The sequence below is a fragment of the Burkholderia diffusa genome (assembly GCF_902499115.1).
Taxonomy (GTDB): domain Bacteria; phylum Pseudomonadota; class Gammaproteobacteria; order Burkholderiales; family Burkholderiaceae; genus Burkholderia; species Burkholderia diffusa.
Genome location: NZ_CABVPN010000008.1, coordinates 56,494 through 111,792, shown reverse-complemented (window position 1 = coordinate 111,792; position 55,299 = coordinate 56,494). Strand labels below are relative to the sequence as shown.

Here is a 55,299-nt window from a genome sequence, read left to right as displayed (position 1 = left end):
TGGCTTCGCAGCCGACCGGATGAGTCGTCACGCAGATGAAGCCACGCACGCGCGGTTTGATGATCATGGAAACCTCTATTCAGAAAGGCGGGGGACGGCCTGAAATCGGAAAAATCCCGCGCATTGTAATGGAAGCGGGCGGGCAGGGCGGGAAACGCGGGCGGTGACGGCATTCGCAGTTGTGTGGGGTCGGACCATCGACGCGGCGATTTGCGTAGCGGCCAGTTATTTCTCTCTTGACAGAAATAACTGAAAAAACTAAATTTCCCGACATGGAACTCACACCGATTGCCGAACGATTCATCCTCCACTGGGGCGAAATGGGCTCGCGGTGGGGCGTCAACCGCACTGTCTCGCAGATTCATGCGCTGCTGTACCTGGCCGGAAGGCCGGTCGCGGCCGACGAGATCGCCGAGACGCTCAACGTCGCGCGCTCCAACGTCAGCACGAGCCTGAAGGAGTTGCAGGCGTGGCGGCTCGCGAAGGTCGTGCACGTGCTGGGCGATCGCCGCGACCACTTCGAGACGTCGACCGACATCTGGGAACTGTTCAAGCTGATCGTCGAAGGGCGGCGGCAACGCGAGATCGAACCGACGCTCACGGTGCTGCGCGATTGCCTGACGAGCCCCGAGATCGCCGACGAGAGCCGCGAAACCGAACAGCGCATTCGCGACACGCTGCAGTTCGTCGAGACGCTCACGACCTGGTCGGACGAGATGCTGCGGCTCAAGCCCGATACGCTGATGAAGGCGCTCGGGATCGGCGCGAAGATCAGCCAGACGGTCAGGCGCAAGTCGTCGAAGTAGGCGGCACCGGACGTGCGGGCACGCAGCCCGCTTTTTTTGGATTCAATATTTCTGTTGTTACAGAAATAACTGTACAGAGAGGATGAAAAAATGAACGAGATCATGCTGCCGATCCGCCGGCATTCCGCATCGCGGAGTGCGACATGAACATCCTCGTCTGCGGCGCGAACGGCTTCATCGGGCGGGCGCTGAGCGCGCGGCTCGAGGCCGGCGGCCATCGCGTGCTGCGCGGCGTGCGGCATGCGGTCGGCGCGCACGACGTCGCGATTGACTTCGCGAAGGATGTCGATCCCGACGCGTGGCTCGCCCGGCTGGATGGCGTCGACGTGGTGATCAATGCGGTCGGGATCATCGCCGACCGGCGTGATGCGACGTTCGACACCGTGCATCGCGCGGCGCCCTGCGCGCTCTTCACCGCATGCTGCCGTGCCCGCGTGCGACGCGTGATCCAGATCTCGGCGCTGGGCGTCGAGCGCGGCGACACGCCGTATTTCGCCAGCAAGTACGCGGCCGACACCTTCCTGCAGACGCTGCCGCTCGATTACCGGATCGTGCGTCCGGCGCTCGTCTACGGAACCGCCGGTACGTCCGCCCGGTTCTTCCGGATGCTCGCGAGCCTCCCCGTGCACGTGTTGCCTGCGGGCGGCCATCAGCGGCTGCGCCCCGTGCACGTCGACGATCTCGCCGAGCTCGTCGCGCGGCTCGTCGATGCGCCGGCGGCCGGCCGTCCGGTCATCGACGCGGTCGGTACCGACGAAGTCGAGTATCGCGAGATGCTGAGCGTCTATCGCGCCGCGCTGGGTTTCCCGCCGGCGGCGCGCGTCGCGCTGCCGAGCCCGCTGGTCGGCACGGCGGCCGCGCTGCTCGGCACGATGCCGGGCGCGATGCTGACCCGCGACACGTGGACGATGCTGCGCGGCGGCAATACCGGAGATCCCGCCGCGTTCACGGCCGTGCTTGGCCGGCCGCCGCGCGGGGTGCGGGATTTCATCGGCGCGAACGCGGCCGCGCTGCGCTGCGATGCGCTCGCGATGTGGCGGCGGCCGCTGCTGCTCGGCGCGCTCGCGATCGTCTGGATCTGGACGGCCATCGCCAGCGCGTTCATTCATCCGCGGCACGACAGCCTCGCCATGCTCGCCCGCGCCCACCTGAGCGGACTGCCCGCGCTGATCGCGCTCTACGGCGCATGCGCGCTGGACTTCGCGTTCGGCGTGGCGACCGTCGCCGCGCCGTCCCGCCGTCTGTGGGCCGCGCAAGGCGCGCTGATCGTCGCGTATTCGGCCGTCATCGCGGCCACGATGCCTGGCCTGCTCGCCGAGCCGTTCGGCCCCGTGCTGAAGAACGTGCCGATTCTCGCGATCCTGTTGATCCTCTTTTCAGAAGAAGAACACGCATGAGCACCTATCTCGTGATCAAGACGCTGCATATCCTGTCCTCGGTGCTGATGGTCGGTACGGGCTTCGGCACCGCGTTCTACCTGTTCTTCGCGAACCGCACGTGCTCCGTACCGGCGATCGCCGCCGTGTCGCGCCTCGTGGTGCGCGCGGACTGGTGGTTCACGACGCCGGCCGTGCTGTTCCAGCCCGCGTCCGGGCTGTGGCTCGCGCATACGGCCGGCTGGCCGTGGACGACGCCGTGGCTGATCGCGTCGATCGTGCTGTATGCGGTCGCGGGCGCGTGCTGGCTGCCGGTCGTGTGGCTCCAGATCGAGCTGGCCGCGATGGCGAAGCTCGCGCATGCGAATGGCGATGCCGAGCTGCCGGCGCGCTACTGGCGTTATGCGAAGCGCTGGGAGCTGCTGGGCTATCCGGCGTTCTTCGCGATGCTGAGCGTGTATTTTCTGATGGTGGTCAAGCCTGTGTAAGCGAAGCAGCGGGGCCGCGCGCAGCGGTTTCGCCTGACGGCCTGTCGATTCCCGTGCGCTCGTGTATAACTTCGGCAGGAGCGCGTTCGGGCCGTTTCGCGCGGTCCGAACGCTTCGCATTCGACCTCACAAGGAGCCTGCATGCTGCACATCCTCGGCAAGATCCCGTCCATCAACGTTCGCAAGGTGCTGTGGCTGTGCACCGAACTCAACCTGCCGTTCGAACAGGAAGACTGGGGCGCGGGCTTTCGCACGACCAACGATCCGACCTACCTCGCGCTGAATCCGAACGGCCTCGTGCCGGTCATCAAGGACGACGACTTCGTGCTGTGGGAGTCGAACACGATCATCCGCTATCTCGCGAACCGCTATGGCGGCGACGCGCTCTACCCGGCCGAGCCGCGGGCGCGCGCACGCGTCGACCAGTGGATCGACTGGCAGGGCACGGACCTGAACCGTTCGTGGGTGGGTGCGTTCCTCGGCCTCGTGCGCAAGTCGCCCGATCACCAGGACCCGGCGGCGATCGCGCAGTCGATCGCGGGCTGGACGAAGCACATGCAGATACTGAACGCGCAGCTCGAGGCGACCGGCGCGTTCGTGGCCGGCGACCACTTCACGCTCGCCGACATTCCGATCGGCCTGTCGGTGAACCGCTGGTTCGGCACGCCGTTCGAGCACCCGGAATTCCCGGCGGTGAAGCGCTACATCGAGCGTCTGGCGACGCGCGAGGGCTTCAAGCAGTATGCGGGCAGCGCGAACCCGTAACGCATTGCATCTCACGCGCGTCGCGGCGACGTGACTGCCGCCGCAACGCTGCCTCCCCGCGGCACGTCACGTGCCGGATGCCGGTACGGCCTCGAGCACGCGCGCGAGAAACGCCTCGTGATTCCACGCGGATTCCGGCCGCGACAGACCGAGCCGCACGACCACCAGCTTGCGGCTCGGCACCACGCTCACGAACTGGCCTTCATGGCCGACCGCATGAAACGCATCGGCGGGCAGTGGGCGCGCGTGCGGATCGCGATCGTTGAACGGCTCTGGCACCTTGACCCATAGATGCGCGCCGAATTCTCCGCGCGTCGACAGCGGCGTTGCGCGCGTCAGGTAGCGCACCCAGCCTTCCGGGAGCCGCCGCTGCCCGTCCCACACCCCGTCCTGCAGCAGAAGCTGCCCGAAGCGCGCCCAGTCGCGCGCGCTCGCATACATGAACGACGCGCTGCCGAGCGTGCCGGCCGCATCGGGTTCGAACACGGCGCTGCGCATCCCGAGCGGCGCGAACAACGCGCGGCGCGGAAACGCGAGGTAGTCGCGCTCGGTGCCGCCCATCGCCTCGCGCATCACACGTGCGACGATCGCGCTCGTGCCGCTCGAGTAGTACCACTGCGTGCCGGGCCGCGCGGCGAGCGGCTTGGCCGATGCGAAGCGTGCGGTGTCCGGCTGCGTGAACAGCATCACGGCGACGTCGGACAGCGGGTCGTCGTAGTCCTCGTTGAATTGCAGGCCGCTCGTCATCCGCAGCAGCTCGTCGAGCGTGATCGCCGCGCGCGGGTCGCCGCTGTCGCGCCATTCCGGCAGCAGCGCCGACGCGTCCGGCGACAGCTTGTGCTGCGCGACGAGCATGCCGGCCAGCGCGGCCGTGACGGTCTTCGTCATCGACCAGCCGGGTAGCGGCGTGTCGGCCGTGAAGCCGGGCGCATAGCGTTCGGCGATGACCTGGCCGCGCCACATCACGACGACCGCGCGGGTGCGCCGCGGCCGCGCCGGATCGGGTTCATCGAACGCGCGGTCGAGCGCGGCCTGCAGCTTGCGTGCGTCGATGCCGGCGGGCGGTGCGGCCGGCGTCGCTTCCTGCGCGGGCGGCGGATCGGGGACGGGGGGCAGCGCGGCCGGCAGCACACCGGGCGACGGCCCGAGCGCGAGCGTGCAGCCGAGCCCGGGCCGGAAGTCCGCCTCGCGTTGCGCGAACCCGGCGAACGTTGCGACGGCACGATGATGCTCGGGATCGATCGACGGGCGCACCAGTTTCAGCAGCGGGTGCACGCCGGCCATGATGTCGACATCGATCACCGACGCGGCCGGACGGCCCGACACGAACACGCCGGAACACAGCGCCTTCGCGGCATAACCCGTCGCGATCGGGGCGAGCCGCGACAGCATGTAGCCGGTATAGCCGAGCGCGGCGACGAGCGCGACGGCGACGCCGCGCAGGATCAGCGATTTGAAGGGGATCGTCATGCGCGAGCGTCCTCGGTGGCGTGCCGGGCGGCAACGATCCGGCAGTGTCGCAGGTTCGGGCGAGCGGTGGCAATCGCGGGAGTGGCGACGCCGGGCGGCGTCGATCAGGCGGCATGGTGCCCGGCGTGTGCGAATCGCATGTGTCGATCGCGCAGGTTCGAACGGGCCGCATTCGGCCCGTCCACGTGGTGCGTCATTGTGCGTTGTTGTCGTCCGAACGCAGTGTCCAGATCGTCGCGGTATTCGTGTTGTCGTCGGTGGACGCGACATACGGCACGTCGATGTTCGGGGCGTACGCGAGGCCGGTCGGGCCGACCACCAGCGCGTTGGGATCGGTCCGGCGCGGATCCGCGGTCTTGCCGTGCGAACCCGCACTCGGAATAAACGGATGGCGACGGCCGGATATTCCACCCGGCGAGCGACACGACACGCGAGCCGGCATGCATTGTTCACCGCGATCGCGACACGGCCTGACAAGTTGAAATCCGACCCGCCGTCGGCCGATAATCGTCCGGCATCGTTCCCAGTCAAACCGCAATCGCAAAATCGGAAAACGCCATGTCCTACGACAACAACAACCCGTTCGCCCGGATCCTGCGCGGCGAACTGCCGTGCGTGAAGGTCGCCGAAGACGACGCAACGCTCGCGATCATGGATCTCATGCCGCAGGCCGACGGTCACGTGCTCGTGATCCCGAAGGAGCCGGCCGCGCAGATCTTCGAGCTGTCCGGCGACGCGGCGGCGGCCGGCATCCGCATGACGCAGCGCGTCGCGGCGGCCGTGCGCGCGGCGCTCGTGCCGGACGGTGTGTTCATCGGCCAGTTCAACGGCGCGGCGGCGGGCCAGACGGTCCCGCACGTGCATTTCCACGTGATTCCGCGCTGGGAAGGCGTCGACCTGCGGATGCACGCGCGCGACATCGCCGACGCGGCCACGCTCGAATCGCTCGCCGAGCGTATCCGCGCGCGTTTCGTGTAACGCATGGACGGCTCGTGATTCGGGCGGCGCCAGCGGGCGCGCGCGGCGACGCCGTTCGCACCTGTTTCAGCGGTCACACCACGTAACACGTGTAACCGCTCGCGAAACTCGGCCTGGCGGCTCCGGCGCTAGACTCCGCGCATTGCTGCATCGGGCGACAGGACGGGCCGGTTGCCGCCGGTTGCCTCTGCGTGCCGGCCGTCAAGGGCTGCGACGGCACGGCTTTCGCGCGATGCGACGTGTCCTTCTTGCCGGGAATCGAGCCATGTACAAAGTTCTCATCACGTTTGCGCTGATCGGCGGCCTGTCCGGCTGCTATGTCGCGCCGCCTTACGGCTACGCGCCCGCGCCGGCCTACTACGGCTATGCGCCGGCCTATTACGCACCGCCGGTCAGCGTCGGAATCGGCGGCAACTTCCGCATTCGCTGACCGGGCGGCGGCCGCGGGCGCCGCCCGCACGTCGATCGAGCGCGTCGTTCGACGCGCCGCCGCCTCTCGCAGGGAAAACTCGCGCGCCGCATGACGGCTCGCGTGCGCATCGCCCGCCCGGGTTCCTATACTTCACAGGAAAGCCCCCTCCGGCGAGGCAAGCCATGGCCGTTACGCGCAAGTTCGCAATCGCTGCGAGCGTCTCCACGCTCGTCTATCTCGGGCTCGCCGTGCTCGGCATCGGTGGGTTTGCCGCCTTCTTCTCGCATCCGCAACTGACCGTCATCGCCGTCGCAACGCTCGCGCTGGCCGCTGTCGCGTTGTTGACCGAGGGCAACCTGAGCGCCGGCGAGCGCGAGAACCGCGACAATCGCTGGGTGCTCGCGGCCTTCGGCGCCAGCGGGTTGCTGCTCGCGTATGTGCCGGCGCTGACCGACCGGCTCGACGTGTGGACCTTCGGCGGCGCCACGGTGCGCTGGATCGGCGTCGTGCTGTACGTCGCGGGCGGCGTGCTGCGCATCTGGCCCGTGTTCGTGCTCGGCAAGCGCTTCAGCGGGCTCGTCGCGATCCAGCCCGGCCATACGCTGGTGACGGACGGCATCTATCACAGGATCCGCAACCCGAGCTATCTCGGCCTGCTCGTCAATGCGGCCGGCTGGGCGTTGGCGTTCCGCTCGGGCGTCGGGCTGCTGCTCGTCGCGTTGACGATGATCCCGCTCGTCGCGCGCATCCGTTCCGAGGAGGCGCTGCTGCGCGCGCAATTCGGCGCCGAATACGACGCGTACTGCGCGCACACCTGGCGACTGATTCCGGGTGTGTACTGACCCTCGTTTGGCCTGAACGACCCGGGCGATGCCGCCGGCTCGCGGCGCGCCTCCGATGTGTTGCCACGTGTGTCCGAACCCGCGCGACGGGCACGTTCGGCATTGCCGAAAAACGGGGCTCGACCAGGGCCGGAGCCCCTGCCGGCGTGCTTTGGCGGCGGTTTCCGGCAACCTTTTCCGGTCCTCTTCCGGTAAACAACTTGTTACCAGAATGTCGACGGCAAGCCGGCTCGACCGGTGCTATTCTTCGCCGCAAGCTCATTGAAATGAATTGGTCCGGGATTCGGCACAATGCCGGCATCGACGTCGATCGATTCAGATCGTCGTATCGAGCGGACTTTCGATAACCAGATTGCGAACAAGGAAGAATACGGGAATGTGGAAGAAAATCGCCCCCGCTCTCGTCGTCGCCGCGTTGACCGGCGCGACCGCACTGCCGGCAATGGCCGGTGACCTGAACAATGCGCTTGGCGGCGCGCTCGGCGGGGTTGCCGGCGCAGCGGTCGGTGGCGCGGTCGGTGGCAGCACCGGCTCCGTCATCGGCGGCGCGATCGGCGGCGGCGCGGGTGGTGCCGTGACGTCGAACCGTCGCGAGCGCACCGGCGCAATCATCGGCGGCGCCCTCGGCGGCGGCGCAGGCACTGCAGCCGGCAACGCAATGGGCGGCCGCACGGGCGGTCTGCTGGGCGCGGCCGTCGGCGGTGGCGCGGGCGCGGCGCTGGGCGGCAACATGTCGCGCAGCTCGTACGAACGCGATCACGGCGATCGCGGCTATCGTCACCGCAAGCATCGCCACCACCGCGACTGGGACTGATCGCCGCGGGCGCGGCACGGTGCGCGGCTTGCGCACCTGCGCGCCCGGCACGTCGGCACCCGATCCGACAGCCGGCCCGGCGGCCTCAGCCGGGCCGCCGTCGCCGGCAAGACCAGCGGCCCTTCACCCTCTCCGGCAGTCCATGCCCGGCCCCGCTCGACGGGTTGGCACGCTCTCTCCCGCTTCACCTTTCCCGCTTGTAGACGACATCGCCAGTTGCATCGACATGCAGCCGCGCAGGTTCGGTCATCCTCATTTCGCACTCGTCGATCGACGCGTTGCCGCCCGGTCATCAGGATTTCCCTGATGCGCGGACGTGTCCGCGGCACGCGTTCACGGGCCATCGCGCGCCATGGCGGGTAGTGCGAAATCGAATGGATGTCATCGCAACATTTAATTGGTCGATCGGGATCGACTTCGCTATCGTCAGCGCTGCCCGCGTACGGAATCGAACCGTGCCGTCCCCCGTGCCCCGCCGCATGACCCCGAGTGTCCGCGGCCCGGCCGCCGGACCCGCAAGCATGGCTCGCCCCCGCCCGCTGAACCGGGCGGGCCCGTCGCGAAGCCTGGCCGACCGAACGAAGGCGCCCGCGCTTTCAAGCCACCCCGGCAGCGATGTCCCGCCGCCGCATGCGTGCCCCACACGCGTGCCGCGCCTGCCGTTGCCACCCGGGGCCGGACCAACCCATTGCCTGGATGCTTTATGTCTAAGACAACGTATTACGCGCCGCATGGCGGCCACCCGCCGCAGACCGATCTGCTGACCGATCGTGCGATGTTCACCGAGGCGTACGCGGTCATTCCGAAGGGTGTGATGCGCGACATCGTCACGAGCTGGCTGCCGTTCTGGACCAACACGCGCCTGTGGGTGATCGCGCGTCCGCTGTCGGGTTTCGCCGAAACCTTCTCGCAGTACATCGTCGAAGTGAATCCGGGTGGCGGCAGCGACAAGCCCGAGCAGGACAAGAACGCGGAAGCCGTGCTGTTCGTCGTCGAAGGCGAGGCCGAGCTGACGCTGCAAGGCAAGCAGCACACGCTGAAGCCGGGCGGCTACGCCTTCATCCCGCCGGGCGCCGACTGGACGCTGCACAACGTCAGCGATGCCGCCGTGCGTTTCCACTGGATCCGCAAGCACTACCAGGTCGTCGACGGCATTGCGCTGCCGGAAGCGTTCGTGACCAACGAGCAGGACGTCGAGCCGATCCCGATGCCGGGCACCAACGGCGCATGGGTGACGACGCGCTTCGTCGACATGAGCGACATGCGTCACGACATGCACGTGAACATCGTGACGTTCGAGCCGGGCGGCGTGATTCCGTTCGCCGAGACGCACGTGATGGAGCACGGCCTGTACGTGCTCGAAGGCAAGGCCGTCTATCGCCTGAACCAGGACTGGGTCGAGGTGGAAGCGGGCGACTTCATGTGGCTGCGCGCGTTCTGCCCGCAGGCGTGCTATTCGGGCGGCCCCGGCCGCTTCCGTTACCTGCTGTACAAGGATGTGAACCGTCACATGAACCTGACGCTGAATCCGGCGCGCTAAGCGTCGCACACGTCGGACACGAAAACCCGCTGGTGCATGCCGGCGGGTTTTTTCATGGGCGCTGCCATGCGATGCAGCCGACGGGGTGACGGCCGTCGCACGCTACTCGTCGAGCGCCGAGGCAGCCATCCTCGCGACCTGCACACGCGTATCGGGCGGCAGGTCGTCCTCCATCGGCCAGACCGCAGACAAGCCGGCCCAGGCGAGGATCCACTGCAGCAACCTGCGGCGGTCGAGTTGCGCGGCCTCGGCGACGAGCGCGCAGCGCCGCGCGAAGCGGGCGGGATCGACGGCGATGTCGTGCGCGGGATTGCAGAACAGGTTCGCGTAATCGAACGCGCGGTCGCCGCGCAGCCCCTTCGGGTCGATCGCCAGCCAGCCGCGATCGCCGAAGTGCAGCACGTTGCCGTGATGGATGTCGCCGTGCAGCACGACTTCGTCGACGGGCGGCGCGGCCAGCAGCCGGTGCGCCGTCGCGGCCGAACGCCGCAGCGTGTCATCGCCCGTGTCGTGCGACTGCAGCGCGTGGAACCAGTCAGTCAGCGGCACGACCTCGGGCGTTGCCGGTGCGCGATGCGCATGCAGCCGCGCGACCACGCGGCATGCGATCCGGATCGTATCGTCGTCGTGGCCCGCGACGGACAGGCCGATGAGCGTGGGTGCCGGTTGCGCGCGTTCGAGCAGCACCGCGTCGCTGTCGTGCAGCCACACGCGCGCGGCGCCATCCCCGTTCCACCAGGTCATCAGCGCATTGCCTCGGCGCTCCTCGTCGCAGGTCGCGACCTTCAGCATCGCGGGCCGCGCGTGCCAGACGACGGGCAGCACGCCGCCGCTCGCGGTCAGGATCGGGCCGCCGTCGGGAACGAGGTCCCACAGGCGCAGGTACGTGTCGAACATGCAGACGATGGTACAGGCGAACTGGCTCGTGCGCCGCGCGGTTCGCCCGGCACAGCTGCCCGCGCAACCCTTCCTAAATAAAATTTAGCTAGCAAAACTTAGGCTAAAGAATGTTCCGGTATCCCGGCATCCCTTCGACAATGCGCGCCTTCCGTGACCGACGGGCGCCTGTTGCGCGCCCGCGTTCGCCGCATTGAAGAAGGAGCCTGCATGACCGATCACCCAGCCAATCTTCCGCCGCCACCGGCACCGCCTCCTACGTCGCCGCGCCGTGCATGGCGCATGCTCGCGGGTGCGCTGGTCGGCCTGACGCTCGCGTGCGCGGGCATCGGCGCATGGACGATCCACCGCATCTGGACGCAGCTGCCATCCGTCGAGCACCTGGCCGTCTATCGTCCCGCGCTGCCGCTGCGGATTTTCTCGCGCGATGGCGAGCTGCTGGCCGAGTACGGCGTCGAGCGCCGCGAGTTCGTGCCGCTCGAACGCATTCCGCCGCTCATGCGGCACGCGCTGCTCGCGGCCGAGGACGCGAAGTTCTACCAGCACGGTGCGATCGATATCGGCGGCCTCGCGCGCGCAACGTTCGCGAACGTCGTGACGGGACAGCCGGGGCAGGGCGGCAGCACGATCACGATGCAGGTCGCGCGCAACTTCTACCTGACGCGCGACAAGGTGCTGAGCCGCAAGCTCGCCGAGATCCTGATGGCCATCAAGCTCGAGCGCGAGTACAGCAAGGACAAGCTGCTCGAGCTTTACATGAACCAGATCTATCTCGGCGAGCGCGCGTATGGGTTCGCGGCGGCCGCGAATGTGTATTTCGGCAAGCCGCTCGACGCGCTGAGCGCGGGCGAAGCGGCCGTGCTCGCCGGATTGCCGAAGGCGCCGTCCGCGTTCAATCCGGTCGTCAATCCGGCGCGCGCGACCGCGCGGCGCAACTACGTGCTCGGCCGCATGCATGCGCTCGGCGAGCTCGACGACGCGACGTATCGCGCCGCGGCCGACATGCCGATCGCGCTGGCGACCACGCCGCCGCCCGGCATCATCGCGGCGCCGTACGTCGCGGAGCGCGCGCGCCGGATGATGGTCGAGCGCTTTCGCGACGACGCCTATACGCTCGGCCTCGACGTGACCACGACGATCTCGATGCGCGACCAGCGCGCGGCCGAAGCCGCGCTCCAGCGCACGCTGAGCCGGCAGCCGGGCACGAAGCGCGATGCGCGCAACGGGCTCGAAGGCGCGCTCGTGTCGCTGGATGCGGCGACGGGCGACATGCTCGCGCTCGTCGGCGGCGCGGATTTCAACCGCAACGTGTTCGACCATGCGCTGCAGGCGTATCGCCAGCCGGGTTCGAGCTTCAAGCCATTCGTCTATTCGGCGGCGCTGGAGAAGGGCTACTTTCCGGGCGTGCTGGTCGACGACACGCAGCGCACGCTCACCCATGAGGAAACCGGCGCGCGGCCGTGGCGCCCACGCAATTTCGGCAACCGCTACGAGGGCTTCATTCCGGTGCGGCGCGGGCTCGTGCGCTCGAAGAACCTGGTTGCGGTCAGCCTGATGCAGGCCGCCGACGCGCGCTACGTGCAGCAGCACGCGGTGCATTTTGGTTTCGACGCGCAGCGCAATCCGGCGTCGCTGCCGCTCGCGCTCGGCGCGGGCGCGGTGACGCCGCTCGAACTCGCGAGCGCATACAGCGTGTTCGCGAACGGCGGGACGCGGATGGAGCCGCGCCTGATCCTGTCGGTGAAGCAGCGTCACGGCGGCGCGATGTACGAGGCGACGACGCCTGAAGGCGCGCGCGTCGTGTCGGCGCGCAACGCGTTCGTGATGGACAGCATGCTGCGCGACGTCGTGAAGGCCGGCACCGCGCGTGGCGCGCTCGCATTGCGTCGCGACGACGCGGCCGGCAAGACGGGCACGTCGAACGGATCGAAGGACGTCTGGTTCGCTGGCTACTCGTCGGGGATCGTCGCGGTCGCGTGGCTCGGCTACGACACGCCGCGCCCGATGGGACGCGCGACCGGCGCGACGCTCGCGCTGCCGGTCTGGCTCGACTACATGAAGACGGCCGTCGACGGACGCACGCCGGTCGATGCGACGCCGCCGCAGGACGTCGCGCTCGTCGACGGTGATTTCGTGTACGCCGAATACACGCGCGGCACGTGCACGGCAGACGTGCCGCCGTTCATCCGCAGCCGCTTCGCGTGCGGCGGCGCACCGGCCTCCGAGGCGCCGGATGCATCGGGCGAGAAGGGCAAGCCCGACGAACCGATGCCCGCAGCCGTCGATGCGGCCGAGCGCGAACGCGTGCTCGACCTGTTCCGTACCCAGGACTGAGGCGCGCGATGCATACGCTTTATCTGATCGCGATCGTCGCGGAGGCGATGTCGGGCGCGCTGATGGGCATGCGGCGCGGGATGGACCGCTTCGGGCTCGCGCTCGTCGGCGCGGTGACGGCGCTCGGTGGCGGCACGGTGCGCGACGTGCTGCTCGGCCACTATCCGCTCGGCTGGATCGCGCATCCCGAGTACCTCGTGATCACGCTCGCCGCGGCGACCGTCGCGTCATGGGCCGCGCGGTACGTCGCGCGGATGAAGACGCTGTTCGTCACGGTCGACGCGATCGGTCTCGCAGCGTTCACGATCATCGGCTGCGATATCGGCGCGTCGACGGGCGCCGCGCCGATCATCGTCGTGCTGGCCGGCGCGATCACGGGTGTCTGCGGCGGAATGCTGCGCGACCTGCTGTGCAACGAGATGCCGCTGATCCTGCGCGAGGAACTGTATGCGAGCGTCGCGTTCTTCACGGGCACGCTGTACGTCGGGATCCAGCATCTCGGCATCGATGCCGGGTTGGCGTCGGTGGTCGCGCTGGCGGCGGGCTTCACGACGCGCATGCTTGCGGTGCGGCTGGGATGGAAAATGCGGACGTTCGGTGTCGCGGACGTCGAGCATTGAGCGAGGTTGCCGCGCGGACGCGACGATACGCGCGTGCTACGCCGGCACCATGACCGGTGGCGGCCCGTCGCCGGATAGCAATGCACAGGTGGTCTCCCATTGACGATGACTAGCCCGAAGGCTGGCGGGGTGGCGCGTTCACCTGGCTGGCCCGTTCGCGCGCGGCTGGCGGCGAACGGAGAATTGAAGGGGAATCGATAATTTCACGCTCGTAAATGAGAATCATTATCTGTGAGGGGGCGAAAAGCGGCGCGTGCGCACGCGCACCGTCGGCGCGGATCGGGCGGGCCGCGCGGCGAGACATGCGGTGAAAGCGGGCCGGCCCTAGGCCAGCGATTCGATACGAATCAGCAGGTTGCGCGCATGCGCGATGAACGCGTCGTGCGTCGCGCGATCGCCGTGGCCTTCGAAGCCGGCCTGTTCGGCGAACGCGAGCTGTTCGGCGTACAGGTCGACGAGCACGCTGCGTGTGTCGGGCGGCAGCGCGCGGATCATCGAGACGAGCAGCAGTTCCTGCGCGCGCAGCATGCCGGACAGCGATTGGGCGTTCATGCCGACCTCCTCGAACGACGCGGCGGCGTGCCGCTCATTCAATAGTAGGTGGTCGGCGCGCGCAGCGGAAATCAGCCGGCGGCCGTCGCCGTCCGTGCATCGCGCACGACTTGCGCGACGCGCTCGACGAATTCGGCGTCGACGCTGGACAGCGCTTCGCGCTTGCCGTCGGGCATTTCGACCATCAGCCGGTATGTGATGTCCTGCGTGGTCCAGGCGAGATAGCCGACGACGGCGAGCATCACGCCGACGACCAGCGCGGCGCTCGATGCGCCGATGCCGCCTGCGACGGCGGTGGCCACGCCGATCAGCGAGATCAGCGACGGCACGAGGCGATTCTTCGGGATCTTGACGACATCGACGTTGCGGATGTCACGCAGCGGGAAGACCTGCCCGGTGGCCGACAGGCCGTTGCGCGTGACCATCACGCCGCGTTCGTTGAATGCGTTTTCCATCGTGTGTTGCGTGGACGAAAACGCGCAGCGTAGCAGAATTCGTTGCCGCGTCAAACGAGACCGAGTGCCGCACGATGCGTGCGGGCCGGCCGCGATGCGGGCAACGGCGGGTAACGGAGGGAGTCAGAATTGCAGCCGGCCGTCGCCGTACAGTCGGCCCGGCACGTGCGACGCGACGACCTCGGCGATCTCTTCGTCGGTCGATTCGGCCGGCACGATCTGGCGTCGCGCGGGCGCGTCGAGATGCATCGTCCATTCGACGAGCCGGTACGGGCGGCCCCACGGGCGCTGCATTTCCACCGACACGCGGCAGCTCTGGACGGGCAGCGAATGCCGGCGCGTCAGAATCGCGTGCAGATGGCTGAAAACGGTATCTTCGATCATCTTGGGCTCCGATCCTGTCTTGTGGGCAGTTGATGCCGGTGCCGTAGTGGGTCTCAAAAAAAAAGCCGCCGATGCTCAGGCGGCCAACAGGGGGGGTGAGAGCATCCTCTCAGCCCAGAATTAAGCGAAACTTAAAAGCCCATAAAAAAGCGCCCCGCGTGGAGCGGGGCGCTTCTTGCCGTCGTCGTCCGCGAAATGAGCGGACAGTTAAGCGGATGCTTTAGAACTTGTGACGGATACCGACGCGAGCGGCCAGCTGGTTCGACGAACCGTTGCCCGACGTGCTGAAGTAGCTCGTGCTCGAACCGATCTGCGCTTGCACGCCGTTGCCCGACGCCTTCTGGTAGACAACCAGGCCGTACACGTCGGTACGCTTGCTGAGCGCGTAGTCGAGGCCCAGGTTGCCCTGGTTCCAGTGCGCCGAGTTGCCGCTTTGCGTTGCGTTCGTGTACGTGTAGCCCGCTGCTGCCGACAGGGCCGGCGTGATCGCGTACTTCACGCCTGCTTCATACGCGTTGTAGAACGTGCCCGATGCGCCAGCCGCGATCGGGGTGAACTGCGTGCGCGTCCAGAGCAGCCATGCCGTTGCCGGGCCGAAGATGTAGCGGCCGCCGACGCCGTACGTGCGCAGGTCGCGGATGTTCGTCAGCGCGATGTTCGCGATCGACGTCGAGAATGCCGGCGTCGACTGGCTCGGGAAGCGGATGTCCGTGTATGCGGCGCCGAGTGCGAACGGGCCGTTCGCGTAGTTCAGGCCGAAGCTGTATGCGCGCGACGAACCGGCCGTCGTCGTGGTGCCCGTCGTCGTCGACGGGGCGCCGGCGAAGTCGGTCGAGTTCGAGAAGCCGTACAACGCGCCGAACGTGAAGCCGGCGTAGTTCGCGCTCTGGAACTTCACCGAGTTGTTGATGCGGCTCGACGTGAGCTGGTCGATGTCGTTCACGTGGTACGCGTAGTTACCCGCGACCGTGTTGCCGCCCGTCGAGTAGTTCGAACCGAGGATGTCGGTCGAGAACGAGTACTGGCGGCCGAACGTGACCGTGCCGTATTGCGACTGGCTCAGGCCGACATAGGCTTGACGGCCGAAGATCGCGCCACCCTGGCCGATCGTGCCGTTGCCGCTGTTGAAGCCGTTTTCGAGCACGAAGATTGCCTTCAGGCCGCCACCGAGGTCTTCGGTGCCGCGCAGGCCCCAACGGCTGCCCTGGGCCACGCCGTCGTCGTACTTGAACAGCTTGCCGCTGCCGCCGTTCGCGGTCTTGCTGTGGTTCACGTAGCTGATACCGGCATCGATGACGCCATACAGGGTCACGCTGCTTTGTGCGTGTGCCGCGCCAGCCGTTGCTGCGAGGATGGCGATGGTCAACAGTTTCTTGTTCAAAGGATTCTCCGAGCGAGTAAATGGCGTGTCCAGTTGCGGTTCCGGCGCTCTCTATGGGCGCTTTCACGGACCGGTCGCAACTTTATCGGCGGGCCACGTAATGAATGTGACAGGCTTTGTCATATGACGAATCTGTGGTGCCGAAGCGACACTGGATTCTGCCCGGTTGTACAGCACGGAGTTATACCGATTCCGCCTGAGATTCGATCGGGATCCGGAATATGTACATGAAATAAGCTTGGTTGGTGCCGTTCCGGCCCCGTGCCACGATGCGCGCTTCAACAACGACACGGGACAAGAGGACACCATGCGACGTTCGATCCTGACCGGCCTCGGCGCGCTTGCCGCGGCGCTGGCCTTTGCCGCGCCCGGCGCGCACGCCGACTCCCAGACGCTGAAGATCGGCACGATGAGCGGCCCCGACGCACAGATCTGGACCGAGGTGACGAAAGTCGCAGCACGCGAAGGCCTCGCGATCAAGGTCATCGAATTCAACGACTACGTGCAGCCGAACGCGGCGCTCGACGCGGGCGACCTCGATGCGAACGGTTTCCAGCACCAGCCGTTTCTCGACAGCCAGATCAAGCAGCGCGGCTACAGGATCGTCAACGTCGGGCTGACCTACACGGCGCCGATGGGCTTCTATTCGAAGAAGCTCAAGTCGCTCAAGGACTTGCCGGTGGGCGCGAAGGTCGGGATCCAGAACGATCCGTCGAACGGCAACCGCGCGCTGCTGCTGCTGCAGAAATACGGCGTGATCAAGCTGAAGGCGGGCGCCGGCACGAACGGCGTGAACGCGACGCCGCTCGACGTCGCCGAGAATCCGAAGAAGATCAGGATCGTCGAGCTCGACGCCGCGCAGTTGCCGCGCGCGCTGCCCGACCTCGACGCCGCGTCGATCAACACCGACTACGCGGTGAAGGCCGGGCTCACGCCGGTGAAGGATGCGATCGCGATCGAGGATCTGCGCGGGCCGTATGCGAACCTGATCGCGGTGCGCGCGCAGGACAAGGACAAGCCGTGGGTGAAGAAACTCGTCGCGGCCTATGAATCGGACGACGTGCGCAAGTTCATCGACCAGAAGTTCGGCGGTGCGATCGTGCCGGCGTTCTGAACGTCGGCCGTGGCCAGCCCGCGTCGCGGGCATCGCGCCAGACCGAAAAGCAAATCGCCCGCGCAAGCGGGCGATTTCGTTGGCGCGCCGTGCTGCGGCGCGCGGGCCGGCCGCTACTCAGGCGGCGCAGGGGTTCAGGGGCTCAGGCCGACAGCAGCGACCCGGTGCGGATCGGCGTCGCGCCGGCGATCCGCGCGACTTCCATCCCGGCGGTCGCGAAGCGCACGATCTGGCGCGCGTACAGCACGCCCGACACGCTGCTCTTCAGCGTGATCACGCGATCGGTCAGCGGATCGACGATGTCTGCCACGTCCTGGCCGGCCTCGATCCACGCGCCGACCGGCGTGCGGAACACGATCACGCCCGACACCGGCGCGACGAGCGGATCGGTGCCCGCGAGCGGCGTGGCCGGATGCGCGAGCGGCGGCAGCGGCGCCGGCGTGCCGTCGATGACGCCGCGCTCGGTCAGGTATTCGACGATCGCTTGCGCGTCCTTCTCCGCGAGTTCGTACGACACGTCGCGCTCGCTGCGCAGTTCGACCGTGACGGAGATCGCGCCGTTCGGGATCGGGAAGCGATCGCCGAAGCGGTTGCGCAGATCCGACCAGCAGAAGCTGTGGATCTCGTCGAACGGATTGCCGACCGAATTCAGCGCGAGCAGCGACGCCTGCGCGTCCAGATAGCGCGACAGCGGCTCGACGTCTTCCCAAAGATCGGGGTTCGTATACAGGTGCATCACCGCGTCGCTGTCGCAATGCAGGTCGAGCACGATGTCGGCGTCGAACGACAGTTTCTGCAGTGCGAGGCGCTGCGATTCGAGCTCGGTGCGCGGCTTCTGTTCGTCCAGCGCCTCGCGCATCGCGGCGCGTACCGCGGCGAGGTTGCGCTGCGCGTCGTTCGTCAGGCGGCCTTCGATGCGCGGCAGCACGAGCGCCGCGAGATCGTAGAAATTGCGGTTGAAGTTCTGCATCGAGCCGAGCTCGAAGCGGCCGAGGTGATCGCCGAACACATGCTGCGACAGGCCGATCGGGTTCGGCACCGGGACGATGATCACCTCGCCGCGCAGCTTGCCGGCCGTCTCGAGCGCGGCGATCTTGCGGCGCAGCAGCGCGGCGACCAGCATGCCGGGCAGTTCGTCCGCGTGCAGCGACGACTGGATGTAGACCTTCTTCTGGCCGCGCGGGCCGTAGTGGAAGCTCGTGATCTGGCGTTCGGTGCCGACGGCGGGGGAAATCAGCGGATGGGTCTGCGTTTGCATGATGAGGGGAGGGCGGCGCAGCCGCGAGTGATCCGGTATGCGTGGAAGATCGATTGTACGTTGCCTTGCGCGAACCTATCAAACCGCGCGCCGGGCAAGTCGATTTCCTTTACGAATCATCGGGTTGTTGCGTAAAAAATAACGGTGCCGCGGCCGGTCGTTCATGCGTGCCCCGCAGTCTTTCGTCGCGCGCGGGCAAAAAAAACGGGCTCCTTGCGGAGCCCGTCTGCGCGGATGCGAAGCGCGCGTTGCGCGGTGTTACTTGCCGTACACGTCGAAATCGAAGTACTTCTTCGCGATCTTGTCGTACGTGCCGTCCTTGCGCATGCCGGCGATCGCGCCGTCGATCTTCGCCTTCAGGTCGGTGTCTTCCTTGCGCAGGCCGATGCCGGCGCCGTTGCCGAGCGTCTTCGGATCGTCGATGTCCTTGCCGGCGAAATCGAAGCTCGCGCCGCGCGGCGTCTTCAGGAAGCCGATTTCAGCCTGCACCGCGTCCTGCAGCGCGCCGTCCAGACGGCCGGAGATCAGGTCGGCGTAGACCTGGTCCTGGTTCTGGTAAGGCACGACGTTCACGCCCTTCGGGGCCCAGTACGTCTTCGCGTAGGTTTCCTGGATCGTGCCCTGCTCGACGCCGACCGACTTGCCCTTCAGCGATTCGGCCGTCGGCATCAGGCCGGCACCCTTCTTCGCGACGAGGCGCGTCGGCGTGTTGAACAGCTTCGACGAGAACGCGATCTGTTCCTGGCGCGCCGGCGTCATCGACATCGACGACAGGACGCCGTCGAACTTGCGTGCCTTCAGCGCCGGGATCATCCCGTCGAAGTCGTTTTCGATCCACACGCACTTCGCGTTCATGCGGCGGCAGATTTCGTTGCCGAGGTCGACGTCGAACCCGACCACCTTGCCGTCAGCGCCTTTCGATTCGAAAGGCGGGTAGCTTGCGTCGACGCCGAAGCGCACGGTCGTCCAGTCCTTCGCGTATGCAGTGCCGGCCGATACGGCGAGCAGGGCTACGGTCACAGCCGCAAGAATCTTTTTCACTCGGTGACTCCTCGTTTTGTTCGATGGGTGCGCGGTTGTGCCGCGCCGTAAGCCTTCGGCCCGGCGCGGCTTCGCGTCGAGCTGTCCGTTTCGCTGCCCGATGCGGGCGCGCGACGTGCGCAAGATTATCAAGACAAAATACCGGCAGGGCGCCTAGGACATGCCCCGATACCGGACCCGACGGCCATGCGCGCGGCGCACGACCGTTTCAGACGTAGGAACGATTCAACCGAGCGTTTCGTTGACCGCGCGCTGCAGGCAGGTGACGAATTGCGATACGGCCGGCGTCGGCAGCAGGTCGCGGCGCGCGATGATCGACAGGTCGAAGCGCGGCATGCTTTCGTCGAGGTCGGCCGTACGAATTCCGAGCGGCGCCACCATCGCGGCCAGCGGGCGCGTGAAGCAGCCGATCACGTCGGAGCGCGCCACGAGCCCGAGCGTCACCGCGAACGACATGGGCGAGCGCAGCAGGCGCTTCGGCAGCGGCAGCCCGCGCGCCTCGAACATGCCGACCATCACGCTGTGCGGGAATTGCTCGGCCCCGACCGTGACGATCCATTCGGCGTCGAGCAGTTCCTCTAACCGGCGCGCGTGCGCGAGCGGGTGGCCTTCGCGCATCACGACGGTGAACTCGGTCGACAGCAGCGGCACCTGCGTGAAATCGCGGTCGAGCGCGGGCACATGGTGCATCGCAGCGATGTCGAGCGTGCCGTTGCGCAATTGCGCGAGCGCATCCGGCACCGTCAATTCCACCAGATGCAGGCTCACGTTCGGCATCGACTGGCGGAATGCGGTGACCGCGCGCGGCAGCGCGGTCAGCGCGATCGACGGCATCGTGCCGACCGCGACACGTCCGGACATCTCGCCTTTCACCTGCTCGACGGCCTCGACGGTGCGGCGCATGTCGCCGAGCAGCTGTTCGGCGCGCGGCAGCAGCGCATGGCCGCACGCGGTCAGCTCGACGCCGCGCACGCTGCGCGCGAGCAACTCCGCGTTCAGCGCCGACTCGAGTTCGCGGATCGTGTGCGTGATCGCGGGCTGCGTGACGCCGAGTTCGCGCGCGGCGGCGCGCAGGCTCTTGAGGTGCGCGGCGGAGACGAACGCCTGGAGTTGCGCGATGTTCAGGTGGTTTCGGATGCGGGTCATCGATCGGTTCGGATCTGGCGGCGGGCCGGGGCGCCGGCGCGAAGATCGATAGGGTAGCGCGCCGCGGCGGCGAACGCCGGGCGAAACAAAAACCGCGGGGCACGCTACGGCATTTCTTCGTCGAGATCGACGGCGAACCGATCAGGATTGCAGATGATGGTGCATGCGGGGCGTGACGTCGTCGCGATGCGCCGCGCTACGACGCACCGCGTGAAGATATCGTGGCGGCCGGGTGTGTCAGGCAAGCGCCAGTTCGACGGCCGCGAGCGTGCGGCGGCGGATCCAGCCGCTCGCGAGCCGGATCGCGAGCCAGTACGGCAGAAACAGCAGGCGCGTGCGCGTGCTCGGACAGTGCACGAAGGTTTCGGTGCGCAGCAGGCGCGTGCCGGACGACAGTCCGACGACCTCGAACCGCAGCACCAGCTTCGCATCGCGCGGATCGTCGTGCCGGACGAAGGCCTCGGCGTCGTCGATCGTGCGCACGTCGGGCGTCGGGCGCCAGAAGCGTCCGATGAGCCCCAGCGACAGCGACGTCTCGTCGCGATGCAGCAGCGTGAACGTATCGAAGCCGAAGCGTTCGCGTGCGCCTTCGGCGGGGCGGTTGGCCAGCGCACGCGCGATGGCCGCCGGCGATTCGCGCACGGCAAGCAGCGCATCGATGACCGGATCGGCGCGCATGTCGAGCGCGGCCACGGCGTCGATGATGCGCGACGGCGGCGCGTCGATCGGCCGGGATTCATGAACTTCGACGAAGCCGAACGACGGGATGAAAGGCGGCTTGCTCGCCGCGGTCCGCGTGTCTGATTCAGAGACGATGCCGAACGGATTCATGGGCGTTCCGGGGGACAAAATGCGATCGTAGCACCGCGTGCGCACGCGCGGCGCGACGCGCCGCACCGCCGGCCGCACCGACAAAAAAGGCCTGGAAACATGCGTTTCCAGGCCTGGAGACCATCAACGACGATGGTGGAGGAGACGGGATCGTCCCGATGCGCGCCGCCCTTGTGCCGGCGACGTCGCGCATGATGCGCGGTCAGATCGCCCAGCCGCCGAGATAGAACGTGACGAGCACGGCCGCGATGAGCACGGTGCCGACGTTGAGCTTGCGGAATTCGCCGCTGGCGATGCGGCCGATCACGAGCGTCGAGAAGCCGAGCATGATGCCGGTCACGATGTTCGCGGTCAGCACGATGAATACCGCGCACACGAGTCCCGACATCGCATCGACCATGTCGTCCATGTGCAGCTTGCTCACGCTGCCGAGCATCAGCAGGCCGACGTACATCAGCGCGGGGGCCGTTGCGTACGACGGCACGAGGCCCGCGAGCGGCGAGAAGAACATCACGACCAGGAACAGCACGCCGACCACCGCGGCCGCGAGGCCCGTCTTCGCACCGGCGGCCACGCCGACGCTCGACTCGATGTAGGCCGCGGCCGGCGCGCCGCCGAGGAAGCCGGAGAAGATCGAGCTGACCGAATCGGCGGTCAGCGCGCGGCCGCCGTTGATGATGCGGCCGTTCTCGTCGAGCTGGCCCGCCTGACCGGCGACCGCGCGGATCGTGCCGGTCGCGTCGAACACGGCGGTCATCACGAGTGCCAGCACGCTCGGCAGCACGGCCATCGACAGCGCGCCCTTGATGTCCATCGCGCCGATCAGCGAGGCGTGGCCCGGTGCGCTCAGCGACGGCAGCGCGAAGATGCCGCGATACTTCACGGCCGGATCGAACGCGAGGCCGATCAGCGAGATTGCGACCACGACGAGCAGGATGCCGCCGGGCACGCGACGCTTCTCGAGCCCGAAGATCGCGGCGAGGCCGACGACCGACATGATGACCGGGAACGCGGTGATCTGGCCGAGCGAGACCGGCAGGCCGGCGCCCGGATTCTTGATCACGAGACCGACGTCGTTCGACGCGATCAGCAGCAGGAACAGGCCGATGCCGATGCCGGTGCCGTGCGCGACGCCCGCGGGCAGGTTGCGCAGGATCCACGAACGCACGCCGGTGACCGAAATGCCCGTGAACACGAGGCCCATCAGGAACACGGCGCCGAGCGCGACGGTCGGCTGCAGGCCCTTGCCGAGCACGAGGCCGAACGCCGTGAACGCCGTCAGCGAGATCGCGCAGCCGATCGCGATCGGCAGCTTCGCCCACAGGCCCATCAGCAGCGAACCGAAGGCGGTGGTGAGGCAGACCGCGACGAATACCGCGCTCGTGTCGAAGCCGGCCTTGCCGAACATGCCGGGCACGACGAACACGGAATAGACCATCGCGAGGAAAGTGGTCACGCCCGCGACGATTTCGCGACGCTGCGTGCTGCCGCGCGACGAAATGCCGAAGTACCGGTCGATGACTCCCTTGGTGCCGAAGTCCGTTTCTTCCGCGCCGACGCCGACCGTCGGCTGCACCGGGGTATCACTCATGAGCTTGCTCCTTTATCAGCATGCTGAAACGGCCCGTGGCAGGCCGTCGTCAGGGTGTCTCGAATCTGGTTGAAATTATCGGCAGCGTCGTGGGGACGCATCACGCGCGATTCGTGTCGTCGTCCGCGCGTCGATGGGCGCGCGTGTCGCGTCGTACGACGCGTGGTGTAGTCGACCCCGTCACGTGTGCTTTGCCGTAGCGAAGGTTAGGCGAACGGCCCGTCACGTCCCATTGGGGGACGAGCATGCAGCGCATGTCGCAGCGCTTATATCGGCGTGCAACGGGGCTTCGTCGTCGCGGAACGCGTGTATACGCCTAGTTCGAATCCGTTAAGGCGATTATTCGAATGCTGGATCGGCGGGCAGGGGCGGAGCGGGTGACGCATCGGATATTACGAATGTCTTTCATCGAGGCCGCGCAGGTGCGTGAATACGGCCGCGCGTGACGCGCCGCGCCGCCGTGCGCAACGTGAGTCCGGATCATACCGGGGCCGCGCGCGTGCTGCGCTGGCGTGCGTCGTTGCCGTCGTCTCCGTCGTTGCGTCAGCCGCGCGCGAGCTGCGCGAGATACGCGCAGAACATGTCGGCCATCGCGGCCGAGTACGCGTCGATTTCGGCCGGCGTGCGTTCGGTTTCCGAAAACGCCTTGCCGGAACTCGTGAGCGTGCTCGTGATGAGCTCGCACGCGAGCGCGCGCGTGGCATCCGGTGCGTCGGGCAGCGCGTCGAGCATGAACGCGCTGAAGATCCGGTTGCCGGCGGCCTTCGCTTCCTGCGCCTCGGGTGTATCGCGATAGAGCGGCGCGGCGTCGTCGAGCGCGATGCGCATTCGCGCCTCGTCGCATTCCGAGCGGATGAACGCATGGACGGCCGTGCGCAGCCGCTCGGGCGGCGTCTTGTGCGGATCTTCCAGTATCCCGCGCAGCATCCCGGACGTCTGGCGCCACTCGTCGTGCTGCAGCCGGAACAGCACGGCCGCCTTGTTCGGGAAGTACTGATACAGCGAACCGACGCTCACACCGGCGCGCTCGGCGACGCGCGCCATCGTGAAGCGCTGCGCGCCTTCGGTCGCCAGAACCTGAATAGCGGCCTGCAGCACGTCATCGACAAGCTGGGTCGAGCGGGCCTGCCGAGGCAGTCTGCGCGAGGCGATCGGGGCGTTGCGGCGGTCGGTCATGACGGGTCTGCCAATGCGAATAGTAAAACCTGAATAGTTCGTCATATTCTAGTCGGGCGCCCTGACGCACTCAACCTGACACCGGAGATTCGCATGACCACCCTGATTCACGACCCGCTGGCGTCGCTGCTCGCGCGCCTGTTCGACGAAGCCGACGCATCGTCGCCCGCGTCGAGCCCGGACTTCGCCGACCTGACGCACGACGAGCACGCGCGGCTGATGCGCAGCAAGACAGATTACGCCGATTTCTATGCACGCCTGAAGGACTATCCGCTCGCGGTGTCGCGCGAGACGGGCACGCTGCTGTACATGCTCGCGCGTAGTAACGGCGCGCGCGCCATCGTCGAATTCGGCATGTCGTTCGGTATCTCGACGCTGCACCTCGCGGCCGCGCTGCGCGACAACGGCGGCGGCCGGCTGATCACGAGCGAGTTCGAGGCGTCGAAGGTCGCGCGGGCGCGCGAGAACCTGGCGGCCGGCGGGTTGGCCGATCTCGTCGAGATCCGCGAAGGCGATGCGCTGCGCACGCTGGCGGCCGATCTGCCCGAGACGGTCGATCTGCTGCTGCTCGACGGTGCGAAGGCGCTGTATCCCGAGGTGCTCGCGCTGGTCGAGCGCCGGCTGCGGCCCGGCGCGTTCGTCATTGCCGACAACGCGCAATACAGTCCCGACTACCTCGCCTACGTGCGCGCGCCGGAAAACGGCTATCTGTCGGTCCCGTTCGGCGGCGACGTCGAGCTGTCGATGCGCACGCGCTGACGCGCGCGCATCATGTGCTTGCCGGATCGATGACGATGAATACACCGGACATACGATCGGTAAATGCAGGATAACTGATCAAATGGACTTGTGAGCATCACGGTAGCGGCGTCCGCGCTTCGGGATGCCGCCGCGCGTTACTTCAGGAACACGTATCGCGCGAAATACGGAAAGCGGCCGATCGCATGTTCGGTCGCACACGTCGCCTCCGGCGGCGTGCCGCCCACGGTATCGAGCCGCTGTACGAAGCGCACGCCGGCGAGCGTGCCGGCTGCTGCCGGCGTCGCGGCGAGCAGGAGTTGCGCAATGCTGCCCGGGTGCGCGCTGGGCGTTTCCGCGAGCTTCTTGCCGGTGATGCGGCTGCCGTCGAGCGATTCCCACGACGGTCCCGCGCCGTGCCGGACGACGAGCGCGCCGGTGGCGTCGAACAGCATCGCTTCCGGGCGCTGGAATGCCCACGCGAGCCGGTGCCCGGCGTCGTATTCGCATGCGTAGATCTGCACGCCGGTCGCGGTCGTCGACAGCACGGGCGACGCCGGCTGGGGCGGCACGAGACCGGTTGCATCGTCGGCATGGGCCGGCAAGATGCAGGCCGCGAACGAAAGGGCCGCGAGGGCCTGCAGCATGTCGCGTTTCGGAAAGCGGCTTGGCATGGCGGAGCGTCCTTTCAGGTCGGGTGACGGTCGTGCGAAGTCGATCTTATGAACGTTAGACGGCGATTGCGCAGGCTGCAATTCGGAAATGGCAATCGCGGCGATAGCCGCCGCGATTGCACGGGAATGGATGTGCGCGGCCGCTCGTCGCGGCGGTCGCGCGCAAGCGGCTCAGGCCGCGCCGGCCGGTGTCGGCGCGTGTTCCGCGATCAGGCGCTCGGCCTTCAGTGCGTCCCACAGGCTTGCCGGAATCGGCGCCGACGCGAGCCGCAGGTTCTCGTCGATGCGCTCGGGCCGGCTCGCGCCGGGGATCACGGCCGCGACGGCCGGGTGCGCGAGCGAGAACTGCAGCGCCACCGCGCGGACATCGACGCCGAACTGCTCGCTGATCTGCCGGATGCGCGCGACGCGGTCGAGCATCTCCTGCGTGGCCGGCTGGTATTCGAAGTGGGTGCCGCCCGCGAGCACGCCAGAGTTGTACGGGCCGCCGACGATGATGCCGAGGCTGCGCACGGCGCTTTCCGGCATCAGCCGTTCGAGCGCGCCGGCATGGTCGAGCAGCGTGTAGCGGCCGGCGAGCAGGAAGCCGTCCGGGTCCGAGCGCTCGAGCGCGAGCTCGCACGGCTCGATCCGGTTCACGCCGAGGCCCCAGCCCTTGATGACTTTCTCGTCGCGCAGCCGTGTGAGTGCCTTGGCCGCACCCGACATCGCGACGTCGAACACGTCGAGCCAGCGCTCGCCGTGGAAGTCGATCGCCGGATCGTGGATCCACACGGTGTCGAGGCGGTCGGTGCGCAGCCGCTCGAGGCTTGCTTCGATCGAGCGCAGCGTGCCGTCTTCCGTGTAGTCGTAGACGATCTTGTTCGGCAGGCCATGGCGGAACAGGCCGCCCTTCTCGCCGAGATCGCGCTGCGACGCATCCTCGTGCTCGTCGAGCACGAGGCGGCCGACCTTGGTGCCGAGCGAATATTCATCGCGCGGCCGGCCGGCGAGCGCTTCACCGAGGCGCAGCTCGGCGAGGCCGGCGCCATACAGCGGCGCCGCGTCGAAGTAGCGGATACCGCTTTCCCATGCCGCGTCGACGGTGGCCAGTGCTTCTTCGTTCGGGATGTCCCGATACATGTTGCCCAGTGGCGCGGTGCCGAAACCCAGGCGGGAAGGGGACGTGATTCTCATGTCGGACTCCTGTCGATCGGTCAGGCCGCGGCCTGCGCGAGCGTCGGATAGTCGGTCAGGCCCCGTGCGCCGCCGCCGAACAGCGTGTTGCGATCGTGCGGCGTGAGCGCGGCGCCGGTGCGCAGGCGCTCGGGCAGGTCGGGGTTCGCGACGAACGGTCGGCCGAAGGCGACGAGGTCGGCCCAGCCGGCGGCGATCCCTTCCCGCGCGCGCTCGGCGGTGTACGCGCCGGCGTAGATCAGCACGCCAGGAAACGCGGCACGCAGCTGCTGCTTGAATTCGACCGGCATCAGCGGTGCGTCGTCCCAGTCGGCTTCCGCGATGTGCAGGTAGCCGACACCGAGTTCGCCGAGCAGCTTCGCGGCGGCGAGGTAGGTCGTCTCGGGATCGTCGTCGACGCAGCCGTTCAGCGTGGTCAGCGGCGCGAGGCGGATGCCGACGCGCGACGCGTCGCCGGTGCCTTCGATCAACGCCTGCGCGACTTCGCGCAGGAAGCGCAGCCGGTTGTCGAGCGAGCCGCCGTACGCGTCGGTGCGCGTGTTCGCGTTCGAGTCGATGAACTGGTTCACGAGATAGCCGTTCGCGCCGTGCAGCTCGACGCCGTCGAAACCGGCTTCGATCGCGTTGCGCGCGGCGGCGCGGTATTGATCGACGATCTCGCCGATTTCGTCGACGGACAACGCGCGCGGCTCGGACGCCTGCACGAAGCCCGGCGTGCTGCCGTCCTCACCGGCGACGAACACGTTCACGCCCTTCGCCTGGAGCGGCGACGACGAAACGGGTTGCCGGCCGCCGAGCAGGCTCGTGTGGCTCAGCCGGCCGACGTGCCAGAGCTGCGCGAAGATGCGGCCATGCGCTGCGTGGACGGCGTCCGTCACCTTGCGCCAGCCGGCGACCTGCGACGGCGTGTGGATGCCGGGCGTCCATGCGTAGCCCTTGCCGAGCGGCGCGATGTAGGTGCCTTCGCTGACGATCAGGCCCGCGCTCGCGCGCTGCGCGTAATACGCGGCCATCAGTTCGTTGGCTTCGTCGCCGGGCTGGCTGGCGCGCGAACGCGTCATCGGCGGCATCACGATGCGGTTCGGCAGTGTCAGCGAGCCGAATTGCAGCGGTTGGAAAAGCGGGTCCTGGGTCATGAGGGATTCCTGTCGGTGCCGCGGCCGGCTGGCCGCGGACGGTTCGATTGAGGGGGCGATGCCGGGGCCTGTTATCAGCGGGAGCAGGCCTTAGTCCCACTTCGGCGCGAGGCCGACCGGGTCGACTTCGCGGCCGTTGCGTTCGAGCGCGGCGATCTGCGCCATGTCCTCGTCGGTCAGGCGCAACGTTTGCGCGAGCAGGTTGCTTGCGAGGTTTTCGCGCTTCGTCGACGACGGGATCACCGAGTAGCCGAGCTGCAGGGCCCAGGCCAGCGCGACCTGCGCCGGCGTCGCGTCGTGACGTTGCGCGATCGCACCGATCACCGGGTCGCCGAGCACCTTGCCGTATGCGAGCGTCATGTACGACGTCACGTGGATGCCTTCGCCGTTCAGGAATTCGACCAGCTTGCGGTTCTGCAGGTACGGGCTCAGTTCGATCTGGTTCGTCGCGATCGCATCCTTGCCGACCACCGCGATCGCTTCCTTCGTCAGTTCGATGTTGAAGTTCGAGATGCCGATCCGGCGCGTGAGACCTTTCACCTTCGCGTCGGCGAGCGCGGTCATGAATGCCTGGACCGACACGCCGCTCTCAGGCGCCGGCCAGTGGATCAGCGTCAGGTCGACGTAGTCGGTGCGCAGCTTGCGCAGGCTTTCCTCGAGGCTGGCGACCAGCTTTTCCGGCGCGTAGTTGTCGACCCAGATCTTCGTCGTGAGGAACAGGTCTTCGCGGCGCACGCCCGATGCGGCGATCGCTTCGCCGACTTCGGCTTCGTTGCCGTAGATCTGCGCGGTGTCGATCGCGCGGTAGCCGACCTCGAGGCCGTTGCGGACCGAGTCGATGACGACCTGGCCTTGCAGGCGGAAGGTACCGAGGCCGAATGCGGGAATGTTGCTCATCATGTGTTCCTGGAAGAGGTGGAGCGATTGCGGTATGGAAATCATTCTGGCGCCCTGGACTGATGAGATAAACGCCTTTAGAGGTCAAAAATATTTGATTTAAAGTCAAATATTGGTCGTGGATCCCGCTGGCTGGCGGCGTGGCGGCCTCAGGCGGCGCCCGTCAGCGCGTTCGCATCGGCCGCGGCATTCGCATGGAACACCGGCAGCACGTCCGACGCGATCTCGGCCAGCGTCTCGTCGAGCGAGCGGCGGTTGCGGCGGAAATGCAGGCCGATGTGCTGCACGCCGGCGGCGCGCATCGCTGCGAGTTCCTCCGTCAGCGCGATGCGTCCGGCGCGCGCGCCGAAGCGGTGCCGCTGCAGCGGCTCGTGCGGATCTTCCGCGAGGTCGAGGTGGATGAAGCTCACGTACGGCTTGTTGCCGGCCACCGCGCGCCAGTTCGCGACGCGCTGCAGGTGATCGGCCGGCGTGCCCGGATACGCGAGGCAGCCGTCCATGTGCTCGCCGATCCATGCGGGCGTCTGCTGCGCGAGACCCGCGACGAGCAGCGGCACCGTCGAGCGCGCGGCGGGCAGCACGTCGAGCCCGGGCGGCAGATGCGCGCGCGCGCCGTCGCGCAGCAGCGCGATCTGGTCGCGGAAGTTGGCGCCGCGCGATGCGAAGTCGCGGCCGAACAGCGGATATTCGACCGGCCGGTCGCCGCTCGCGACGCCGAGCAGCAGGCGGCCGCCGCTCAGTTCCTGGATCGTGGCGGCCGATTTCAGCGTCAGCAGCGGTTCGCGCAGCGGCAGCACGACGGCCGCCGTGCCGAGCAGGATGTCGCGCGTGATGCCGGCGAGGTAGCCGAGATACGAGAAGGTCTCGAACACCTGCGCGGCGTCGCCGAACGACGGGTCGTACACCGGCACGTCGCGCACCCAGAGCGCGCGGAAGCCGAGCGTGTCGGCCAGTTGCGCGAGCTCCGCGTGGATTTCCAGGTCGGGCACGCCGGGGCGGCGGCCGTCATGCTGGCGCTTCGCGTCGCCGGCCGGCGACCAGTCGTTGTCGAGCGGCAGTTCGATGCCGATGGTGAAGCCGCCTTCGGCGAGTTTGTCGAGTGAAGTGGACATGGTCGGGCGTCTCCGTTCAGATCGCGCGCAGGCTGCCTTCGAGCCGGTAGAAGTCGAGCGACGACGCGGTGAAGAACGAGCGCGACGTGCCGGCGGCAAAATCGTCGATGTGCACGACCGTCGCGCGGTCGGCTTCCTGCCACGAGATCGCGTAGGTCTCGCCGGCGACGTGCTGCCACGTGAAGGCGACTTCGCCCGTCGCGCCGGCGTACGCGCCTTCGGTGATCTCGTAACGCATGTGGAGGCCGTCCTCGTCATACGCGTTGAGGGCGGTGAGGCCGTCGTAACGGACTTCGAAAGTCTTGCCGGCGAACGGCGGACGTCGGGTCGATGCGTTCATGCTGTGCGGCTCCTGCAGAAAGTGACGTTCAATGGGCGAGTTCGACGGGTTCGGCCGTGCGTTCGGGCAGGCCCTGGCCGCGATCGAGGCGGCCGCTCAGCGCGGTCAGCGCGAACGCGCCGAGCGTGACGACGGCGGCGATCCACGGCGTGTGGCCGAGGCCGACGTTCGCGACGATCAGGCCGCCGAGCGACGAGCCGCCGGCGACGCCGAGGTTGAACGCGGCGATGTTGAAGCCCGATGCAACGTCGGTGGCGTCCGGCGCGAAGTGGCGCGCCTGCTTGACGACGTACACCTGCAGGCCCGGCACGTTGCCGAATGCGACCGCGCCCCACGCGAGCATCGTCAGCACCGCGAGCCACTTCACGTGCACCGTGAAGGTCAGTGCGAGCAGCACGATCGCGAGCAGCAGGAAGATCTGCTTGAGCGCCTTGACCGGGCCGACGCGGTCGGCGAGTTTGCCGCCCCACACGTTGCCGAACGCGACCGACACGCCGTAGCCGACGAGCACGAGGCTGACCTGCGACGGCGTGAAGCCGGCGATCTGTTCGAGCAGCGGTGCCATGTAGGTGAACGCGATCAGCGAGCCGCCGTAGCCGACCGCCGTCATCGCATAGACGAGCAGCAGGCGCGGCTGGGCCAGCACGCGGAACTGACGGGCGAGCGGCGCCGGCGGCGTCCGCGGAAGGCCGCGCGGCACGAAGGCCACGGCGCCGAGGAACGCGACGAAGCCGAACAGCGCGACGATCAGGAACGTCGCGCGCCAGCCGAAGTGCTGACCGATGAAGGTGCCGAGCGGGATGCCGGCGACGAACGCGACGGTCATGCCGCTGAACATCGTCGCGATTGCGCTGGCGGCCTTGTCCTTTGGCACGAGCGTGGTCGCGATGATCGAGCCGACCGAGAAGAACACGCCGTGCGCAAGGCCGGTGAGCACGCGCGCGACGATCAGCGATTCGTAGCCCGGCGCCTGCCAGGCGACGAGGTTGCCGATCGTGAACAGCGCCATCAGCGCGACGAGCAGCGTTTTGCGCGGCACGCGGCCGGTGAGCGCGGTGAGGAGCGGCGCGCCGATCGCGACGCTCAGCGCGTAGAGGCTGACGAGCAGGCCGGCCGACGGCAGGCTGACGCCGAGATCGGCGCCGATCGTCGGGATCAGCCCGACGATCACGAATTCGGTCGTGCCGATGGCAAAGGCGCTGATGGTCAGCGCAAGCAGGGCGAGTGGCATGGCGGGATCCAGGTTCCAGTAAGAATGGATCGCAGTGTGCCGCCTTTACTTTTGCTGAAAAACTGGTTTATAAACCAAATTGTTTTGATTTCAGGTCAACAATGAAAATCACGCTCGACGAACTCCAGGCCTTTGCCGCCGTGGTCCACACCGGCTCGATCACCGCCGCCGCGCAGCAGCTCGACGTCACCGTGTCGGCGGCGAGCCGCACGCTTGCGCGGCTCGAGGAGAAGCTGAAGACCACGCTGCTGCGCCGGACCACGCGCCGGCTCGAACTGACCGAAGAGGGGCGCGCGTTCCTGCAGGATGCGCGCGCGATCATCGAATCGGTCGAGAACGCCGAGGAGCAGATGCTCGCGCGGCGCGAGATGCCGTCGGGGCGGCTGCGCGTCGACGCCGCGACACCGTTCATGCTGCATGTGATCGTGCCGCTCGTGCGCGGCTACCGTGAACGCTTTCCGAAGGTCGAGCTGGAGCTGAACAGCAACGAGGGGATCATCGACCTGCTCGAGCGGCGCACCGACGTCGCGATCCGGATCGGCCGCCTGAAGGATTCGACGCTGCACAGCCGGCGAATCGGCAACAGCCGGTTGCGCATCCTCGCGAGCCCCGCGTACATCGAAGCGCACGGCCAGCCGCGCAAGGTGGAGGATCTCGGCAAGCACACGCTGCTCGGCTTCACGCAGCCCGAATCGCTGAACGTGTGGCCGATCCTCGGCGCGGACGGCGAGCCGAGCCGCATCGAGCCCGGCATCTGGTCGTCGAGCGGCGAGACGCTGCGGCAGCTCGCGCTGGAGGGGGCGGGCGTGGTGTGCCTGTCGGACTTCATGACCGCGCAGGATCGCGAGGCCGGCCGGCTCGTGCAGGTGCTCGCGCGGCAGACGCTCGAGGTCGAGCAGCCGATCAACGCGGTGTATTACCGGAACACTGCGATCTCGTCGCGGATCGCGTCGTTCGTCGATTACATGATCGAGGTGCTGGGCGGCGGGAGCAGCGGCAGCGATGGGTCGACGCGGCGCAAGGCTGCGTGGATGGGGCCGCTGTAACGGCGGCGCGCTGGAAGGGCAGCGGGCGACCGGCTTCGGGCGCCGGCGTGACCCGGCGTGCCGCACGGCGCTTGCGCCGCGGGCACACCGTCGTGCAAGGCTTACGCTTCCTCAGACCACGACATGTTGTCGCGCGCCAGCAGCGCCGACGATGCCGCCGGTCCGAACGTGCCCGCGGTGTAGAGGCGCGGGCGATCGCCGAGCTGCTTCCAGCCGTCGAGGATCGGTTCGACCCACGACCATGCGGCTTCGAGCTCGTCGCGGCGCATGAAGTGCGTGAGGCGGCCGCGGATCACGTCGATCAGCAGCCGTTCGTACGCTTCCGCGCGCCGCTCCGGAATCGCCTGCTGCAGGTCGAGGTTCAGGCTCACGGGCACCATCTTCATCCCGCTGCCCGGCTCCTTCGCGAGCATCTGCAACTGGATCGACTCTTCCGGCTGGAGCTGGATCACGAGGCGGTTGCTGTAGTGGCGCGGGCCGCTCGGGATGATCGAGAACGGCATGTCCGCGAACTCGATCACGATTTCCGACTGGCGGCGCTGCAGCCGCTTGCCGGTGCGCAGGAAGAACGGCACGTTCGCCCAGCGCCAGTTGTTGATGTGCGCGCGCAGCGCGACGAAGGTTTCCGCGTGGCTGTCCGCCGGCACGTTGTCCTCCTCGAGATAGCCCTTGACCGGCTGTCCGTCGACCGCGCCGGCCGTGTACTGGCCGCGCACCGTGTCGCGCGCGACGTCCGACAGCGCCATCGGCCGCAGCGAGCGCAGCACCTTCAGCTTCTCGTCGCGCACCGCGTCCGGGTCGAGCGACACCGGCGGTTCCATCGCGACGATGCACAGCAGTTGCAGCAGGTGATTCTGCACCATGTCGCGCAGCGCGCCGGTATGGTCGTAGAAGCCCGCGCGGCTGCCGACGCCGACCGTCTCCGCCACCGTGATCTGCACGCTGCGGATGCTCGGCGCCTGCCACAGCGGCCCGAAGATCGGGTTGCCGAAGCGCAGCACCATCAGGTTCTGCACGGTTTCCTTGCCGAGGTAATGGTCGATCCGGTAGATCTGCGATTCCGCGAAATGCTTGCCGACCGCATCGTTGATCGCCTGCGCCGACGCGAGATCGTGGCCGAGCGGCTTTTCGAGGACGACGCGCGAGCGCGCATCGACGAGGTGCGCGGCCGACAGGTTGTCGCAGATCGTCGTGAACAGCTCCGGCGACGTCGACAGGTAGAACACGCGGATCGCATCGCCGCGCGCCGCGTCGGCGAGCCGTGCGTAGTCTTCCGGCGCGTTCACGTCGATCAGCACGTACTTGAACAGGTCGAGGAAGCGGGCCCATGCGTCGGCGTCGAACGCCTTGTCGTCGATGAACGGGCGCGATTGCTCGTCCATGAACTTGCGATAGCCGTCGATGCCCCAGTCGCGCCGGCCGACCGCGATGATGCGCGTCTCCGGCGGCAGGTTGCAGTGCAGGTGCGCCATGTACAGCGCGGGCAACAGCTTGCGGGCGGCCAGGTCGCCGCCGCCGCCGAAGATGATCATGTCGACGGGCTGGTCGGCTTCGGTCTGGTTGGGCTTATTCGTCATGAGTGGATCGCGGTCTGAAGCGGTGTGAGCGTGGAACGAACGTCGAAGCGCCGGGCGCCGGTTCGTTGGCGCGCCAGTACGTGAAAACGCTAATAGTGCACGCTTTTGATCGATTGTGTATGTGTTCCCGTGTTGTAACAGCGCTTGCATGGCACGCATGTTGTAATTATGATTGAGCGCTCACTCATTAAAGGAATCGAACGTGGCCCGACCGCGCAGTCCCGACAAGCACGACGCCATCCTCGCCGCCGCCGCCCGCGCGCTCGCGGAGGACGGCGCGAGCGCGACCACCGCGCGCATTGCCCGGCTCGCCGGCGTCGCGGAAGGCACGGTGTTTACCTATTTCGAGACCAAGGATGCGCTGCTGAATGCGCTGTACCTGAGCCTGAAGGCCGACATGCGCGAGGCGATGATGACCGGGTTTCCGGAACACGCGCCGGCCGAACAGGCGATGCGGCATGCGTGGAACGGCTATGTGTCGTGGGGCGTCGCGAATCCGGACGGGCGCCGCGCGCTGCAGCAGCTCGGCGTGAGTGGCCGCATCGACGACGCGCATCGCGCGGCCGGGGGCGAAGGGTTCGGCGCGATCAGCTCGCTGCTGCGCGCGCAGGTTGCGGCTGCGGGCGGGCTGAAGGCCGACGACGCGCACGCGTTCTGCGCGGCGCTGTTCACGTCGATCGCGGAAACGGCGATGGAATCGATCGCGCGCGATCCGGCGCTGGCCGACGGATACCGGGAAGCGGGGTTTCGTGCGCTGTGGGCCGTGTTGCACGCGGTATGAGTGGACGGCTCGCCGGGCGGGCGGCCTGGCGGACGGCGGGAGACGGGTGATTGGCGGCGCGTTCGGTTCGGGCGCATCCGCCGCGGCGGAAGGCGGTTTCAGGCAGGGCGCGGCACGGTGAAAGTCACCGTTTCAGCGCCCATATTAATGAGTGAGTAATCGTTCATTTTGCGATTTCAACCTTGTCGAGGAGTGGAAAATGTCGAAAGTCTGGCTGGTAACAGGGGCCGCACGCGGCCTGGGGCGCTCGATCGCGGAAGCGGTGCTGGCGGCGGGCGATCGTCTGGCGGCCGGTGCGCGCGATCCCGCGCGGCTCGCGGATCTGGAAGAACGGTACGGCGACCGGCTGCTGCCGATTGAACTCGACGTGACCGACGCAGCGGCAGCCGCGCATGCGGTTGCGGCTGCCCGCGACGCGTTCGGCCGCATCGACGTGCTGGTGAACAACGCGGGCTACGGTCATACGGCGCCGTTCGAGCAGATCGGCGCCGATGACTTCCGCGACCAGATCGAAACGAACCTGTTCGGCGTGGTCAACCTGACGCGCGCGGTGCTGCCGACGATGCGTGCGCAGCGCGCGGGCCACATCTTCCAGGTGTCGTCGGTCGGCGGGCGCACGTCGACGCCCGGGCTGTCCGCGTATCAGGCCGCGAAGTGGGCGGTCGGCGGGTTCAGCGACGTGCTGTCGAAGGAAGTCGCGCCGTTCGGCGTGCGCGTCTGCACGCTGGAGCCGGGCGGGATGCGCACCGAATGGGCCGCGCAGGCGAAGCGCGAGGTCGACGGCCTGCTGCCCGACTATCAGCCGTCGGTCGGGAAGATTCTCGAATTGCTCGGCGCGTACGGCGGCCACGAGGTCGGCGATCCGGCGCGGATCGCGAAGCTGATCGTCGAGTTGTCGCGTCGCGACGACGTGCCGATGCGTCTGCTGCTCGGCGGCGATGCGCTGTTCGTGTGCGAGCAGGCGGAAGCGCAGCGTGCAGAGGAGGCGGCGCGGTGGCGCGATACGACGCTGTCGACGATGTTCCCGGACGCGAAGTTGCCGGAGGGACTGCAGGCGTTGAAGAAGGTCGGGTAAGTCTGGGAGCCGGGGCAGCGCGGGTTCGCTCGAGCGCGGCGCCGACGCCCCGCCGACGCGCGGCGACCGGATGACGCCCGGTCGCATGCACGCCGGTCTTCGATCACGATCGCCGTTGCCGGCCGCCCTCAGCGCCCTAGCGCGTAGAACTCCGCGTTGGGCCGCATGTTGGTCACGTTCGCGATGCGATTCGACATCCCGAAGAACGCCGAGATCGCCGCGATGTCCCAGGCGTCCTCGTCGGTGAAGCCATGCGACTTCAGCGTATCGAAGTCCGCTTCGCCCACCTGGTGCGCGGTCTGCGAAACCTTCATCGCGAAGTCGAGCATCGCCTTCTGTCGCGCGGTGATGTCGGCCTTGCGATAGTTTATCGCGACCTGGTCGGCGATCAGCGGATCCTTCGCGCGAATGCGCAGGATCGCGCCGTGCGCGATCACGCAGTACTGACACTGGTTCACGCTGCTGGTGGCCACGACGATCATCTCGCGTTCGGCCTTGGTGAGGTTGCCCGGCTTGTCCATCAGCGCATCGTGGTATGCCATGAACGCGCGAAACTCGTCCGGGCGATGCGCGAGCGTGAGGAATACGTTCGGGACGAAGCCCGATTTCTCCTGGACGGTCGCGATCCGTTCGCGAATGTCGTCGGGCAGGTCTTCGAGTGCCGGCACGGGAAAGCGGCTGACGGGCGCGTTGTCTGCAGCGGTCATGAGGTCTCCTGGATAAAGTGGTACGCGCGGTCTCGACGCACGAGCCGCCGGCCTGAATCGAATCGACGGATGGCCGTTGCCGGCGTCGTGCGCTGACGTCCACGACGATGCGGCCGCGCACCTTGCCGCCGATCGGTTCGTCGGCGCGCGGGATGACGTGCTTCCCTGCGTGATGGTCCAAGGCCATGATTGTAAAGAAAATTACTTCTTTTCATCCCGCGCTTCTCTTTTGATCGTTCGGCCAATTCATGCCTTTCGTGCCGAGGCCACGCAGCCGGTAGACGCAATCTCCAGCAGCGCTTGTTTGCGAGGGGCATCACACAAGCGCCGACGAGGTCGGGACGCGAAGTGGCCTCCGCCGTGCCCGTACTAACCCTGATTAATAAATCTTATCGCGGTGAAAAATTCCGCATCTTATTGAACCGATATCGGCTCGCTATAGTGGCTCGCTTTCCCGCACGCAACCGTTCGCGTGCGGCTGACACGCTGACGATCAGCAGGAGCCGCTTGATGACCACCGACGTCCGATTCACCGAAATCGAGGATCTGATGCCCGCCGCCGGCGGGCTGCGCGAGATTCGCCACCACATTCACCATCATCCGGAGCTCGCGTACGAGGAGCACGAGACGGCCGCGCTCGTCGCGGACAAGCTCGAGCAATGGGGCTGGCAAGTGACGCGCGGGGTCGGCAAGACGGGGGTGGTCGGCACGCTGCGCGTCGGCGACGGCACGCGCAGCATCGGCATCCGTGCGGACATGGACGCGCTGCCGATCCTGGAGGCGACCGGCCTGCCGTACGCGAGCGGCACGCACGGCAAGATGCACGCATGCGGCCACGACGGCCACACGACGATGCTGCTCGGCGCCGCGCAACACCTCGCGAAGACGCGCAACTTCTCCGGCACCGTGCACCTGTATTTCCAGCCGGCGGAGGAGCACGGCGTCGACAGCGGCGCGAAGAAGATGATCGACGACGGCCTGTTCGAGCGCTTCCCGTGCGATGCGGTGTTCGGCATGCACAACCATCCGGGCGCGGCGCCCGGCGTGTTCCTCACGCGGCGCGGCCCGTTCATGTCGGCCGGCGACAAGGCGATCATCTCGATCGAGGGCGTCGGCGGCCACGCGGCGCGGCCGCACCTGACGGTCGACCCGGTGGTCGTCGCGGCGAGCATCGTGATGGCGCTGCAGACGATCGTCGCGCGCAACGTCGACCCGTCGCAGCCGGCGGTCGTCACGGTCGGCTCGATGCACGCGGGCACCGCGAACAACGTGATCCCGAACGGCGCGCGCCTCGACCTCAGCGTGCGGTCGTTCAGCCCCGACGTGCGCGCGCTGCTCAAGCGCCGCATCGTCGAGCTCGCCGAGTCGCAGGCCGCGAGTTACGGTGCGACCGCGCACGTCGAGTACATCGAAGGCTATCCGGTCGTCGTCAATACGGATGCCGAAACGGATTTCGCTGCGCAGGTCGCGCGCGAGCTGGTCGGCGACGCGCACGTGGTCGAGCAGGCCGACCTGCTGATGGGCAGCGAGGATTTCGCGTTCATGCTGCAGCAGCGGCCGGGCTCGTTCGTGCGGCTCGGCAACGGCGAAGGCGAGGACGGCTGCATGGTGCACAACCCGAAGTACGACTTCAACGATCGCAACCTGCCGATCGGCGCGGCGTTCTGGACGCGTCTGGTCGAGCGATACCTCGGGCAGTAACCCCGGCGGCGGCGCGCGGCCGGCGCTTCCGGCCGCATTGAGAGGAGAAACGAACGATGCAGAAAGACCATCTCGCGCTGCACCCCGCGTCGACGGGGGCTGCCGAAACCGATGCGCGCGGCGCACCGGCCGTCACGAAGCGCGGCGCGATCGCGGCGGCCGTGATCGGCAACTGGCTGGAGTTCTTCGATTTCACCGTGTACGGCTTTTTCGCGGTGCTGATCGGCAAGCTGTTCTTCCCGTCGAGCGATCCGACCACGTCGCTGCTGCTGTCGGTCGCGACGTTCGCCGCCGGCTTCTTCACGCGGCCGCTCGGCAGCGTCGTGCTCGGCGTCTATGCGGACCGCAAGGGCCGCAAGGCCGCGCTGAACCTGACGATCATGCTGATGGCGCTCGGCACCGGCCTGATCGCGATCGCGCCGACCTACGCGCAGGCCGGCGTGGCCGCGCCGCTGCTGGTGGTCTGCGCGCGGCTGATGCAGGGCTTCTCGCAGGGCGGCGAGTTCGGCGCGGCGACTTCCACGCTGATCGAGCAGGGCGGCACGTCGCACCGCGCGTTCCGCGCGAGCTGGCAGCTGGCGACGCAGGGCGGCGCGGCGTTGATGGGGTCGGGCTTCGCGGCGCTGCTGTCGAACACGCTGACGAAGGACGCGCTCGAGGGCTGGGGCTGGCGCCTGCCGTTCCTCGTGGGCGTGCTGATCGCGCCGGTCGGCATGTATCTGCGCCGCCGGCTCGCGGACGATGCGCCCGGCGACAGCCATCACGGGATCGAACGCGGTGTGCTGCGCGAGCTGTTCTCGCAGCACACGCGCACGGTGCTGCTGCTGATGCTGACGGTGATGGGCGGAACGGTGTCGACCTACATCCTGACGTTCTACATGCCGACCTATGCGATCCATACGCTCGGGCTGCCGATGAAGCTGTCGATGTTCGTCGGCGTGGCGTCGGGTTGCGTGATGCTGGTGACGTGTCCGCTGTTCGGCTGGCTGTCGGACCGCCTCGGCAGCCGGCGCCTGCCGATCTTCGTCGGACGCGGCGTGCTGGTCCTGCTGCTGTTCCCGGCGTTCTGGCTGATGAACCATCATCCGACGCTGCCGGTGATCCTGCCGCTGACCGCGCTGATGCTGCTGTTCTATTCGCTCGGTTCGGCATCCGAAATGGCGCTGATGTGCGAATCGCTGCCGCGCCACGTGCGCGCGACGGGCATCTCGATCGCGTATGCGCTCGCGGTGACGATCTTCGGCGGCACCGCGCAGCTGATCGCGACCTGGCTCGTGAAGACGACGGGCAGCAAGCTCGCGCCGGCCGGTTACGTGGCCGCGTGCGTGGTGCTGTCGCTGATCGCGGTCGCGATGCTGCGCGAGACGGCGCGCGAATCGATGGACTGACGCACAGCATGGCGCGGCACGACGGGCGGCAAGCGGCGATACGCGCTTACCGCCCGCGCACCACCCTCAGGTACGACGCGCGCCCCTTCGCTCATCCGCGCCGTGCCACCAGCTCCGACACCGTCTGCGCGGCCTGCTGCAGCGGCCCGAGAAACTCCTTCACCATCTGCTTCGCGGTGTGCCGCTGCGCGTTGCCGCTGATGTTCATCGCGGCGATCACCTGCCCGCGCCGGTTGCGGATCGGCGCCGAGATCGACATCAAGCCCACTTCGAGTTCCTGGTCGACCACGGCCCAGCCTTGCTGGCGCACCTGTGCGATCGTCGCCTTCAGCTCGCCGATGTCGGTGATCGTGCGCGGCGTGTGCGCGCGGATGCCGCTTTGCGCGAGCGTTTCGTCGAGCGCCGCGTCGTCGAGCGCGGACAGCAGCACACGGCCCATCGACGTGCAGTATGCGGGCAGGCGGCTGCCAATCGACAGGTTGATCGTCATGATCTTGCGGGTCGGCACGCGCAGCACGTAGACGATCTCGGTGCGGTCGAGCACGGCGGCCGAGCAGCTTTCGTGGATCTGCGCGGACAGCTGCTCCATGACCGGATCGGCGAGATTCCAGAACGGCATCGACGTGAGATATGCGAAGCCGAGTTCGAGGATCTTCGGCGTGAGCCGGAACAGCCGGCCGTCGGCCTCGACATAGCCGAGCGTCTGCAGCGTCAGCAGGATCCGGCGCGCGCCGGCGCGCGTGAGCCCGGTGGCCGAGGCAACCTCGGTGAGCGTCTGCTCCGGGCGCTGGGCGTCGAATGCGCGGATCACCGCGAGGCCGCGCGCGAACGACTGCACATAGGAGTCGCCCGGTTTCGTCTGGATGTCTTCGGTTGTCATGAACGGTCGGATTGTCGTGCAGCCGAGAAGATAGCGCATGGGGCCTGACACGCCAACCGCACCGTGGACCGGGCGCTTGACAGGTCGTCCCCGCACTCCCTATGATGCTTTGAACGTTCGATACACGATCTTATGTTCGTATATAGAACATTTAAGCGCATCCCGGCGGGCAATGCAAGGGGCGCGTTTCATTCACTTCCCAGCCTTGCATGAGACCGGAGACACTGATGACCGAAGCTTTTCTGTGTGATGCGATTCGTACCCCGATCGGCCGTTACGGCGGCGCGCTGTCCGGCGTGCGCGCCGACGACCTCGGCGCGGTGCCGCTCAAGGCACTCGTCGAGCGTAACCGCGACGTCGACTGGACGGCGATCGACGACGTGATTTACGGCTGCGCGAACCAGGCCGGCGAGGACAACCGCAACGTCGCGCGCATGTCCGCGCTGCTCGCGGGTCTGCCGGAGGGCGTGCCGGGTTCGACGATCAACCGCCTGTGCGGTTCGGGGATGGACGCGGTCGGTGTGGCCGCGCGTGCGATCAAATCGGGCGAAGCCGCGCTGATGGTGGCCGGCGGCGTCGAAAGCATGACGCGCGCGCCGTTCGTGATGGGAAAGGCTGCCAGCGCATTTGCGCGTCAGGCCGACATCTACGACACGACGATCGGCTGGCGCTTCGTCAATCCGCTGATGAAACAACTGCATGGCGTCGATTCGATGCCGGAGACGGCCGAGAACGTCGCGGTCGATTACAACATCAGCCGCGCCGACCAGGACCTGTTCGCGCTGCGCAGCCAGCAGAAGGCCGCGCGTGCGCAGCAGGACGGCACGCTCGCCGAGGAAATCGTCCCGGTGACGATTCCGCAGAAGAAGGGCGATCCGGTCGTTTTTTCGCGTGACGAGCATCCGCGCGAAACGTCGCTCGAAACGCTCGCGAAGCTGAAGGGCGTCGTGCGTCCGGACGGCTCGGTGACGGCCGGCAACGCGTCGGGTGTCAACGACGGCGCCGCCGCGCTGCTGCTCGCGAACGAAGCCACTGCGAAGCGCTTCGGCCTGACGCCGCGCGCACGCGTGCTCGGCATCGCGACGGCGGGCGTCGCGCCGCGCGTGATGGGTATCGGCCCCGCGCCGGCCACGCAGAAGCTGCTCGCACGGCTCGGGATGACGATCGACCAGTTCGACGTGATCGAGCTGAACGAAGCGTTCGCGTCGCAGGGCCTCGCGGTGCTGCGCATGCTGGGCGTCGCCGACGACGATCCTCGCGTGAACCCGAACGGCGGCGCGATCGCGCTTGGCCATCCGCTCGGCGCGTCGGGCGCGCGCCTCGTGACGACGGCGATGTATCAGCTGCACCGCACCAACGGCCGCTTCGCGCTGTGCACGATGTGCATCGGCGTCGGCCAGGGCATCGCGATCGCGATCGAGCGCGTCTGATCGCGTCATCCGGTCACGTGGCGAGGTTCACGCCGCTTGACCGGGTTCCCTCTCCAAACGATGTGGCTGGCACGCGATCAACGTGCCGGCCACATCGTCATTCAGCTTGCGATCGTTGCGCGAGGCGTGCGACGAGCGCGTCGATCTCGGTGTCCGCGAACACCTCGACGCCATGCTGGCGCAGCAGCGCCGCCGTCACACCGGCGCCGGCATGCCGCCGGCCCGCAAAACGCCCGTCGTAAATGAAACTGCTTCCGCACGACGGACTTCCGTCCGCCAGGATCGCGTAGCGGCAGTCGTGCGCGCGTGCCAGCGCGAGCGCGGTGTGCGCGCCGTCGACGAACGGCGCTGTCACGTCGGTGCCGTGCACGTCGACGATGCGTGCGGCACCCGACAAAACGCGTTGCCCTGATTCCCCGTCGGCGATTTCGGCGGGCGGACGCGGCACGCTCAATCCCCCTGCCAGTTCCGGACACACGGGCACCAGGCGCCCTTCGCGCTGCCATCGTGCGAGCGTTTCGTGCGCCGCGGTCTTCGCCGAGCCGTTGTAACGGACGGGGTGACCGAGCACGCACATGCTGACGAGGATCTTCGGCGAGGCGGGTGGCGGCGACGCGTTCTGCAATGTCGTTCTCCGAGCGGGCGGTGGTGGTGAGCGAGCGGAAATTCTACGCACGGGTTGCGTTCGCGCGCGTACGGATGACGGATGATCTCGCGCCGAGCGGCATGTCCGCCACCGCATTCCGACACGACCGATTCCATTGATCGCCGGATTATTGCGTCGAATTCATATGCCGGTTGAATGGAGTCGATCAGGCCGAATCGTTTCGCTGTGCGCAATGGTTGTCTGAACCGATGCGTCGCGTGACGTAATCCCGCCAAGCATCGGGCTGTATCCGCGAAGCGCTGGACGCGATTATCGCTGGAATATTTGATCGAAATCATGTCGATGACGGAATCCGATATTTCATGCGCTTTCGGACTAAGGATTTCCCGGTGGTTGCCGACAGTAAGGACGAGACCGTCGTAAAGCGATAAACCGTTTTTCGGCTACTGAGCGTGATTTTCGCGCCGCGCGGATCCCGCAGACGGATCCGCCTTTCGGAGCCTTGCATGCGCAACAACCAACCTGTTACCCAACAAGAATTCGAATTTCCCGATGACGTCACGCTGATGTCGACCACTGATCCCGACAGCATCATCACGTACGCGAACACGACGTTCGAATACGTGAGCGGCTTCTCGAACGACGAACTCGTCGGTCAGCCGCACAACGTCGTGCGGCACCCGGATATGCCGAAGGAGGCGTTCGCCGACATGTGGGCGACGCTGAAAAACGGCGAACCGTGGACCGCACTCGTGAAGAACCGCCGCAGGAACGGCGACCACTACTGGGTGCGCGCGAACGCGGTGCCGGTGATGCGCGACGGCGTGCCGCGCGGCTACCTGTCGGTGCGCACCAAGGCGCCGCGCGACGAGATCGCCGCGGCCGACGCGTTGTATCGCGCGTTCCGCGAAGGCAAGGCGGGCAATCGCCGGTTCCACAGAGGGCTGATCGTCCGGACCGGGTTGATGCGGATCCTGTCGCTGCCGCAGACGATGTCGGTGCGCGCGCGCGTGCATTCGACGCTGTGCGTGCTGGCGCCGGCCGTCGTTGGCGCGGGCTGGGCATGCGGGCTGGCCGGCGGCGGGCTCGCGGCGTTTGCCGCCGCGACGGCCGGCGTGTCGGTGGCCGCTGGCCTGTGGCTCGATGCGCAGATCGTGCGTCCGCTGAAACGGCTGCACGACCAGGCGCTGAACGTCGCGACCGGCGAAAGCCGCCGCGGCGTGCGGATGAACCGCGTCGACGAGATTGGCATGACGCTGCGCACGATCAACCAGCTCGGGCTGATGTTCCGCTGGCTCGTCGACGACGTCAGCGAGCAGGTGCACAACGTGCAGCGCGCGAGCAACGAGATCGCGCAGGGCAACAACGACCTGAGCGCGCGTACCGAGCAGGCGGCGTCGAGCGTGCAGGAAACCGCCGCGTCGATGGCCGAGATGACGGCCACCGTCGACAGCAATGCCGAGACCGCGCTGCAGGCGAACCAGCTCGCCGTGTCCGCGAGCGAAGCGGCCGAGCGAGGCGGGCAGGCGGTGAGCGAGGTCGTGACGACGATGCACGACATCACGGCGAGTTCGCGCAAGATTTCCGACATCATCGGCGTGATCGACGGCATCGCGTTCCAGACCAACATCCTCGCGCTGAACGCGGCGGTCGAGGCGGCGCGCGCGGGCGAACAGGGGCGAGGCTTCGCGGTGGTCGCGGGCGAAGTGCGGGCGCTCGCGCAGCGCAGCGCGAACGCGGCGAAGGAGATCAAGACGCTGATCGGCGCGAGCGTCGAGCGGGTCGAGTCGGGCGCGCGGCGGGTCGACGATGCGGGCAGGACGATGGAGGACATCGTCACGCAGGTGAAGCGTGTGTCGGACCTGATCGCGGAGATCAGCTCGTCGACGGCCGAGCAGAGCACGGGCGTCGCGCAGGTCGATCAGGCGGTCGTGCATCTGGACAACATCACGCAGCAGAACGCGGCGCTGGTCGAGCAGAGCGCGGCGGCGTCGGAAAGCCTGAAGCAGCAGGCGACGCGACTCGTCGATGCGGTGAACGTGTTTCGATAATCGACGGGGGCGGGCGCCTGCGCGTTCCGTCGCGGCGAGCTGGTTAAATCCCGGCGTTCCGATTCGATTCGAATATATATAGAACGAGAAGAATTCTCATTTCCGGGCCCGGATTTATTCGCTGATCCGGGCGGAGGATATGTTTACATTAATCAGACAATTAGTGGCCAAGTATTTGATAAGACGGTTTTTTTGATTCACCTGTAAACAAAATTTTCGGCTGAATCAAGATGGTGCGAAATTAATGCATATTTACCCGTGGTCGGCATAATGTTTTCGGCAGATTTGCCGAAAGCGCAGGAGTGTGATCGAACGCATGCGGGACGACCGCGATGCGTACGGTCTCGATCCAATTCACAAGCGGACGCAAGATCCGCAACCGGGAACTCCACACCATGCGCAATAACCAGCCTGTCACGCAACGCGAATTCGAATTCCCCGATGACGCGACGCTGATGTCGACCACCGACGCGGACAGTTACATCAAATACGCGAATGCCGCGTTCATCCAGGTCAGCGGATTTTCCCCCGAGGAGATCGAAGGCCAGCCGCACAACGTCGTGCGGCACCCGGATATGCCGAAGGAGGCGTTCGCCGACATGTGGGCGACGCTGAAGAACGGCGAACCGTGGACCGCGCTTGTTAAGAATCGCCGCAAGAACGGCGATCACTACTGGGTCCGTTCGAATACGGTGCCGGTGATGCGCAACGGGCAGCCGACCGGCTACATGTCGGTGCGCACGAAGGCGTCGCGCGACGAGATCGCCGCGGCCGACGCGCTGTATCGCGCATTCCGCGAAGGCAAGGCGGGCAATCGCCGGTTCCACAAGGGGCTGATCGTCCGGACCGGGTTGATGCGCGTCGCGTCGCTGTTCCAGACGATGTCGGTGCGCGCGCGGCTGCATTCGACGCTGTGCGTGCTGGCGCCGGCCGTCGTCGGCGCGGGCTGGGCATGCGGGTTGACCGGCGGCGGGCTCGCGGCGTTTGCCGCCGCGACGGCCGGCGTGTCGGTGGCCGCTGGCCTGTGGCTCGATGCGCAGATCGCGCGTCCACTGATGCAGCTGCGCGACCAGGCGTTGCGCGTCGCGTCCGGCGAGAGCCGTACCGGCGTGGCGATGAACCGCGTCGACGAGATCGGCATGACGCTGCGCACGATCAACCAGCTCGGGCTGATGTTCCGCTGGCTCGTCGACGACGTCAGCGAGCAGGTGCACAACGTGCAGCGCGCGAGCAACGAGATCGCGCAGGGCAACAACGACCTGAGCGCGCGCACCGAGCAGGCGTCGACCAGCGTGCAGCAGACGGCCGCGTCGATGGCCGAGATGACGGCCACGGTGTCGAGCAATGCGGAGACGGCGCTGCAGGCCAACCAGTTGTCGGTTTCCGCGAGCGAGGCGGCCGAGCGAGGCGGGCAGGCGGTGAGCGAGGTCGTGACGACGATGAACGACATCACGGCCAGTTCACGCAAGATTTCCGACATCATCGGCGTGATCGACGGCATCGCGTTCCAGACCAACATCCTCGCGCTGAACGCGGCGGTCGAGGCGGCGCGCGCGGGCGATCAGGGGCGAGGCTTCGCAGTGGTCGCCGGCGAGGTGCGGGCGCTCGCGCAGCGCAGCGCGAACGCGGCAAAGGAGATCAAGACGCTGATCGGCGCGAGCGTCGAGCGGGTCGAATCGGGCGCACGGATCGTCGACGGCGCGGGCAGGACGATGGAGGACATCGTCACGCAGGTGAAGCGTGTGTCGGACCTGATCGCGGAGATCAGTTCGTCGACGGCCGAGCAGAGCACGGGCGTCGCGCAGGTCGATCAGGCGGTCGTGCATCTGGACAACATCACGCAGCAGAACGCGGCGCTGGTCGAGCAGAGCGCGGCGGCGTCGGAAAGTCTGAAGCAGCAGGCGACGCGACTCGTCGATGCGGTGAACGTGTTTCGTTGAAGGCGGCGGAGGGAGGTGACGCGGGCGCGGCGGAGAGGGGGCGCCGGCCCGCGTCGTGACCGCCCGGCTCCGGCCGGGCGGTCAGGGCCGGTCACGGACGCGACCGGCCCTGAACCGTCAGACGGCGAGACAGAGGTACTTGATCACGACGTAGTCGTCGATGCCGTAGTGCGAGCCTTCGCGGCCGAGGCCGGACTGCTTGACGCCGCCGAACGGCGCGACTTCATTCGAGATCAGGCCCGTGTTGACGCCGACCATCCCGTATTCGAGCGCCTCGGCGACCTTCCACACGCGGCCGATGTCGCGGCTGTAGAAATACGCGGCGAGACCGAACTCGGTGTCGTTCGCGAGGCGGATCACCTCGTCGTCGCTGCCGAACTTGAACAGCGGCGCGAGCGGCCCGAACGTCTCTTCCTTCGCGACCTTCATCGCCGGCGTGACGCCCGTCAGCACGGTCGGCTCGAAGAAGCCGTGGCCGAGCGCGTGGCGCTTGCCGCCCGTCACGACGGTCGCGCCCTTCGCGAGCGCGTCCTCGATGTGCGCCTCGACCTTCAGCACGGCCGCTTCGTTGATCAGCGGGCCTTGCGTGACGCCCGGCTCCGTGCCGCGACCGACCTTCAGCTGGCCTACCGCCGCCGCGAGCTTCTGCGCGAACTGGTCGTACACGGCTTCATGCACGTAGAAGCGGTTCGTGCACACGCACGTCTGGCCGCTGTTGCGGTACTTCGACGCGATCGCGCCCTGCACGGCCGCATCGAGATCGGCGTCGTCGAACACGATGAACGGTGCGTTGCCGCCGAGCTCCAGCGACACCTTCTTGACCGTCGCCGCGCATTGCGACATCAGCAGGCGGCCGACCGGCGTCGAGCCGGTAAACGACAGCTTGCGCACGATCGGGTTCGACGTCAGTTCGCCGCCGATCGCCTTCGGGTCGCCCGTGACGACGCTGAACACCCCGGCCGGCACGCCCGCGCGCTCGGCCAGCACGGCCATCGCGAGCGCCGAGAACGGCGTGGCTTCCGCCGGCTTCACGACGATCGGGCAGCCTGCCGCGAGCGCCGGGCCGACCTTGCGGGTGATCATTGCCGCCGGGAAGTTCCACGGCGTGATCGCCGCGCACACGCCGATCGCTTCCTTCGTCACGACGATGCGCTTGTCGCTCGCCGGCGTCGGGATCGTGTCGCCGTACACGCGCTTGCCTTCCTCCGCGAACCACTCGAGGAACGATGCCGCGTAGCCGATCTCGCCTTTCGCTTCGGCCAGCGACTTGCCCTGCTCGGTGGTCAGGATCAGCGCGAGGTCGTCGGCGTTTTCCATCATCAGGTCGTGCCACTTGCGCAGGATCGCCGCGCGTTCCTTCGCGGTCTTCTTGCGCCATGCCGGCCATGCGGCGTTCGCGGCTTCGATCGCGTGACGCGTCTCGGCCGCGCCCATCGCCGGCACGGTGCCGAGCAGGCCGCCGGTTGCCGGGTTGCGGACCTCGAACGACTCGCCGTTCGCCGCGCCTTGCCATTCGCCGTTGACGTACGCCTGCTGACGGAACAGCGACGGGTCTTTCAGTGCCAGGGTTTCCTGAACAGTGCTCATATGCTTCGCCTGCTTTGAAAAGGACGGATAAGGACGGATGAAAACGACCGCCGCCGTCTTCACGACGGCGGCGGCACGTTCAGTTGAAGCGGACGGGCACTCAGGCCGGCACGCCGACCGTTTCCTTCAGCACTTCCTCGAGGATCACGAGCGCTTCGTCGAACACGGCCTGCGGGATCGTCAGCGGGAACAGGAAGCGCACGACGTTCGAGTACACGCCGCACACGAGCAGCAGCAGCCCCCGCTCAAGCGCACGCGCCTGCACGCGCTTCGTGAATTCCGCGTCCGGCTCGCCCGAACCCGGCTTCAGGAACTCGACCGCGATCATCGCGCCCGGGCCGCGCACGTCGGCGATCTGCGGCACGTCGGCCTGCAGCGAATTCAGCTTCGCCTTCAGCACGTCGCCGAGCTGCGTCGCGCGCTCGCACAGCTTCTCTTCGTCGATGATCTCGAGCACCGCATGCGCCGAGGCGACGGCCAGCGGGTTGCCCGCGTACGTGCCGCCGAGGCCGCCGGGGGCTGCCGCGTCCATCACGTCGGCACGGCCGACGACGCCCGACAGCGGCATGCCGCCCGCGAGGCTCTTCGCCATCGTGATCAGGTCGGCCAGCACGTCGTAGTGCTGCATCGCGAACAGCTTGCCGGTACGCGCGAAGCCCGTCTGGACTTCGTCGGCGATCAGCAGGATGCCGTGCTCGTTACAGATCTTGCGCAGCGCGCGCACGAACTCAGCCGGCGCCGGGTTGAAGCCACCTTCACCCTGGACCGGTTCGAAGATGATCGCGGCGACGCGCTTCGGATCGATGTCGGCCTTGAACAGCATCTCGATCGCCTTGATCGAGTCGGCCGTCGTCACGCCGTGCAGCGCGTTCGGGTACGGTGCGTGGAACACGTCGCCCGGGAACGGACCGAAGTTCAGCTTGTACGGGGCGACCTTGCCGGTCAGCGCCATGCCCATCATCGTGCGGCCGTGGAAGCCGCCCGAGAACGCGATGACGCCCGGACGGCCGGTCGCCGCGCGCGCGATCTTGATCGCGTTTTCGACGGCTTCGGCGCCGGTCGTGAAGAACGCGGTCTTCTTCGGGAAGTCGCCCGGTGCGCGCGCGTTGATCTTTTCGGCCAGCTCGACGTACGACGCGTACGGGACGATCTGGTAAGCGGTGTGCGTGAAGCTGTTCAGCTGATCCGCGATCGCCTTGACGATCTTCGGGTGGCGGTGGCCCGTGTTCAGCACCGCGATGCCGGCGGCGAAATCGATGAAGCGGCGGCCTTCGACATCCCACAGCTCCGCGTTTTCGGCGCGGGCTGCGTAGAAATCGCACATCACGCCGACGCCGCGCGGGGTGGCGGCGTTCTTGCGGGCCTGCAGGTCGGCATTCTTCACGGTCATCTCCTTGATGTTATGTCCGGTGGGATAAAAAACGGCCGCGTTGGCAGCCCATGGAGGCGACTATAATCACATTTGGCTCTGGCAATCAGAGCCATTTCAATAAATATTCAGGAGCCAATCATGCGCGCAAGCGTGTTGTCGGACTGGCTGGCGCAGCGCCTCGTGCGCGGCGGCGAACAGCCGATCTACCGGCAGCTGCACCGGCTGCTGCAGCAGGCGATCCTGTCGCGCGAACTGCCGGCCGGCACGCGCGTGCCGTCGTCGCGGCTGCTCGCGGCCGAGCTGGGGATCGCCCGCAACACGGTTACGCAGGTTTACGAACAGCTTGCGCTCGAAGGCTATGTGAACTCGGCGACGGGGCGCGGCACGTTCGTCGCCGACAGCGCGCCGGACGAGATCGTCGGCGCGCCGGCAGACGCGGGTGCCGGGCCGGCGGTGGCGCCTTCTTCCGCGCGCCGGCTGTCCTCGCGCGGCACGCGGCTCGTCGAAGGCGCGGGCGTGTCGAAGCGCCAGGGCGGCGCGTTCATGCCGGGCGTGCCCGATGTGTCGCGCTTTCCGGCGCGCGTGTGGACGCGGCTGCACAACAAGTATTGGCGGCGCCTGCGCCCGGATCTGCTGACCTACGCGCCGGGCGGCGGGCTCGCGCTGTTGCGCGAGGCGCTGGCCGACTACCTGCGCACGTCGCGCTCGGTGCGCTGCACGCCCGAGCAGATCGTGATCACGACCGGGATCCACCAGTCGATCGATCTCGCGGTGCGGCTGCTGACCGATCCGGGCGACGCGATCTGGACCGAGGACCCGTGCTACTGGGGCGTGCGCAGCGTGCTGAACGTGTCGGGGCTCACCACGCGGCCGATTCCGGTCGACGACGAAGGGATCGCGCCGTCGGCCGCCGATCTCGCGGAGCCGCCGAAGCTGATGCTCGTCACGCCGTCGCACCAGTATCCGCTCGGGATGGTGATGAGCCTCGCGCGGCGCCGGATGCTGCTCGAATACGCGCGCCAGCACGGCTGCTGGATCATCGAGGACGACTACGACAGCGAATTCCGTTACGGCAGCCGCCCGCTCGCGTCGCTGCAGGGGCTCGATACGGCCGGGCAGGTGATCTACGTCGGCAGCTTCGGCAAGACGCTGTTCCCGGGGCTGCGGGTCGGGTATCTCGTCGCGCCGGAGCCGCTCGCGGAGAGCTTCGCGACCGCGAGCGCCGAGCTGTATCGCGAAGGTCAGCTGCTGCAGCAGGCGGTGCTCGCGGAGTTCATCGCGGAAGGGCACTTCGTGTCGCATATCCGCAAGATGCGCACGTTGTACGGGCAGCGCCGCGAGGTGCTGCTCGACGCGGTCGCGCGCCGCTACGGCGACACGCTTCAGGCGCTCGGCAGCGACGCGGGGCTGCATCTCGTCACGCGGCTGCCGGACGGTGTCGACGATCGCGCGGTCGCGCAGGCCGCGCTCGAACGCAACATCGTCGTGCGGCCGTTGTCCGGTTATTACGCGCAGCGCGAACGTGCGGCATCGGGCTTGCTGCTCGGTTATGCGTGCGTGCCGGAGGACGAGATCGCGACGGCGTTCGCGACGCTGGCCGAGGCGATCGACGAGCGGGCGTTCGACCAGGTCGTCGCGACGGTCTGACGAGAACGGGACGGCGGCATGCGCGTGCTGCGGGGCGGGGCGTCGGCAGATTGGCCAATGAGTGTCTCCACCGTACCGGCCCGTCGTTGCCGCACGTCAAAGCCGAATCAACGCCGCGCCCGCGACCACCAGCGCGCATGCGGCAAGCCGCTGCGCACCGGGCCGCTCGCGCATCACGAACCAGCCGATCGCGACCGCGAAGATCGAGCTCGTCTCGCGCAGCGCCGACACCGTCGCGACCGGCAGGTGCCGGTACGCGAGGATCACGATCGCATACGCGGCGAGCGAGATCGTGCCGGCGATCGCGCCCTGCGTGAGGGCGGTGCGCGAGCCGAGCACCGCGCGCGGGCCGCCGCGCAGCACGCAGACGAGCACGAGCTGCGGCACGCTCCACAGCAGGTACACCCATGCGATGTAGCCGAGCGCGCTGCCGGACACGCGCGAGCCGATCCCGTCGCAGATCGAATACGCGGCGATGAACACACCCGTGAGCAGCGCGTACGGCACGCCTTCGCCGGAGAACCGGAAGCCGCGCCGCAGCGCGAGCGACATGATGCCGAACGACACGAGCGCGATGCCCGCGAAGCCGAACGGCGTCGGCCGCTCGTGCAGCATCGCGAGCGCCAGCACCGACACGAGCAGCGGCGAGATCCCGCGCGCGATCGGATAGATCTGCCCGAACTCGCCGTTGCGGTACGCACGCGCCAGCGTGAAGCAGTACGCGACCTCGAGCACCGCCGACGCCGCGACATACGGCCAGGCGGCGGGCGCCGGCGCGGGCAGCAGCACGGCGCCTGCGATGCCGAACGCGAGATACGGCAGCGACATCGTGCCGAGCTGGACGAGCCGGTCTTCGCTGACGTGGAGGAAGGCATTCCAGATCGCGTGCAGCAACGCGGAGCACAGCACGAGGCCGATGAACAGGTGATCCATGAACGAAGGTGCGGACGGGAGGGGGAGCGGCGAGCGCCATCAATTATGTGGGTATCCGGCGCGCTCGCGCGGAATTGTCGATAATGGAGCGTTGTTATTCACCGGATGCCGACGATGACCGAAGCCACCCTCACCCCGCCCGCTGTTCCGCGCCTCACGAGCCTGTCCCACGGCGGCGGCTGCGGCTGCAAGATCGCGCCGGGCGTGCTGTCCGAACTGCTGAAGCGGGCCACGCCGCCAGCGCTGTTCCCGGACCTGCTGGTCGGCACCGAGACCTCCGACGACGCGGCCGTCTACCGGCTGAACGACGAACAGGCGATCGTCGCGACCACGGACTTCTTCATGCCGATCGTCGACGACCCGTTCGACTTCGGCCGCATCGCGGCAACCAACGCGCTGTCCGACGTCTACGCGATGGGCGGCAAGCCGATTCTCGCGCTCGCGCTGGTCGGGATGCCGATCAACGTGCTGCCGCACGAGACGATCGCAGCCGTGCTGCGCGGCGGCGAATCGGTGTGCGCGGATGCCGGTATTCCGGTCGCGGGCGGCCACTCGATCGATTCGGTCGAGCCGATCTACGGGCTCGCGGCGATCGGTGTCGTGCATCCGTCGCGCGTGAAGCGTAACGCGGCCGCGCGCGCGGGCGACGTGCTCGTGCTCGGCAAGCCGCTCGGCGTCGGCGTGCTGTCGGCCGCGCTGAAGAAGAACCAGCTCGACGACGCGGGCTACGCGCAGATGGTTGCGACGACCACCAAGCTGAATCGGCCGGGCACCGAACTTGCCGCGCTGCCGGGCGTGCATGCGCTGACCGACGTCACGGGCTTCGGGCTGCTCGGCCACACACTCGAACTGGCGCGCGGCGCGCACCTCACCGCGCGCGTGCATTACGCGTCGCTGCCGTGGCTGGCGGGCGTCGAGGCGTTCGTCGCCGACGGCGTGTTCACCGGGGCATCGGGCCGCAACTGGGCCGCGTATGGCGCCGACGTGCGGCTCGCCGACGGGCTGCCGCCGGTCGCGCAGGCGCTGCTGACCGACCCGCAGACGTCCGGCGGCCTGCTGGTCGCGTGCGCGCCGGACGCGGTCGACGACGTGCTCGCGTGCTTCCGCGCCGACGGTTTCGACCGCGCGGCGGTGATCGGCGAGATGGTGGACGGCCCCGCGCGCGTCGACGTCGCCTGACGCGTTTCCTGACTGCGGATCGCTTTCGGTCGCTAGAATCGAGACCTTCCCTCGAAGGCATCGACGACCGATGAACGATTTCCTGTTCGGGCTGACGATCGCGCTGTCGGTCGGGCCCGTCGCGCTGATGATCGCGAACCACGGGATGCGCGCCGGCATCGCGAGCGGCGTTCGCGCGGCGGTCGGCGTGGCGTCGGCCGACGGCTGCTATGCGCTCGTCGCGTTCACGATCGGGGCGTTGCTCGCGAGCACGCTCGCATCGTACCTGCCGCTGTTTCGCGTCGTCGGCGCGCTCGTGTTGCTCGCAATGGGCGCACGCATGCTGTGGCAGGCGTTGAAGGATCGGCGCCGCACGCTGGATGGCGTCGCCCCGGCGCCGGGCACGCGCCCGTTCACGTCGATGTTCCTCGTCACGCTCGCGAATCCGCTGACCATCCTGCTGTTCTATGGCTATGCCACTGCCGCGGCCGGCGCGCATCGGCACTGGCTGCTCGGCGCCTTGTGCGTGTTTGCCGGCAGTCTCGTCGGACAACTCGTGTTCGCGTTCGGCGGCAGCGCGATCGGGCGCATCGTGAAGTCGACGCGATGGCTCGTGGCGAGCCATGTGCTGGCGGCGCTGGTCGTGCTCGGTTATGGCGTCGCGGGGATGCTGCGCGTTTAGCTTTAGCGAATCGGGTGCCGTCGTCCGTCACGATCGGTAGCGGCAATGTCGCGTCGCTCAATCGAATGGCATTCCTGATTTTTTGTCGGATATCGTTCGAACCACGCGCGCAAGAACCGCGTGACCAAACACCGCAGCCCGTTTCGTAGCCGGGTTCCTCCTCGCGCATGCGCGTTCTATACTCCCTCGCGCAGTCTCCGAGAGCCGTTCTCACCCAACATCCCCGAAACAAGGAACGCCGATGCTGACTCGCTCCATCCTTTCCGCCGCTGCATTCTCGCTTGCCGCCTGTGCGACCGCGCCGTCGATCGCGCAGGACAACCAGGGCAACGACGCGGGCAACGCTGCATTCGCCGAGACCGGTGCACAGGGCCGCCCGGTCAAGGTCATGATCATCACGATGTTCGGTCCGGAAGGCCAGGCATGGCTCGACCGGCTCGGCCCGTGGCGCGACATCACCGTGCCCGGCCTGTCGCCCGATTATCCGGCCGTTCACTGCAACAAGCAGGACGTGTGCGTGGTGACGACCGGCATGGGCTATGCGAACGCCTCCGCGACGATCATGGCGCTCACGTTCTCGCAGCGCTTCGACCTGCGCCGCACGTATTTCCTCGTGTCGGGCATCGCGGGCGTCGACCCCGCGCAAGGCACGGTCGGTTCCGCCGCATGGTCGAAATATCTGGTCGACTTCAGCCTGCAGTGGGAGCTCGATGCGCGCGAGATTCCGGCCGGCTGGAACACCGGCTTTCTCGGCATCAATACCAAGAGCCCGAACGACAAGCCGCCGCTCGACTATCGCACCGAAGTATTCCAGCTCAACCCGCAGCTGACGGACGCCGCCTATGCGCTGTCGCGCAACGTCGTGCTTGCCGACAGCGCGCAGGCCCAGGCCGCGCGCGCGAAGTTCACGTATGCGCCGGCGAACCGGCCGCCGACGGTGATCCAGTGCGACACCTCATCGGGCAATACGTGGTTCTCGGGCACGCTGATCGGCGAGCGCGCGCGTCAGTGGACGAAGATCCTCACCGACGGCAAGGGCACCTACTGCATGACCGCGCAGGAAGACAACGCGACGTATGAAGCGCTCAAACGCGCGGCGAGCGTGAAGCGGGTCGACCTGTCGCGCGTCGCGGTGCTGCGCACGGGCTCCGATTTCGACCGG

At 67.5% G+C, this 55,299-nt stretch carries 53 protein-coding genes (2 of these 53 cut by a window edge); 25 read left to right on the top strand and 28 right to left on the bottom strand.

What is annotated here, in order from left to right:
* Window positions 1-67, bottom strand: the beginning of a protein-coding gene (gene fabV / locus BTE28158_RS10120; RefSeq protein ID WP_151050209.1) for an enoyl-ACP reductase FabV. 1,136 nt of this gene lie to the left of the window's left edge; the window shows 67 of its 1,203 coding nt (coding positions 1-67); its start codon is at window positions 65-67; its stop codon lies beyond the left edge, outside the window.
* Window positions 68-272: 205 nt separating this feature from the next.
* Here fabV and BTE28158_RS10115 point away from each other — a divergent pair, with 205 nt between their 5' ends.
* The 4 genes from BTE28158_RS10115 to BTE28158_RS10100 all read left to right on the top strand — a co-directional run bounded on the left by BTE28158_RS10115 (window position 273) and on the right by BTE28158_RS10100 (window position 3,435).
* Window positions 273-806: a GbsR/MarR family transcriptional regulator gene (locus tag BTE28158_RS10115; RefSeq protein ID WP_006760784.1), complete on the top strand. Its 534-nt coding sequence runs from the start codon at window positions 273-275 to the stop codon at window positions 804-806.
* 143 nt (window positions 807-949) lie between these two features.
* Complete coding sequence (locus BTE28158_RS10110) at window positions 950-2,203, top strand: SDR family oxidoreductase (RefSeq protein ID WP_151050207.1); 1,254 nt, start codon at window positions 950-952, stop codon at window positions 2,201-2,203.
* Complete coding sequence (locus tag BTE28158_RS10105; protein ID WP_151050205.1) at window positions 2,200-2,670, top strand: DUF2269 family protein; 471 nt, start codon at window positions 2,200-2,202, stop codon at window positions 2,668-2,670. Before BTE28158_RS10110 ends, BTE28158_RS10105 begins: the two co-directional genes overlap by 4 nt.
* Before the next feature lie 141 nt (window positions 2,671-2,811).
* Window positions 2,812-3,435 carry a glutathione S-transferase family protein gene (locus tag BTE28158_RS10100; RefSeq protein ID WP_059608091.1) on the top strand — a complete coding sequence of 208 codons (624 nt, stop codon included), beginning with the start codon at window positions 2,812-2,814 and terminating at the stop codon, window positions 3,433-3,435.
* Between the two features lie 66 nt (window positions 3,436-3,501).
* On the opposite strand, the gene BTE28158_RS10095 is transcribed toward BTE28158_RS10100, so the two are convergent.
* Together BTE28158_RS10095 and BTE28158_RS10090 are read right to left on the bottom strand one after the other, a co-directional pair.
* Window positions 3,502-4,905 carry a serine hydrolase domain-containing protein gene (locus BTE28158_RS10095; protein WP_151050203.1) on the bottom strand — a complete coding sequence of 468 codons (1,404 nt, stop codon included), beginning with the start codon at window positions 4,903-4,905 and terminating at the stop codon, window positions 3,502-3,504.
* Window positions 4,906-5,098: 193 nt separating this feature from the next.
* Window positions 5,099-5,347, bottom strand: coding sequence for a hypothetical protein (locus BTE28158_RS10090; RefSeq protein ID WP_151050201.1), 249 nt, complete (start codon window positions 5,345-5,347; stop codon window positions 5,099-5,101).
* A 116-nt stretch (window positions 5,348-5,463) separates the two neighbouring features.
* Here BTE28158_RS10090 and BTE28158_RS10085 point away from each other — a divergent pair, with 116 nt between their 5' ends.
* The 5 genes from BTE28158_RS10085 (at window position 5,464) to BTE28158_RS10065 (ending at window position 9,491) form a co-directional block, all read left to right on the top strand.
* Window positions 5,464-5,883 (top strand): HIT family protein, encoded by a 420-nt coding sequence (locus BTE28158_RS10085; RefSeq protein WP_059608093.1) that lies wholly within the window; start codon window positions 5,464-5,466, stop codon window positions 5,881-5,883.
* Between the two features lie 265 nt (window positions 5,884-6,148).
* A complete protein-coding gene (locus BTE28158_RS10080; RefSeq protein ID WP_006760791.1) occupies window positions 6,149-6,313 on the top strand; it encodes a hypothetical protein in 165 nt (54 codons plus the stop codon).
* Window positions 6,314-6,477: 164 nt separating this feature from the next.
* A complete protein-coding gene (locus tag BTE28158_RS10075; protein ID WP_151050199.1) occupies window positions 6,478-7,137 on the top strand; it encodes a methyltransferase family protein in 660 nt (219 codons plus the stop codon).
* A 376-nt stretch (window positions 7,138-7,513) separates the two neighbouring features.
* Complete coding sequence (locus BTE28158_RS10070) at window positions 7,514-7,951, top strand: hypothetical protein (RefSeq protein WP_059608095.1); 438 nt, start codon at window positions 7,514-7,516, stop codon at window positions 7,949-7,951.
* 703 nt (window positions 7,952-8,654) lie between these two features.
* Complete coding sequence (locus BTE28158_RS10065; protein WP_059608096.1) at window positions 8,655-9,491, top strand: bifunctional allantoicase/(S)-ureidoglycine aminohydrolase; 837 nt, start codon at window positions 8,655-8,657, stop codon at window positions 9,489-9,491.
* 102 nt (window positions 9,492-9,593) lie between these two features.
* On the opposite strand, the gene BTE28158_RS10060 is transcribed toward BTE28158_RS10065, so the two are convergent.
* Window positions 9,594-10,388 (bottom strand): aminoglycoside phosphotransferase family protein, encoded by a 795-nt coding sequence (locus BTE28158_RS10060; RefSeq protein ID WP_151049012.1) that lies wholly within the window; start codon window positions 10,386-10,388, stop codon window positions 9,594-9,596.
* Between the two features lie 210 nt (window positions 10,389-10,598).
* Here BTE28158_RS10060 and BTE28158_RS10055 point away from each other — a divergent pair, with 210 nt between their 5' ends.
* Window positions 10,599-12,722: a penicillin-binding protein 1A gene (locus BTE28158_RS10055; RefSeq protein WP_151049011.1), complete on the top strand. Its 2,124-nt coding sequence runs from the start codon at window positions 10,599-10,601 to the stop codon at window positions 12,720-12,722.
* Window positions 12,723-12,730: 8 nt separating this feature from the next.
* The gene (locus BTE28158_RS10050; protein ID WP_151049010.1) at window positions 12,731-13,342 is read left to right on the top strand and encodes a trimeric intracellular cation channel family protein; all 612 of its coding nucleotides are present in this window, start codon (window positions 12,731-12,733) and stop codon (window positions 13,340-13,342) included.
* A 324-nt stretch (window positions 13,343-13,666) separates the two neighbouring features.
* On the opposite strand, the gene BTE28158_RS10045 is transcribed toward BTE28158_RS10050, so the two are convergent.
* The 4 genes from BTE28158_RS10045 to BTE28158_RS10030 all read right to left on the bottom strand — a co-directional run bounded on the left by BTE28158_RS10045 (window position 13,667) and on the right by BTE28158_RS10030 (window position 16,114).
* On the bottom strand, window positions 13,667-13,894 hold the full coding sequence (locus tag BTE28158_RS10045) for a hypothetical protein (RefSeq protein WP_059608121.1): 228 nt from the start codon (window positions 13,892-13,894) through the stop codon (window positions 13,667-13,669).
* Between the two features lie 71 nt (window positions 13,895-13,965).
* The gene (locus tag BTE28158_RS10040; RefSeq protein ID WP_151049009.1) at window positions 13,966-14,349 is read right to left on the bottom strand and encodes a DUF6232 family protein; all 384 of its coding nucleotides are present in this window, start codon (window positions 14,347-14,349) and stop codon (window positions 13,966-13,968) included.
* 123 nt (window positions 14,350-14,472) lie between these two features.
* Window positions 14,473-14,733 (bottom strand): DUF2866 domain-containing protein, encoded by a 261-nt coding sequence (locus BTE28158_RS10035; protein ID WP_059528608.1) that lies wholly within the window; start codon window positions 14,731-14,733, stop codon window positions 14,473-14,475.
* A 220-nt stretch (window positions 14,734-14,953) separates the two neighbouring features.
* On the bottom strand, window positions 14,954-16,114 hold the full coding sequence (locus BTE28158_RS10030) for a porin (protein ID WP_059467242.1): 1,161 nt from the start codon (window positions 16,112-16,114) through the stop codon (window positions 14,954-14,956).
* A 307-nt stretch (window positions 16,115-16,421) separates the two neighbouring features.
* Here BTE28158_RS10030 and BTE28158_RS10025 point away from each other — a divergent pair, with 307 nt between their 5' ends.
* On the top strand, window positions 16,422-17,228 hold the full coding sequence (locus BTE28158_RS10025) for a MetQ/NlpA family ABC transporter substrate-binding protein (RefSeq protein ID WP_124624350.1): 807 nt from the start codon (window positions 16,422-16,424) through the stop codon (window positions 17,226-17,228).
* Window positions 17,229-17,370: 142 nt separating this feature from the next.
* On the opposite strand, the gene BTE28158_RS10020 is transcribed toward BTE28158_RS10025, so the two are convergent.
* The 6 genes from BTE28158_RS10020 to BTE28158_RS09995 form a co-directional block, all read right to left on the bottom strand.
* A complete protein-coding gene (locus BTE28158_RS10020) occupies window positions 17,371-18,486 on the bottom strand; it encodes a succinylglutamate desuccinylase/aspartoacylase family protein (protein ID WP_059608103.1) in 1,116 nt (371 codons plus the stop codon).
* Window positions 18,487-18,744: 258 nt separating this feature from the next.
* Window positions 18,745-19,527: an ABC transporter substrate-binding protein gene (locus tag BTE28158_RS10015; protein ID WP_059528597.1), complete on the bottom strand. Its 783-nt coding sequence runs from the start codon at window positions 19,525-19,527 to the stop codon at window positions 18,745-18,747.
* A 225-nt stretch (window positions 19,528-19,752) separates the two neighbouring features.
* A complete protein-coding gene (locus BTE28158_RS10010) occupies window positions 19,753-20,673 on the bottom strand; it encodes a LysR family transcriptional regulator (RefSeq protein WP_170296426.1) in 921 nt (306 codons plus the stop codon).
* A gap of 237 nt (window positions 20,674-20,910) precedes the next feature.
* A complete protein-coding gene (locus BTE28158_RS10005; RefSeq protein ID WP_151049008.1) occupies window positions 20,911-21,504 on the bottom strand; it encodes a hypothetical protein in 594 nt (197 codons plus the stop codon).
* A gap of 202 nt (window positions 21,505-21,706) precedes the next feature.
* Complete coding sequence (locus BTE28158_RS10000; protein WP_124624344.1) at window positions 21,707-23,095, bottom strand: NCS2 family permease; 1,389 nt, start codon at window positions 23,093-23,095, stop codon at window positions 21,707-21,709.
* 543 nt (window positions 23,096-23,638) lie between these two features.
* Window positions 23,639-24,271, bottom strand: a complete 633-nt coding sequence (locus BTE28158_RS09995; protein ID WP_239007226.1) for a TetR/AcrR family transcriptional regulator — start codon at window positions 24,269-24,271, stop codon at window positions 23,639-23,641.
* Window positions 24,272-24,364: 93 nt separating this feature from the next.
* Here BTE28158_RS09995 and BTE28158_RS09990 point away from each other — a divergent pair, with 93 nt between their 5' ends.
* Complete coding sequence (locus BTE28158_RS09990) at window positions 24,365-25,030, top strand: O-methyltransferase (RefSeq protein WP_059608108.1); 666 nt, start codon at window positions 24,365-24,367, stop codon at window positions 25,028-25,030.
* A gap of 137 nt (window positions 25,031-25,167) precedes the next feature.
* Here the strand turns inward: BTE28158_RS09990 and BTE28158_RS09985 are convergent, their stop codons facing one another.
* The 7 genes from BTE28158_RS09985 to BTE28158_RS09955 all read right to left on the bottom strand — a co-directional run bounded on the left by BTE28158_RS09985 (window position 25,168) and on the right by BTE28158_RS09955 (window position 31,575).
* Window positions 25,168-25,683, bottom strand: a complete 516-nt coding sequence (locus tag BTE28158_RS09985) for a DUF3455 domain-containing protein (RefSeq protein WP_151049006.1) — start codon at window positions 25,681-25,683, stop codon at window positions 25,168-25,170.
* A 171-nt stretch (window positions 25,684-25,854) separates the two neighbouring features.
* Window positions 25,855-26,859 carry an aldo/keto reductase gene (locus BTE28158_RS09980; RefSeq protein WP_151049005.1) on the bottom strand — a complete coding sequence of 335 codons (1,005 nt, stop codon included), beginning with the start codon at window positions 26,857-26,859 and terminating at the stop codon, window positions 25,855-25,857.
* A 20-nt stretch (window positions 26,860-26,879) separates the two neighbouring features.
* Window positions 26,880-27,995 (bottom strand): alkene reductase, encoded by a 1,116-nt coding sequence (locus tag BTE28158_RS09975; protein ID WP_151049004.1) that lies wholly within the window; start codon window positions 27,993-27,995, stop codon window positions 26,880-26,882.
* Between the two features lie 90 nt (window positions 27,996-28,085).
* Complete coding sequence (dkgB, locus tag BTE28158_RS09970; protein ID WP_151049003.1) at window positions 28,086-28,892, bottom strand: 2,5-didehydrogluconate reductase DkgB; 807 nt, start codon at window positions 28,890-28,892, stop codon at window positions 28,086-28,088.
* Between the two features lie 149 nt (window positions 28,893-29,041).
* Window positions 29,042-30,004 carry an LLM class oxidoreductase gene (locus BTE28158_RS09965; protein WP_151049002.1) on the bottom strand — a complete coding sequence of 321 codons (963 nt, stop codon included), beginning with the start codon at window positions 30,002-30,004 and terminating at the stop codon, window positions 29,042-29,044.
* 16 nt (window positions 30,005-30,020) lie between these two features.
* Window positions 30,021-30,344 carry a MoaF-related domain-containing protein gene (locus tag BTE28158_RS09960; RefSeq protein WP_151049001.1) on the bottom strand — a complete coding sequence of 108 codons (324 nt, stop codon included), beginning with the start codon at window positions 30,342-30,344 and terminating at the stop codon, window positions 30,021-30,023.
* 28 nt (window positions 30,345-30,372) lie between these two features.
* Window positions 30,373-31,575 carry an MFS transporter gene (locus BTE28158_RS09955; protein ID WP_151049000.1) on the bottom strand — a complete coding sequence of 401 codons (1,203 nt, stop codon included), beginning with the start codon at window positions 31,573-31,575 and terminating at the stop codon, window positions 30,373-30,375.
* Between the two features lie 101 nt (window positions 31,576-31,676).
* On the opposite strand from BTE28158_RS09955, the gene BTE28158_RS09950 reads away from it, so the two are divergent.
* A complete protein-coding gene (locus BTE28158_RS09950) occupies window positions 31,677-32,621 on the top strand; it encodes a LysR family transcriptional regulator (protein ID WP_151048999.1) in 945 nt (314 codons plus the stop codon).
* 101 nt (window positions 32,622-32,722) lie between these two features.
* Here the strand turns inward: BTE28158_RS09950 and zwf are convergent, their stop codons facing one another.
* A complete protein-coding gene (gene zwf, locus BTE28158_RS09945) occupies window positions 32,723-34,198 on the bottom strand; it encodes a glucose-6-phosphate dehydrogenase (RefSeq protein WP_059528548.1) in 1,476 nt (491 codons plus the stop codon).
* 202 nt (window positions 34,199-34,400) lie between these two features.
* Between zwf and BTE28158_RS09940 the strand changes: the two genes are divergently transcribed.
* Together BTE28158_RS09940 and BTE28158_RS09935 are read left to right on the top strand one after the other, a co-directional pair.
* Window positions 34,401-34,979 carry a TetR/AcrR family transcriptional regulator gene (locus BTE28158_RS09940; protein WP_151048998.1) on the top strand — a complete coding sequence of 193 codons (579 nt, stop codon included), beginning with the start codon at window positions 34,401-34,403 and terminating at the stop codon, window positions 34,977-34,979.
* Between the two features lie 199 nt (window positions 34,980-35,178).
* On the top strand, window positions 35,179-36,054 hold the full coding sequence (locus tag BTE28158_RS09935; RefSeq protein WP_124901679.1) for an SDR family NAD(P)-dependent oxidoreductase: 876 nt from the start codon (window positions 35,179-35,181) through the stop codon (window positions 36,052-36,054).
* 128 nt (window positions 36,055-36,182) lie between these two features.
* Here the strand turns inward: BTE28158_RS09935 and BTE28158_RS09930 are convergent, their stop codons facing one another.
* Window positions 36,183-36,761 (bottom strand): peroxidase-related enzyme, encoded by a 579-nt coding sequence (locus BTE28158_RS09930; RefSeq protein ID WP_151048997.1) that lies wholly within the window; start codon window positions 36,759-36,761, stop codon window positions 36,183-36,185.
* A 510-nt stretch (window positions 36,762-37,271) separates the two neighbouring features.
* Between BTE28158_RS09930 and BTE28158_RS09925 the strand changes: the two genes are divergently transcribed.
* Window positions 37,272-38,462, top strand: a complete 1,191-nt coding sequence (locus BTE28158_RS09925; RefSeq protein WP_151048996.1) for a M20 aminoacylase family protein — start codon at window positions 37,272-37,274, stop codon at window positions 38,460-38,462.
* Between the two features lie 56 nt (window positions 38,463-38,518).
* Window positions 38,519-39,850 (top strand): MFS transporter, encoded by a 1,332-nt coding sequence (locus BTE28158_RS09920; RefSeq protein ID WP_151048995.1) that lies wholly within the window; start codon window positions 38,519-38,521, stop codon window positions 39,848-39,850.
* A gap of 91 nt (window positions 39,851-39,941) precedes the next feature.
* Here BTE28158_RS09920 and BTE28158_RS09915 read toward each other — a convergent pair whose 3' ends face one another.
* A complete protein-coding gene (locus BTE28158_RS09915; RefSeq protein ID WP_059599073.1) occupies window positions 39,942-40,730 on the bottom strand; it encodes an IclR family transcriptional regulator in 789 nt (262 codons plus the stop codon).
* 227 nt (window positions 40,731-40,957) lie between these two features.
* On the opposite strand from BTE28158_RS09915, the gene pcaF reads away from it, so the two are divergent.
* On the top strand, window positions 40,958-42,160 hold the full coding sequence (pcaF, locus tag BTE28158_RS09910; RefSeq protein ID WP_059599074.1) for a 3-oxoadipyl-CoA thiolase: 1,203 nt from the start codon (window positions 40,958-40,960) through the stop codon (window positions 42,158-42,160).
* Window positions 42,161-42,257: 97 nt separating this feature from the next.
* On the opposite strand, the gene BTE28158_RS09905 is transcribed toward pcaF, so the two are convergent.
* Entirely contained in the window at window positions 42,258-42,737 is a 480-nt protein-coding gene (locus tag BTE28158_RS09905) for a 2-thiouracil desulfurase family protein (protein WP_420868019.1), read from the bottom strand.
* A 536-nt stretch (window positions 42,738-43,273) separates the two neighbouring features.
* Here BTE28158_RS09905 and BTE28158_RS09900 point away from each other — a divergent pair.
* A complete protein-coding gene (locus BTE28158_RS09900) occupies window positions 43,274-44,818 on the top strand; it encodes a methyl-accepting chemotaxis protein (protein ID WP_174919834.1) in 1,545 nt (514 codons plus the stop codon).
* A 395-nt stretch (window positions 44,819-45,213) separates the two neighbouring features.
* Complete coding sequence (locus tag BTE28158_RS09895) at window positions 45,214-46,758, top strand: methyl-accepting chemotaxis protein (RefSeq protein ID WP_151048084.1); 1,545 nt, start codon at window positions 45,214-45,216, stop codon at window positions 46,756-46,758.
* A 117-nt stretch (window positions 46,759-46,875) separates the two neighbouring features.
* Here BTE28158_RS09895 and gabD read toward each other — a convergent pair whose 3' ends face one another.
* A complete protein-coding gene (gene gabD, locus BTE28158_RS09890) occupies window positions 46,876-48,345 on the bottom strand; it encodes an NADP-dependent succinate-semialdehyde dehydrogenase (protein ID WP_059449015.1) in 1,470 nt (489 codons plus the stop codon).
* Between the two features lie 100 nt (window positions 48,346-48,445).
* Window positions 48,446-49,729, bottom strand: coding sequence for a 4-aminobutyrate--2-oxoglutarate transaminase (locus tag BTE28158_RS09885; protein ID WP_124624267.1), 1,284 nt, complete (start codon window positions 49,727-49,729; stop codon window positions 48,446-48,448).
* Between the two features lie 126 nt (window positions 49,730-49,855).
* On the opposite strand from BTE28158_RS09885, the gene pdxR reads away from it, so the two are divergent.
* The gene (pdxR, locus tag BTE28158_RS09880; protein WP_059599079.1) at window positions 49,856-51,364 is read left to right on the top strand and encodes a MocR-like pyridoxine biosynthesis transcription factor PdxR; all 1,509 of its coding nucleotides are present in this window, start codon (window positions 49,856-49,858) and stop codon (window positions 51,362-51,364) included.
* 96 nt (window positions 51,365-51,460) lie between these two features.
* On the opposite strand, the gene BTE28158_RS09875 is transcribed toward pdxR, so the two are convergent.
* Entirely contained in the window at window positions 51,461-52,297 is an 837-nt protein-coding gene (locus tag BTE28158_RS09875) for an EamA family transporter (RefSeq protein ID WP_151048083.1), read from the bottom strand.
* Between the two features lie 114 nt (window positions 52,298-52,411).
* Between BTE28158_RS09875 and selD the strand changes: the two genes are divergently transcribed.
* The 3 genes from selD to BTE28158_RS09860 all read left to right on the top strand — a co-directional run.
* A complete protein-coding gene (selD, locus tag BTE28158_RS09870) occupies window positions 52,412-53,476 on the top strand; it encodes a selenide, water dikinase SelD (protein ID WP_082728817.1) in 1,065 nt (354 codons plus the stop codon).
* Window positions 53,477-53,546: 70 nt separating this feature from the next.
* Window positions 53,547-54,137, top strand: coding sequence for a LysE family translocator (locus tag BTE28158_RS09865; RefSeq protein WP_151048082.1), 591 nt, complete (start codon window positions 53,547-53,549; stop codon window positions 54,135-54,137).
* A gap of 241 nt (window positions 54,138-54,378) precedes the next feature.
* Window positions 54,379-55,299: the 5' portion of a purine-nucleoside phosphorylase gene (locus tag BTE28158_RS09860; protein WP_151048081.1), read on the top strand. It continues 159 nt past the right edge of the window; the window shows 921 of its 1,080 coding nt (coding positions 1-921); the start codon lies at window positions 54,379-54,381; its stop codon lies beyond the right edge, outside the window.

What these genes read in the sequence shown, in the direction of transcription:
- BTE28158_RS10115 (WP_006760784.1), top strand. Translation starts at nt 273, where the DNA reads ATGGAACTCACACCGATTGCCGAACGATTCATCCTCCACTGGGGCGAA.
- BTE28158_RS10110 (WP_151050207.1), top strand. Translation starts at nt 950, where the DNA reads ATGAACATCCTCGTCTGCGGCGCGAACGGCTTCATCGGGCGGGCGCTG.
- BTE28158_RS10105 (WP_151050205.1), top strand. Translation starts at nt 2,200, where the DNA reads ATGAGCACCTATCTCGTGATCAAGACGCTGCATATCCTGTCCTCGGTG.
- BTE28158_RS10100 (WP_059608091.1), top strand. Translation starts at nt 2,812, where the DNA reads ATGCTGCACATCCTCGGCAAGATCCCGTCCATCAACGTTCGCAAGGTG.
- BTE28158_RS10095 (WP_151050203.1), bottom strand. Translation starts at nt 4,905, where the DNA reads ATGACGATCCCCTTCAAATCGCTGATCCTGCGCGGCGTCGCCGTCGCG.
- BTE28158_RS10090 (WP_151050201.1), bottom strand. Translation starts at nt 5,347, where the DNA reads ATGCCGGCTCGCGTGTCGTGTCGCTCGCCGGGTGGAATATCCGGCCGT.
- BTE28158_RS10085 (WP_059608093.1), top strand. Translation starts at nt 5,464, where the DNA reads ATGTCCTACGACAACAACAACCCGTTCGCCCGGATCCTGCGCGGCGAA.
- BTE28158_RS10080 (WP_006760791.1), top strand. Translation starts at nt 6,149, where the DNA reads ATGTACAAAGTTCTCATCACGTTTGCGCTGATCGGCGGCCTGTCCGGC.
- BTE28158_RS10075 (WP_151050199.1), top strand. Translation starts at nt 6,478, where the DNA reads ATGGCCGTTACGCGCAAGTTCGCAATCGCTGCGAGCGTCTCCACGCTC.
- BTE28158_RS10070 (WP_059608095.1), top strand. Translation starts at nt 7,514, where the DNA reads ATGTGGAAGAAAATCGCCCCCGCTCTCGTCGTCGCCGCGTTGACCGGC.
- BTE28158_RS10065 (WP_059608096.1), top strand. Translation starts at nt 8,655, where the DNA reads ATGTCTAAGACAACGTATTACGCGCCGCATGGCGGCCACCCGCCGCAG.
- BTE28158_RS10060 (WP_151049012.1), bottom strand. Translation starts at nt 10,388, where the DNA reads ATGTTCGACACGTACCTGCGCCTGTGGGACCTCGTTCCCGACGGCGGC.
- BTE28158_RS10055 (WP_151049011.1), top strand. Translation starts at nt 10,599, where the DNA reads ATGACCGATCACCCAGCCAATCTTCCGCCGCCACCGGCACCGCCTCCT.
- BTE28158_RS10050 (WP_151049010.1), top strand. Translation starts at nt 12,731, where the DNA reads ATGCATACGCTTTATCTGATCGCGATCGTCGCGGAGGCGATGTCGGGC.
- BTE28158_RS10045 (WP_059608121.1), bottom strand. Translation starts at nt 13,894, where the DNA reads ATGAACGCCCAATCGCTGTCCGGCATGCTGCGCGCGCAGGAACTGCTG.
- BTE28158_RS10040 (WP_151049009.1), bottom strand. Translation starts at nt 14,349, where the DNA reads ATGGAAAACGCATTCAACGAACGCGGCGTGATGGTCACGCGCAACGGC.
- BTE28158_RS10035 (WP_059528608.1), bottom strand. Translation starts at nt 14,733, where the DNA reads ATGATCGAAGATACCGTTTTCAGCCATCTGCACGCGATTCTGACGCGC.
- BTE28158_RS10025 (WP_124624350.1), top strand. Translation starts at nt 16,422, where the DNA reads ATGCGACGTTCGATCCTGACCGGCCTCGGCGCGCTTGCCGCGGCGCTG.
- BTE28158_RS10020 (WP_059608103.1), bottom strand. Translation starts at nt 18,486, where the DNA reads ATGCAAACGCAGACCCATCCGCTGATTTCCCCCGCCGTCGGCACCGAA.
- BTE28158_RS10010 (WP_170296426.1), bottom strand. Translation starts at nt 20,673, where the DNA reads ATGACCCGCATCCGAAACCACCTGAACATCGCGCAACTCCAGGCGTTC.
- BTE28158_RS10005 (WP_151049008.1), bottom strand. Translation starts at nt 21,504, where the DNA reads ATGAATCCGTTCGGCATCGTCTCTGAATCAGACACGCGGACCGCGGCG.
- BTE28158_RS10000 (WP_124624344.1), bottom strand. Translation starts at nt 23,095, where the DNA reads ATGAGTGATACCCCGGTGCAGCCGACGGTCGGCGTCGGCGCGGAAGAA.
- BTE28158_RS09995 (WP_239007226.1), bottom strand. Translation starts at nt 24,271, where the DNA reads ATGACCGACCGCCGCAACGCCCCGATCGCCTCGCGCAGACTGCCTCGG.
- BTE28158_RS09990 (WP_059608108.1), top strand. Translation starts at nt 24,365, where the DNA reads ATGACCACCCTGATTCACGACCCGCTGGCGTCGCTGCTCGCGCGCCTG.
- BTE28158_RS09985 (WP_151049006.1), bottom strand. Translation starts at nt 25,683, where the DNA reads ATGCCAAGCCGCTTTCCGAAACGCGACATGCTGCAGGCCCTCGCGGCC.
- BTE28158_RS09980 (WP_151049005.1), bottom strand. Translation starts at nt 26,859, where the DNA reads ATGAGAATCACGTCCCCTTCCCGCCTGGGTTTCGGCACCGCGCCACTG.
- BTE28158_RS09975 (WP_151049004.1), bottom strand. Translation starts at nt 27,995, where the DNA reads ATGACCCAGGACCCGCTTTTCCAACCGCTGCAATTCGGCTCGCTGACA.
- dkgB (WP_151049003.1), bottom strand. Translation starts at nt 28,892, where the DNA reads ATGAGCAACATTCCCGCATTCGGCCTCGGTACCTTCCGCCTGCAAGGC.
- BTE28158_RS09965 (WP_151049002.1), bottom strand. Translation starts at nt 30,004, where the DNA reads ATGTCCACTTCACTCGACAAACTCGCCGAAGGCGGCTTCACCATCGGC.
- BTE28158_RS09960 (WP_151049001.1), bottom strand. Translation starts at nt 30,344, where the DNA reads ATGAACGCATCGACCCGACGTCCGCCGTTCGCCGGCAAGACTTTCGAA.
- BTE28158_RS09955 (WP_151049000.1), bottom strand. Translation starts at nt 31,575, where the DNA reads ATGCCACTCGCCCTGCTTGCGCTGACCATCAGCGCCTTTGCCATCGGC.
- BTE28158_RS09950 (WP_151048999.1), top strand. Translation starts at nt 31,677, where the DNA reads ATGAAAATCACGCTCGACGAACTCCAGGCCTTTGCCGCCGTGGTCCAC.
- zwf (WP_059528548.1), bottom strand. Translation starts at nt 34,198, where the DNA reads ATGACGAATAAGCCCAACCAGACCGAAGCCGACCAGCCCGTCGACATG.
- BTE28158_RS09935 (WP_124901679.1), top strand. Translation starts at nt 35,179, where the DNA reads ATGTCGAAAGTCTGGCTGGTAACAGGGGCCGCACGCGGCCTGGGGCGC.
- BTE28158_RS09930 (WP_151048997.1), bottom strand. Translation starts at nt 36,761, where the DNA reads ATGACCGCTGCAGACAACGCGCCCGTCAGCCGCTTTCCCGTGCCGGCA.
- BTE28158_RS09925 (WP_151048996.1), top strand. Translation starts at nt 37,272, where the DNA reads ATGACCACCGACGTCCGATTCACCGAAATCGAGGATCTGATGCCCGCC.
- BTE28158_RS09920 (WP_151048995.1), top strand. Translation starts at nt 38,519, where the DNA reads ATGCAGAAAGACCATCTCGCGCTGCACCCCGCGTCGACGGGGGCTGCC.
- BTE28158_RS09915 (WP_059599073.1), bottom strand. Translation starts at nt 40,730, where the DNA reads ATGACAACCGAAGACATCCAGACGAAACCGGGCGACTCCTATGTGCAG.
- pcaF (WP_059599074.1), top strand. Translation starts at nt 40,958, where the DNA reads ATGACCGAAGCTTTTCTGTGTGATGCGATTCGTACCCCGATCGGCCGT.
- BTE28158_RS09905 (WP_420868019.1), bottom strand. Translation starts at nt 42,737, where the DNA reads ATGTGCGTGCTCGGTCACCCCGTCCGTTACAACGGCTCGGCGAAGACC.
- BTE28158_RS09900 (WP_174919834.1), top strand. Translation starts at nt 43,274, where the DNA reads ATGCGCAACAACCAACCTGTTACCCAACAAGAATTCGAATTTCCCGAT.
- BTE28158_RS09895 (WP_151048084.1), top strand. Translation starts at nt 45,214, where the DNA reads ATGCGCAATAACCAGCCTGTCACGCAACGCGAATTCGAATTCCCCGAT.
- gabD (WP_059449015.1), bottom strand. Translation starts at nt 48,345, where the DNA reads ATGAGCACTGTTCAGGAAACCCTGGCACTGAAAGACCCGTCGCTGTTC.
- pdxR (WP_059599079.1), top strand. Translation starts at nt 49,856, where the DNA reads ATGCGCGCAAGCGTGTTGTCGGACTGGCTGGCGCAGCGCCTCGTGCGC.
- BTE28158_RS09875 (WP_151048083.1), bottom strand. Translation starts at nt 52,297, where the DNA reads ATGGATCACCTGTTCATCGGCCTCGTGCTGTGCTCCGCGTTGCTGCAC.
- selD (WP_082728817.1), top strand. Translation starts at nt 52,412, where the DNA reads ATGACCGAAGCCACCCTCACCCCGCCCGCTGTTCCGCGCCTCACGAGC.
- BTE28158_RS09865 (WP_151048082.1), top strand. Translation starts at nt 53,547, where the DNA reads ATGAACGATTTCCTGTTCGGGCTGACGATCGCGCTGTCGGTCGGGCCC.